This window comes from Microbacterium sp. PI-1, from assembly GCF_004337555.1.
Classification (GTDB): Bacteria; Actinomycetota; Actinomycetes; order Actinomycetales; family Microbacteriaceae; genus Microbacterium; species Microbacterium aurugineum.
Genome location: NZ_SJYZ01000011.1, coordinates 56854 through 114524, shown reverse-complemented (window position 1 = coordinate 114524; position 57671 = coordinate 56854). Strand labels below are relative to the sequence as shown.

50 protein-coding genes (2 of these 50 only partly in view) are annotated in these 57671 nt (G+C 68.5%); 39 read left to right on the top strand and 11 right to left on the bottom strand.

The annotated features are described in order from the left end of the window. The 5 genes in view from rimI to E0W80_RS11205 are tightly spaced (at most 4 nt apart) and all read left to right on the top strand, a layout consistent with a single transcriptional unit that may run on beyond the window. Positions 1–266 carry the 3' portion of a ribosomal protein S18-alanine N-acetyltransferase gene (rimI, locus tag E0W80_RS11225; RefSeq protein WP_131492569.1) on the top strand. It extends 223 nt beyond the left edge of the window, so only the last 266 of its 489 coding nucleotides appear in the window; its start codon lies off the left edge, out of view; it ends in the stop codon at positions 264–266. Then, on the top strand, positions 263–1330 hold the full coding sequence (gene tsaD / locus E0W80_RS11220; RefSeq protein ID WP_047524159.1) for a tRNA (adenosine(37)-N6)-threonylcarbamoyltransferase complex transferase subunit TsaD: 1068 nt from the start codon (positions 263–265) through the stop codon (positions 1328–1330). Before rimI ends, tsaD begins: the two co-directional genes overlap by 4 nt. Continuing rightward, a complete protein-coding gene (locus E0W80_RS11215; RefSeq protein WP_131492568.1) occupies positions 1327–1815 on the top strand; it encodes a hypothetical protein in 489 nt (162 codons plus the stop codon). Before tsaD ends, E0W80_RS11215 begins: the two co-directional genes overlap by 4 nt. 4 nt (positions 1816–1819) lie before the next feature. Continuing rightward, positions 1820–2956, top strand: coding sequence for a hypothetical protein (locus tag E0W80_RS11210; protein ID WP_131492566.1), 1137 nt, complete (start codon positions 1820–1822; stop codon positions 2954–2956). Then, the gene (locus E0W80_RS11205) at positions 2940–4115 is read left to right on the top strand and encodes a hypothetical protein (RefSeq protein ID WP_131492564.1); all 1176 of its coding nucleotides are present in this window, start codon (positions 2940–2942) and stop codon (positions 4113–4115) included. Before E0W80_RS11210 ends, E0W80_RS11205 begins: the two co-directional genes overlap by 17 nt. A gap of 7 nt (positions 4116–4122) precedes the next feature. On the opposite strand, the gene E0W80_RS11200 is transcribed toward E0W80_RS11205, so the two are convergent. Beyond that, positions 4123–5334 carry a class I SAM-dependent methyltransferase gene (locus E0W80_RS11200; RefSeq protein ID WP_131492562.1) on the bottom strand — a complete coding sequence of 404 codons (1212 nt, stop codon included), beginning with the start codon at positions 5332–5334 and terminating at the stop codon, positions 4123–4125. Positions 5335–5497: 163 nt separating this feature from the next. On the opposite strand from E0W80_RS11200, the gene groES reads away from it, so the two are divergent. The 3 genes from groES (at position 5498) to E0W80_RS11185 (ending at position 8235) form a co-directional block, all read left to right on the top strand. Further along, the gene (gene groES / locus E0W80_RS11195; RefSeq protein WP_047524164.1) at positions 5498–5794 is read left to right on the top strand and encodes a co-chaperone GroES; all 297 of its coding nucleotides are present in this window, start codon (positions 5498–5500) and stop codon (positions 5792–5794) included. 110 nt (positions 5795–5904) lie between these two features. Next, entirely contained in the window at positions 5905–6837 is a 933-nt protein-coding gene (gene rarD / locus E0W80_RS11190) for an EamA family transporter RarD (protein ID WP_131492560.1), read from the top strand. A gap of 144 nt (positions 6838–6981) precedes the next feature. Continuing rightward, a complete protein-coding gene (locus E0W80_RS11185) occupies positions 6982–8235 on the top strand; it encodes an ABC transporter substrate-binding protein (RefSeq protein WP_131492558.1) in 1254 nt (417 codons plus the stop codon). Positions 8236–8356: 121 nt separating this feature from the next. On the opposite strand, the gene E0W80_RS11180 is transcribed toward E0W80_RS11185, so the two are convergent. Genes E0W80_RS11180 through E0W80_RS11165 form a run of 4 tightly spaced genes read right to left on the bottom strand, consistent with a single transcriptional unit; the run spans position 8357 to position 12439 of the window. Further along, positions 8357–9124, bottom strand: coding sequence for an ABC transporter ATP-binding protein (locus E0W80_RS11180; protein WP_047524167.1), 768 nt, complete (start codon positions 9122–9124; stop codon positions 8357–8359). Next, positions 9121–10116 carry an ABC transporter ATP-binding protein gene (locus E0W80_RS11175; protein WP_052193800.1) on the bottom strand — a complete coding sequence of 332 codons (996 nt, stop codon included), beginning with the start codon at positions 10114–10116 and terminating at the stop codon, positions 9121–9123. The genes E0W80_RS11180 and E0W80_RS11175 overlap by 4 nt, the downstream gene beginning before the upstream one ends. Continuing rightward, entirely contained in the window at positions 10106–11083 is a 978-nt protein-coding gene (locus E0W80_RS11170; protein WP_131492557.1) for a branched-chain amino acid ABC transporter permease, read from the bottom strand. Before E0W80_RS11170 ends, E0W80_RS11175 begins: the two co-directional genes overlap by 11 nt. Positions 11084–11086: 3 nt before the next feature. Continuing rightward, the gene (locus tag E0W80_RS11165) at positions 11087–12439 is read right to left on the bottom strand and encodes a branched-chain amino acid ABC transporter permease (protein WP_227991418.1); all 1353 of its coding nucleotides are present in this window, start codon (positions 12437–12439) and stop codon (positions 11087–11089) included. 253 nt (positions 12440–12692) lie between these two features. Between E0W80_RS11165 and guaB the strand changes: the two genes are divergently transcribed. The 13 genes from guaB (at position 12693) to E0W80_RS11100 (ending at position 30123) form a co-directional block, all read left to right on the top strand. Further along, positions 12693–14195: an IMP dehydrogenase gene (guaB, locus tag E0W80_RS11160; RefSeq protein WP_131492556.1), complete on the top strand. Its 1503-nt coding sequence runs from the start codon at positions 12693–12695 to the stop codon at positions 14193–14195. A 150-nt stretch (positions 14196–14345) separates the two neighbouring features. Then, positions 14346–14660, top strand: coding sequence for a DUF2277 domain-containing protein (locus tag E0W80_RS11155; RefSeq protein WP_131492554.1), 315 nt, complete (start codon positions 14346–14348; stop codon positions 14658–14660). A gap of 143 nt (positions 14661–14803) precedes the next feature. Then, positions 14804–15847 (top strand): response regulator, encoded by a 1044-nt coding sequence (locus E0W80_RS11150; RefSeq protein WP_131492552.1) that lies wholly within the window; start codon positions 14804–14806, stop codon positions 15845–15847. Then, positions 15847–16836, top strand: coding sequence for an ATP-grasp domain-containing protein (locus E0W80_RS11145; protein WP_131492550.1), 990 nt, complete (start codon positions 15847–15849; stop codon positions 16834–16836). The genes E0W80_RS11150 and E0W80_RS11145 overlap by 1 nt, the downstream gene beginning before the upstream one ends. Beyond that, positions 16833–17549 carry a PHP domain-containing protein gene (locus E0W80_RS11140; protein ID WP_131492548.1) on the top strand — a complete coding sequence of 239 codons (717 nt, stop codon included), beginning with the start codon at positions 16833–16835 and terminating at the stop codon, positions 17547–17549. Before E0W80_RS11145 ends, E0W80_RS11140 begins: the two co-directional genes overlap by 4 nt. Then, entirely contained in the window at positions 17546–19033 is a 1488-nt protein-coding gene (locus E0W80_RS11135; protein WP_131492546.1) for a glycosyltransferase, read from the top strand. The genes E0W80_RS11140 and E0W80_RS11135 overlap by 4 nt, the downstream gene beginning before the upstream one ends. Beyond that, positions 19030–19173 carry a hypothetical protein gene (locus E0W80_RS19175; RefSeq protein ID WP_165875444.1) on the top strand — a complete coding sequence of 48 codons (144 nt, stop codon included), beginning with the start codon at positions 19030–19032 and terminating at the stop codon, positions 19171–19173. Before E0W80_RS11135 ends, E0W80_RS19175 begins: the two co-directional genes overlap by 4 nt. After that, a complete protein-coding gene (locus E0W80_RS11130; protein ID WP_047524175.1) occupies positions 19170–19517 on the top strand; it encodes a response regulator in 348 nt (115 codons plus the stop codon). Before E0W80_RS19175 ends, E0W80_RS11130 begins: the two co-directional genes overlap by 4 nt. After that, entirely contained in the window at positions 19514–21319 is a 1806-nt protein-coding gene (locus E0W80_RS11125; RefSeq protein ID WP_131492544.1) for an ATP-binding protein, read from the top strand. Before E0W80_RS11130 ends, E0W80_RS11125 begins: the two co-directional genes overlap by 4 nt. An 87-nt stretch (positions 21320–21406) precedes the next feature. After that, positions 21407–23095 carry an ATP-binding cassette domain-containing protein gene (locus E0W80_RS11120; protein ID WP_131492542.1) on the top strand — a complete coding sequence of 563 codons (1689 nt, stop codon included), beginning with the start codon at positions 21407–21409 and terminating at the stop codon, positions 23093–23095. Positions 23096–23333: 238 nt separating this feature from the next. Beyond that, the gene (locus tag E0W80_RS11110; protein WP_047524178.1) at positions 23334–24449 is read left to right on the top strand and encodes a GuaB3 family IMP dehydrogenase-related protein; all 1116 of its coding nucleotides are present in this window, start codon (positions 23334–23336) and stop codon (positions 24447–24449) included. A 58-nt stretch (positions 24450–24507) separates the two neighbouring features. Continuing rightward, positions 24508–25266, top strand: a complete 759-nt coding sequence (locus E0W80_RS11105) for an SURF1 family cytochrome oxidase biogenesis protein (RefSeq protein WP_131492589.1) — start codon at positions 24508–24510, stop codon at positions 25264–25266. A gap of 267 nt (positions 25267–25533) precedes the next feature. Continuing rightward, a complete protein-coding gene (locus tag E0W80_RS11100) occupies positions 25534–30123 on the top strand; it encodes an ExeM/NucH family extracellular endonuclease (protein WP_240740513.1) in 4590 nt (1529 codons plus the stop codon). A gap of 71 nt (positions 30124–30194) precedes the next feature. Here the strand turns inward: E0W80_RS11100 and E0W80_RS11095 are convergent, their stop codons facing one another. Next, entirely contained in the window at positions 30195–30818 is a 624-nt protein-coding gene (locus tag E0W80_RS11095) for a glyoxalase (RefSeq protein WP_131492538.1), read from the bottom strand. Positions 30819–30887: 69 nt separating this feature from the next. After that, positions 30888–31694, bottom strand: coding sequence for a DeoR/GlpR family DNA-binding transcription regulator (locus E0W80_RS11090; RefSeq protein ID WP_131492536.1), 807 nt, complete (start codon positions 31692–31694; stop codon positions 30888–30890). A 230-nt stretch (positions 31695–31924) separates the two neighbouring features. Between E0W80_RS11090 and E0W80_RS11085 the strand changes: the two genes are divergently transcribed. From E0W80_RS11085 to E0W80_RS11035, 11 genes are all read left to right on the top strand, one after another. Then, a complete protein-coding gene (locus E0W80_RS11085) occupies positions 31925–33223 on the top strand; it encodes a sugar ABC transporter substrate-binding protein (protein ID WP_131492534.1) in 1299 nt (432 codons plus the stop codon). Positions 33224–33303: 80 nt separating this feature from the next. After that, positions 33304–34227: a sugar ABC transporter permease gene (locus tag E0W80_RS11080; protein WP_131492533.1), complete on the top strand. Its 924-nt coding sequence runs from the start codon at positions 33304–33306 to the stop codon at positions 34225–34227. A gap of 2 nt (positions 34228–34229) precedes the next feature. After that, positions 34230–35075 carry a carbohydrate ABC transporter permease gene (locus E0W80_RS11075; protein WP_131492531.1) on the top strand — a complete coding sequence of 282 codons (846 nt, stop codon included), beginning with the start codon at positions 34230–34232 and terminating at the stop codon, positions 35073–35075. Positions 35076–35124: 49 nt separating this feature from the next. Next, entirely contained in the window at positions 35125–35988 is an 864-nt protein-coding gene (locus E0W80_RS11070) for a ketose-bisphosphate aldolase (protein ID WP_131492529.1), read from the top strand. A 37-nt stretch (positions 35989–36025) separates the two neighbouring features. After that, complete coding sequence (locus tag E0W80_RS11065; protein WP_131492527.1) at positions 36026–37234, top strand: ADP-dependent glucokinase/phosphofructokinase; 1209 nt, start codon at positions 36026–36028, stop codon at positions 37232–37234. Continuing rightward, complete coding sequence (locus E0W80_RS11060; protein WP_131492526.1) at positions 37231–38208, top strand: class I mannose-6-phosphate isomerase; 978 nt, start codon at positions 37231–37233, stop codon at positions 38206–38208. Before E0W80_RS11065 ends, E0W80_RS11060 begins: the two co-directional genes overlap by 4 nt. Before the next feature lie 53 nt (positions 38209–38261). After that, positions 38262–38774 (top strand): DUF3817 domain-containing protein, encoded by a 513-nt coding sequence (locus E0W80_RS11055; protein WP_131492524.1) that lies wholly within the window; start codon positions 38262–38264, stop codon positions 38772–38774. Continuing rightward, the gene (guaA, locus tag E0W80_RS11050) at positions 38771–40357 is read left to right on the top strand and encodes a glutamine-hydrolyzing GMP synthase (protein ID WP_131492522.1); all 1587 of its coding nucleotides are present in this window, start codon (positions 38771–38773) and stop codon (positions 40355–40357) included. Before E0W80_RS11055 ends, guaA begins: the two co-directional genes overlap by 4 nt. Positions 40358–40365: 8 nt before the next feature. Beyond that, positions 40366–41754: a glycosyltransferase gene (locus E0W80_RS11045; RefSeq protein ID WP_131492520.1), complete on the top strand. Its 1389-nt coding sequence runs from the start codon at positions 40366–40368 to the stop codon at positions 41752–41754. Positions 41755–41979: 225 nt separating this feature from the next. Next, positions 41980–42405: a YciI family protein gene (locus E0W80_RS11040; protein ID WP_131492518.1), complete on the top strand. Its 426-nt coding sequence runs from the start codon at positions 41980–41982 to the stop codon at positions 42403–42405. Positions 42406–42420: 15 nt separating this feature from the next. Continuing rightward, the gene (locus E0W80_RS11035; protein ID WP_131492516.1) at positions 42421–43716 is read left to right on the top strand and encodes an RNA polymerase sigma factor; all 1296 of its coding nucleotides are present in this window, start codon (positions 42421–42423) and stop codon (positions 43714–43716) included. Positions 43717–43780: 64 nt separating this feature from the next. On the opposite strand, the gene E0W80_RS11030 is transcribed toward E0W80_RS11035, so the two are convergent. Beyond that, positions 43781–44707, bottom strand: a complete 927-nt coding sequence (locus E0W80_RS11030; protein ID WP_131492515.1) for a Bax inhibitor-1/YccA family protein — start codon at positions 44705–44707, stop codon at positions 43781–43783. 90 nt (positions 44708–44797) lie between these two features. On the opposite strand from E0W80_RS11030, the gene E0W80_RS11025 reads away from it, so the two are divergent. Further along, positions 44798–45784, top strand: coding sequence for a glycerophosphodiester phosphodiesterase family protein (locus E0W80_RS11025; RefSeq protein ID WP_131492514.1), 987 nt, complete (start codon positions 44798–44800; stop codon positions 45782–45784). Positions 45785–45810: 26 nt separating this feature from the next. Here E0W80_RS11025 and E0W80_RS11020 read toward each other — a convergent pair whose 3' ends face one another. Beyond that, on the bottom strand, positions 45811–46209 hold the full coding sequence (locus E0W80_RS11020) for a YccF domain-containing protein (protein ID WP_131492512.1): 399 nt from the start codon (positions 46207–46209) through the stop codon (positions 45811–45813). Positions 46210–46298: 89 nt separating this feature from the next. Here E0W80_RS11020 and E0W80_RS11015 point away from each other — a divergent pair, with 89 nt between their 5' ends. From E0W80_RS11015 to ligD, 6 genes are all read left to right on the top strand, one after another. Continuing rightward, positions 46299–47294 carry an ABC transporter ATP-binding protein gene (locus E0W80_RS11015; protein WP_131492511.1) on the top strand — a complete coding sequence of 332 codons (996 nt, stop codon included), beginning with the start codon at positions 46299–46301 and terminating at the stop codon, positions 47292–47294. After that, positions 47291–48313 (top strand): ABC transporter, encoded by a 1023-nt coding sequence (locus E0W80_RS11010; protein WP_047523644.1) that lies wholly within the window; start codon positions 47291–47293, stop codon positions 48311–48313. The genes E0W80_RS11015 and E0W80_RS11010 overlap by 4 nt, the downstream gene beginning before the upstream one ends. A gap of 141 nt (positions 48314–48454) precedes the next feature. Continuing rightward, the gene (locus E0W80_RS11005; RefSeq protein WP_131492509.1) at positions 48455–51529 is read left to right on the top strand and encodes a lamin tail domain-containing protein; all 3075 of its coding nucleotides are present in this window, start codon (positions 48455–48457) and stop codon (positions 51527–51529) included. Positions 51530–51631: 102 nt separating this feature from the next. Continuing rightward, positions 51632–54109 carry a UvrD-helicase domain-containing protein gene (locus tag E0W80_RS11000; protein WP_131492507.1) on the top strand — a complete coding sequence of 826 codons (2478 nt, stop codon included), beginning with the start codon at positions 51632–51634 and terminating at the stop codon, positions 54107–54109. A gap of 63 nt (positions 54110–54172) precedes the next feature. Continuing rightward, positions 54173–55315, top strand: a complete 1143-nt coding sequence (locus E0W80_RS10995; RefSeq protein WP_165875442.1) for an SseB family protein — start codon at positions 54173–54175, stop codon at positions 55313–55315. A gap of 69 nt (positions 55316–55384) precedes the next feature. Next, positions 55385–56458 carry a non-homologous end-joining DNA ligase gene (ligD, locus tag E0W80_RS10990; RefSeq protein ID WP_131492503.1) on the top strand — a complete coding sequence of 358 codons (1074 nt, stop codon included), beginning with the start codon at positions 55385–55387 and terminating at the stop codon, positions 56456–56458. A 6-nt stretch (positions 56459–56464) separates the two neighbouring features. Here the strand turns inward: ligD and E0W80_RS10985 are convergent, their stop codons facing one another. Next, the gene (locus tag E0W80_RS10985; RefSeq protein ID WP_131492501.1) at positions 56465–57508 is read right to left on the bottom strand and encodes an ATP-dependent DNA ligase; all 1044 of its coding nucleotides are present in this window, start codon (positions 57506–57508) and stop codon (positions 56465–56467) included. Positions 57509–57657: 149 nt separating this feature from the next. Beyond that, positions 57658–57671: the end of an NAD(P)/FAD-dependent oxidoreductase gene (locus tag E0W80_RS10980; RefSeq protein WP_131492499.1), read on the bottom strand. The gene runs 1438 nt beyond the window's last position; only the last 14 of its 1452 coding nucleotides appear in the window; its start codon lies beyond the right edge, outside the window — the gene reads right to left on this strand; the stop codon is at positions 57658–57660.

The following is a 57671-nucleotide window of genomic DNA, read 5'->3' as shown; positions in this document are numbered from 1 at the left end:
TCAGCGGATATCGCGGCCAGGGCCGTGGCCGGGCGCTCCTGCGTGCGCTGCTCGCCGCCGCGGCGGAGCGCGGTGCCGGCGAGGTGTTCCTCGAGGTCAGGGCCGACAACCCCGCGGCCGAGGGTCTCTACCTTGCCGAAGGCTTCACCGAGATCGGCCGTCGTCCCCGCTACTATCAGCCGGATGATGTGGACGCGATCGTGATGCGCCTGGACCTGCGCCGCCACCCGATCGCGCGAGACCAGTCCGAGGAGGCGACGGCATGAACGAGCCTCTGGTCCTCGGCATCGAGACGAGCTGCGACGAGACCGGCATCGGAATCGTCCGCGGGCGCACCCTGCTGTCGAACACGATCGCGTCGAGCATGGACGAGCACGCCCGCTACGGCGGCGTCGTGCCCGAGGTCGCGGCCCGGGCGCATCTCGAGGCGCTCCAACCCGCCATCGATGCGGCGCTCGCCGAAGCGGGTGTGGGCCTGGACGAGCTCGACGCGGTGGCCGTCACGAGCGGTCCTGGTCTCGCGGGCGCGCTGATGGTGGGCGTGGGCGCGGCGAAGGGCCTCGCTGTCTCGATCGACAAACCGCTGTATGCCGTCAATCACCTCGTCGGCCACATCGCCGCCGACATCCTGACCGGCGGCTCCGCACCGCTCGAGTATCCGACGATCGCCCTGCTGGTATCCGGTGGGCACACCTCGCTGCTGCACGTCCGCGATCTCACGACCGACGTCGAACTGCTCGGCGAGACCATGGACGACGCCGCAGGCGAAGCCTTCGACAAGGTCGCCCGGCTCCTCTCGCTGCCCTACCCGGGTGGTCCCGAGATCGACCGCGCGGCGGCCGATGGCGATCCGGAGGCTATCCGCTTCCCCCGTGGTCTCTCCCGGGCCTCCGATCTGGCGAAGCATCGCTATGACTTCTCGTTCTCCGGACTGAAGACGGCCGTGGCCCGCTGGGTCGAGCGGTGCGAAGCGGAGGGGGTCGAGGTGCCGGTGGCAGACGTCGCCGCGAGCTTCCGTGAGGCCGTCGTCGATGTGCTCGTGACCAAGGCGCTCGCCGCCTGCGCGGATCTCGGCGTGCCGAGACTGCTCCTCGGCGGCGGGGTGATCGCGAACCGGCGCCTGCGCGAGGTCGCCCTCCGACGTGCCGCCGAGGCCGGCGTCACCGTCCGCATTCCCCCTCTCTCGCTGTGCACCGACAACGGCGCCATGATCGCGGCCCTGGCGTCGGAGCTGATCTCCTCGGGGCGTCCGCCGTCGCGCTTGACGTTCGGCGCGGACTCGACCCTTCCGGTGACCGAGATCCAGATCGCGGAGGGGGCGCCCGCATGAGCGACACCTCGGGTGCGGCCGAGGCGAAGGCCTCACCCACCCCGCCGACGCGCATCGAGAGCCCGAGCGAGCAGGTCGAGCAGCATCCGGCTGCGGCCGCGCGGCTTCCCGGAGCCCGCCGGGAGGGGTATGCCAAGTTCCCCACCGGCCCCGTCGGCATCGAACCCGTGGTCGCGAGCGGTCCCGACATCGACGCGCGAGACGACGTGGAGTGGGAGCCGTCGAACGATGCCTCGCCCATCGACGACACTCGACTCGCTCCGTGGGCACTGCTGGCGGCGATCGTCGCGCTCGGAGCCTCGTTCTTCGTCGGCTGGGGGATCCCCGTCGCGATCGTCGCGGTCATCGCCGCGGCCATGTCGTTGCGTCGCCCGGTCGAGAGTCGGGCGATCGCGCGGTGGGCGCTCGTGCTGGGTCTCTGTGCGACCGTCTACAGTCTGGGATGGCTGGTCTGGGCGGGCATGCAGTTCGAGAAGCTCGGGTGACCGGATGCTCGACGCCGAGGAATCGGAGGAGCTGCGCTCCCTGCACGCACGGGCCTATGGCCGCGACTCCGCACTGACGGCCGCTGAGGCGGTGCGGCTCCGCGAACTCGAGGACCGCCGGCGGACCTCGGCCGCTGCGCCGAAGAGCGAGGAGCCGACGCAGGTCGAGGAGCCGGCGCAGCTCCCACACGCGCCGCACGTCGATGGGACGGACTCCGTCGGGCCGTCGCCGGGTGAGCGCCGCGATGAGCCCTCGACGGCGGCTCGGTCGGGAGGCGAGATGTCCGAGCCGATCGCGGAGGCACACGCCTCACCGGGATCGTCCCTACGGTCGTTGCTCGCCGTGACGCGATCGCACTGGCGACCGGTCGCCTTCGCCACCGTGGCCGTACTCCTGGTCGGGTTGGGCGTGGGGTGGCTCGCCTTCGGTCGGTCCCACGACGCACCCGTCGCGCTGTCCCCTGAGCAGCAGCAGTGGGAGGACGACCTCGTCGCGGGTGGGGACTACGATCCCGGCTCGGTCCGTGCGCTCGGAGTGGAGGAGGGAGCGGTCATCTGGACCGCGACGAAGGACGGTCGCGAGCGCACGTGTCTGATCCTGAGCACGGGCGATGTGACCCTGCCCAACTGCGACGAGACGGAGTCCGTGTCCGCGCAGGGCATCTACGGTTCGATCACGGTGCGCTCCGAAGAAGACCTGCAGCGGCAGATCAGCGCGCAGATGCTCTTCACCGCGTCGGGTGAGCCTGCCGTCGCGGTGAACTCGTACGACTACGATCCGACGCAGACGGGGATCACGTATGCGAACGAGGAGGAGTCGCAGACCGCGGCGCGACTGACGCGCGAGGGCTTCGACGCCGGTTCCCTCTGGGTGGTCGGCTACGACGGCGACGTCCCGCTCTGGACCGCCGTGGAGCGTGACTCGCAGAACTCCTGTTTGATCTACGACGGATCCACCGACGATTCCCCGCAGACGTGCCTCGATCCCGAGACGATGCAGGAGCAGGGGGCGAGTCTGGTCCTCAACGTCGTCGACGCCGATTCCGGTGCCGTCACGCACTTCGAACTGGCCTCGAGCACGGGCGCCGGCTACCTCGTCATCACCCACGAAGCGGACGCCGCCGGTGCAGCCGAGGACTGACGCCGAGGAGCTTCGGGCGCTGCAGCAGCGGGCCTACGGCCGCGGGACACGGCTGACGGAGGGGGAGGCCGAGCGCCTGCGCGAGCTGGAGGAGCAACGCCGCTCTCCGATCGAGTCCCCGCCGTCGGCAGTCGACGAAGCCGGTGCAGATCCCTCGGCGGACGACGAGGATCCCGCTGCGGAAGAAGCGCCTGCGGACGCGTCGGTCGAACCTTCCGTGCCGGTCGCGCCTGCCGTCAGCGACGAACCCGTGCCTCGCCGGGGCGCGCTGCGGCAGCACGTCGTGGCTGCGATCGCGGGGGTCGCCGTCGTGCTCGCGGTCGGCATCGGAGCCGGCTGGGCACTGTTCTCGCCGCGGGTCGCGAGTATTCCCCTGACCGGAGAGCAGCAGCAGCGACGCGCCGAACTCTCGGCCTCGACGTTCGATCCCGGCTCCGTCCGTGCGATCGCCGAGTCGGACGACGCCCTGGTCTGGTACGCGACCAGGGAGGACGGCGCCCTGAGCTGCATGGTCCTCGATGTGAGCGGTCGGGAGCAGACGGACTGCCTCCCCGTCGACGAGGTCGACAACGGGTTGACCGCGGTTCTCCCCGTGGAAGCGGACGGGACGATCGGTGAGGAGTCTTCCGGCGACGGGGCCTTCGGCGTGGAGACGGTCATCGCCACGTTGCGCCTGTCGGTCGACGGTGAGCCGATGGTGGGGATCCAGCGCTGGGGCGGACCGTCGTCGCTGGCGGCGGAGTTCCCGGAAGAGGTGCGCGATCGCGCCGAGGAGCTGGCAGCGGACGGCTTCGGCTTCGGGCTCTCATTGATCACCATGTTCCGGGGGGAGCCGGTCTGGCTCGCCGACCGCCTCTCGGCGCAGGGCACGACGGACAGGTGCCTGATCGTCGACGCGGGCGGACCCATGGCGTGCGTACCGTTCGAGACGGCGGTGGAAGGAGGGCTCGCCACGCAGGTCGTCGACGACGACACGCGCGACGGCAGGGCGACGATCACGGCGCTCGAGCTGAGGTTCACGGGGCAGCAGAACGCGTATCTGGTGGTCGCCGAGGGCGTGCCCGTCGCCACCGTCCCGCCGGGCGAGTCGTTCTTCGTCGAGGCGCCACCCGGAGACCCGATCGAGATCGCACCGCCGGGGGCGGGAACCGGCAGCTGAAAACGGATCAGCTCGCGGCGGAGACCCGGTCGGCGAGGATCGCCACGCGTCGATCGCCGATGCGGGCGAGGATCAGCGTCGCCTCCTGGTCTCCCCGCAGCGTGAGCTTCTTGCGGAAGGCCGCCGGGTCGACGTCGACCCCACGCTTCTTGATCTCGAGTCGGCCGATGCCGTGCGCCTTCAGCGCTGTGCTGATCGCCTTGGGGTTCGCCGGCATCGTCTCGCGCACGCGGAAGGACTGCACGAAGGGGCTCGTCAGCGCCGAATCGGAGGTCAGGTAGGCGATGTGCTCGTCGAGCATCCCGGCGTCGAGGCTCCTGGCCACATCGCCGATCAGACGCGCACGGATGACGGCACCGTCGGGTTCGTGCAGGAAGGCGCCGAGCTCACGCACCGGCTCATCGACGGCATCTGCGGGTGCGGTGAGCTCGTGAGACCGGTCGTCGCGGATCACCAGGGCCGCGCGGCGAACCCCCTCACGGGCGAGGGCGCCGCTCCACACCACGAGCTCGACGACACTGCCGTCGGCACTCACCCACTGCGACTCCGCGTCGGCGGGCAGCGCATCTCGGTCGTGCGCGGGGCCGAGCTTGATGCCCGTGGACACGCGGCGTGCGACGTCGAACGCCCAGTCGAGGGAGGGGGAGTAGTCGTCGGCCGACACGCGCCGCGTCTCCCCGTGACCGGAGGTGCGTCGGGCGGGATCCATCCAGATCGCCCGGTCGTCGGCGGCGGGCATCGTCTCGAAGGCGTCTTCGGCGGTGTCATGGCGCACCACTGCGCCGTCACCGAACGGCGCGAGGTTGTAGGCGGCGATCGCGGCGGTGACCTCATCGGCGTCGACCGCCAGCACGTCGAGCCCGGCGCCGGTGAAAGCCAGCGCGTCGCCGCCGATCCCGCAGCCGAGGTCGGCGACAGCCGTGAATCCCGCGCTGCGGATCCGCTGCGCGTGGCGAGCGGCGACTCCGAGCCTGGTGGCCTGCTCCAGGCCCGCCCGGGTGAACAGCATGCGTCCGGCGAACGGTCCGAACTTGGCGGCAGCCTTGGATCGCAGGTGAGCCTGTCCGACGACCGCGGAGACCAGGTCGGGGGAGTGACCGGCGGCGCGCAGCCTCGAGACCGCGCGAGCGACGTCGACACTCGATCCGACCGTCCCGACCGCGTCGAGGAGTTCGAGACCGGCGGGGGTCAGCAGGGCGCGCAGCTCGGACATCTCCACGCCCTCAGCCTAATTCCCCGCCACGCGCGGAGCCGTGTCGAGCGGGTGTGCTGGCACTCGCATTGCGTGAGTGCCAGCACACCGCCTACACTGGCATTAGCACTCTCGGGTTGAGAGTGCGAACAAGTCTTTCGTGTCAGCGTCAAGAAAGAAGAGGTAGACCGTGTCGGTTTCCATCAAGCCGCTCGAGGACCGGATCGTCATCAAGCAGGTCGAGGCCGAGCAGACCACCGCGAGTGGCCTGGTCATCCCCGACACCGCCAAGGAGAAGCCCCAGGAGGGCGAGGTCGTGGCGGTCGGCCCCGGCCGTATCGATGACAACGGCAACCGTGTTCCGATCGACGTCGCCGTCGGCGACCGCGTGCTCTACAGCAAGTACGGCGGCACCGAGGTGAAGTTCGGTGCAGACGAGTTCCTCGTCCTGTCCGCTCGCGACGTCCTGGCGGTCGTCGTCCGCTGATCTGCGGAACCTGATCCGGCCCCTCCGAGGGGCAGGGTCGAGGTCCTCGAAGGGGCCCGGATGCTTCGGCATCCGGGCCCCTTCTGCATTCCCGGCGCTAGTGTTGTGCGGTGACCCCTGAGACGACCCGCGCCACCCGGACCGCGGGGGTCGCGTACGCCGGAGCCGCCTACCTGCTTTGGGGCGTGCTTCCGCTCTACTTCCTCCTGCTCGCACCGACCGGGCCGTGGGAGGTCGTCGCCTGGCGGGTGCTGCTGTCGTTCGTGTTCTGCCTCCTGCTGCTCACCGTCACCCGCGGGTGGGCCGCGTTCCGAGCGATCCTCCGGCAGCCCCGCCTGCTCGGCTGGACGGCGCTCGCCGGGCTCCTGATCTACGTCAACTGGCAGGTGTTCCTGATCGGAACCCTCAGCGACAACGTGATCGAGACGAGCCTGGGCTACTTCATCAATCCGATCACCACGGTGCTGCTCGGGGTCTTCGTCTTGAAGGAACGCATCCGCCGGCTGCAGTGGGCCGCGATCGCCATCGCCGCGATCGCCGTCGTCGTGATCATCGTGGCCTACCGTGCCTTCCCGTGGATCGCGCTCTCGCTGACCGCATCCTTCGGTATCTACGGACTCATCAAGAAGAAGATCGGTCCGGCGGTCGATGCCGTCAGCGGGCTCACCCTCGAGTCGTTCTGGCTGATCCCGATCGCCGTCGCGCAGCTGATCGTGGTGTCGATGACGCCGGCGGGCATCACGATGGGCGCGAACGGAGGGGTGCACGCTCTGCTGCTGGCGCTCGCGGGAGTCGCGACGGCGGTACCGCTGCTGTTGTTCGCCGCGGGAACCCGGCGGATCAACCTCACGGTGATCGGCATGATCCAGTTCATCACCCCGGTGATGCAGTTCCTCATCGGCGCCGTCGTCCTGAAAGAGCCGATGCCGCCGGAGCGCTGGGCGGGATTCATCCTCGTCTGGATCGCCATCGCCGTGTTCCTCGTCGATCTGCTGCTCGCCGGGCGCCGCGGCCGTCGGATCGCTGCGACCGAACTCGTCTGAACCCGGGTCTCTTCTCCGCCCGAACCCGGTCTCGGATCGTTAACGCACCGAGATACTTGCGATCCCTGCACGCGGGTATCACGGCCTAGTGTTAGAGCACCCGCCTGTGGTCACAATCCACGTTCAGTTACGCAAGGGAGCATCATGAACGCACTGAAGGGCTCGCGCACCGCGAAGGTCTTCGCCGGGATCGCTTTGATCAGCGCATCCGCCATCGTCGTCGCCGGCTGCAGCAGCACGCCGAACGCCGAGCCGAGCGAGGGTGGTGAGAAGCCGGCCGTCGATCTGACGCTCAAGCTCGGCTCGCTCCTGCCCGCGACCGGTTCGCTCGCGTTCCTCGGCGCTCCGATGGAGGCCGGTGTCCAGCTGGCCGTCAACCAGATCAACGAGGCTGACGCCGGCGTGACCATCGACCTCACCACCGCCGACGAGGGCGACCTCGACAACAAGGCGTATGAGACCTCGATCACCAACCTGCAGAACGCCGGCATCACGGCCATGGTCGGTGCCGCATCGTCGAGCGTCACCAAGCTCATCCTCGACGGCAACGCCGGTGCGGGCATCCTCACCGTCTCGCCGTCGAACACGTCCCCGGACTTCACGGGCATCAACCCGCTGTACTTCCGCACGGCACCGAGCGACAACCTCCAGGGCGAGGTCCTCGGCAACGAGATCGCCGAGGACGGTCACAAGACGCTCGGCATCATCTACCAGAACGACCCGTACGGCACCGGTCTCTTCGAAGCCATCAAGGCGACGTTCGAGAGCACCGGCGGCGAGGTCGTCGCGGATGCGTCCTACAACCAGGGTGACGGCCAGTTCAACGCGCAGGTCTCGGAGATCGCTGCGGCGAACCCCGACGCCGTGGCCGTCGTGTCGTACGACCAGTTCGCGACCATCGCGCCGCTCCTCGGCAACGCCGGGGTCGACACCGGGTCGCTGTACCTCGTCGACGGCAACCTCAAGGACTGGGGCACCGACATCCCGGTCAGCCTCGAGGGCTCGAAGGGCACCCGCGCCGGCGCCGAGCTGCCGCAGGACTTCCTCGACCAGCTGAACGAGGTCTGGACGGCTGACGGCAACGACCCGATCGACGCCGTGACGTACTCCGCCGAGGCGTACGACGCCGTGGTCCTGATGGCGCTGTCGGCTCTGGCCGCCGGCTCGGTCGAGGGTGCGGACATGGCGGAGCAGATGCGCACCGTCTCCGGTGGCGACGGCGATGGCGAGAAGTGCTCCACGTTCGCGGAGTGCGCCGACATCATCAACGGCGGCGGCACCGCGGACTACGACGGCCTCTCCGGCGACATCACGTTCGACGAGAACAACGACCCGAAGGGCGCCGCGATCGGCGTCTACGAGTTCGACGCCGACAACGTCACCTCGCGCATCAAGTAATCGCGCACAGGAAGGCCCCGGATGCACGCCATCCGGGGCCTTCTTCTGTGCGGTCACCCTGCTCCGGTCGCAAAAAGGCTCGGTATCCACGCGGATACCGAGCCTTTTCGCGACCGGAACGTCAGGCGGCGTCGGTCCCGAGCGTCCCCAGGTAGAGGCCGATGACCTTCGGATCGTTCAACAGCTCGCGACCGGAACCCTCGTAGGCATCCTTGCCCTGATCGAGCACGTAACCGCGGTCGCAGATCTGCAGGCAGCGCCGGGCGTTCTGCTCCACCATGATCGTCGTCACGCCGGCCTTGTTGATGTCGGAGACCCGGATGAAGGCATCGTCCTGCCGCACGGGGGAGAGGCCGGCCGACGGCTCGTCGAGCAGCAGCACGGAGGGGTCCATCATGAGCGCCCGGGACATCGCGACCATCTGCCGCTCACCGCCCGAGAGCGATCCGGCGCGCTGCTTCAGGCGCTTGCCGAGCTCGGCGAAGATGCTGCTCACGAACTCGAGGCGCTCGGCGAAGATCTTCGGGTTCTGGTAAAGCCCCATCTCCAGGTTCTCCTGGATCGTGAGCGACGGGAACACGTTGTTCGTCTGCGGCACGAAAGCCACACCACGGCGGACGAGCTTGTCGGCCTTGAGGCCCACGATGCTCTCGCCCTTCACCGTGACGTCGCCCGAGCGGATCTCGACCATGCCGAAGATCGCCTTGAGCAGGGTGGACTTGCCGGCGCCGTTCGGTCCGATGATGCCGATCAACTCACCCTTGTGGGCCACGAGGTTGGCTCCGTTGAGGATGTTCACTCCCGGCAGGTAGCCGGCGTGCACATCGGTCAGCTCGACGATGACGTCGTCGTTCTTGATCTCGTTGCGTTCGACGGGGGCGTCGGTCATGACTTCTTCTCCTCGATGTCCTCGGCCTCTTCTTCGGCCTCGACCTCGGTCTCGATCTTCTCCCGGATGCGGATCGCGTCCTCCTCCGAGATCACGGGGAGGCGACCGGTGACGGCACCGAGATCGAGATCCTGGTGCGCCCCGAGGTAGGCGTCCACGACGGCGGGGTCCTCCATGACCTGGTCGGGCGGCCCCTCGGCCACGACCCGCCCCTCGGCCATCACGACCACCCAGTCGGCGATGTGCCGGACCATGTGCATGTCGTGCTCGACGAACAGCACGGTCATCCCCTGCTCCTTGAGGTCGAGGATGTGCTCGAGCAAGGACTGCGTGAGGGCGGGATTGACGCCGGCCATCGGCTCATCGAGCATGACCAGGGTCGGATCGCTCATGAGGGCGCGGGCCATCTCGAGGAGCTTGCGCTGACCGCCCGAGAGCGATGCCGCGAAGTCCTGCTCCTTGGCATCGAGCTTGAAGCGGGTGAGGAGTTCGTGCGCGCGCGCCTCGATCTCCTGGTCCTGCGTGCGCCAGAGGAAGGGGAACAAGCCCGCCCAGAACCCTTCGCCGCGCTGGTCCTTCGCGCCGAGTTTCATGTTCTCGAGCACGGTGAGCAGCGACAGCGACTTGGTCAGCTGGAACGTGCGCACCTGTCCCATCCTCGCGACCTTGAAGGAGGGGATGCCCGAGAGGTTCTTGCCGTCGAACGACCAGGTGCCGGCGTTCGGCTTGTCGAAGCCGCACAGCAGGTTGAACAGGGTCGTCTTCCCGGCACCGTTCGGACCGATCAGGGCGGTGATCGCCCCGCGAGGGATCTCCAGGTGATCGACGTCGACCGCGGTGAGGCCGCCGAAGCGGCGCTCCACGGCATCGGCGATGAGGATCGGGTCGACCTTCTTGACCCCGGGGGCTGCGGGACCGGCGGCGAGACCGCCGGTCTTGGCGCGGGGTGTGGTCTTCGCGGGCGTGACCGCCGCGTCGTCGTTACTTGACAAAGGTCATCTCCCTCTTGTTTCCGAGGATGCCCTGGGGGCGGAAAATGACGATCAGCATCAGCACGACACCGATCACGATGTACCGCACGACGTCGGCTTGCGCGCTGGACATCGGGAGGTAGCCGGCGTTCGCCATCGCGGGGAGGAGCGCGCCGAGGAAGGCGAACACCACCCAGAACAGCACGGCGCCGAGTGTGGGTCCGAGCACGGTCGCCGCACCTCCGAGGAGGAGGATCGTCCACAGGAAGAACGTCAGCGACGTGGAGTAGCTGCCGGGGATCACCGCGGACGGCAGGATGAACACGACGCCGCCGAGGGCACCGATCACGCCACCCACCACGAGGGCCTGCATCTTGTAGGCGAAGACGTTCTTGCCGAGCGAGCGCACCGCGTCCTCATCCTCGCGGATGCCCTTGAGCACACGACCCCACGGGCTGCGCATGAGCGCCCACACCACGAGCACCGCGACCGCGAGGCTGATCAGACCGACGACTCGGACCCAGAGGTCCGTCGCGTTGTAGGTCCACGGTCCGAAGCCGTAGGTGCCGGGAGGGAACGGGTTCGCATCGCGGAAGCTCTGGTGATAGCCCGAGAGTCCGCCCGCCGAGTTCGTCCAGTCCTTGAACAGCTCGGTCACGAACAACAGGCGCACCACCTCGGCGGTCGCGATGGTCGCGATGGCCAGATAGTCGGCGCGCAGACGGAGGGTGGGGATACCGAGCACGAGAGCGAACACCGCCCCGCCGAGCAGGCCGACCAGAAGCGCCGCCCACCAGGGGAAGCCGAACGTCAGGATCGAGATCGCATAGCCGTAGGCGCCGATGGCCATGAAGGCCGCCATGCCGAAGTTGAGCAGTCCGGTGTATCCGAAGTGCACGGCGAGGCCCGTTGCCGCGAGCGCGTAGGCGATCGTCGTCGGGCTGAAGAGATAGGAGGCGGTGTTGCCGAAAATACTGCCGAAGTCCATGCGTCAGCCCAACCTTTCCTTGCGCCCGAGGATGCCCTGCGGTCGCACCAGCAGGATCACGATCAGTGCGACCAGTGCTGTCGCGTACTTGAGGTCTGTCGGTACGCCGAACAAGGTCGACACCTCGACCGCGAGGCCGACGATGATCGAGCCGATCAGGGCGCCGATCGCGGAGCCGAGACCGCCGAGCGTGATCGCACAGAACATCAGCAGCAGCATCTGCATGCCCATGTCCCACTTGACCCCGGGGCGGAAGTACGCCCACAGGATGCCGGAGATCGCCGCGAGCGTGCCGGCCAGGATCCACACCGTGCGGATCACCTTGTCGACGTCGATGCCCGATGCGGCGGCCAGCTGCGGGTTGTCCGAGATCGCTCGGGTCGCCTTTCCGGTGCGGGTCCTGGTGAGGAAGAAGGCCACGCCGAGGATCACGATGATGCTCGTCGCCATCGCGATCATGTCGATGTAGGAGAGCGAGATGGGCCCGAGCTTGATCGGCTCGGGACTCGCGCCCGGCAGCTGGTAGGTGCTCCCGCCGATCATGTACTGCATGCCGTAGCGCAGGGCGAGGGAGAGGCCGATGCTCACGATCATCAGTTGGACGACACCCAGGCCTCGGCGGCGCAGAGGCTTCCAGATCCCCGCATCCAGGGCCCAGCCGAGTGCCGCACCGCCCACGACCGCGGCGAGGATGCCGAGCCAGGGCGGAAGGTTCCAGAACGTGGTGAAGAGCAGCATGACCACCGCGCCCCACGTGACCATCTCACCGTGGGCGAAGTTCGACAGGCGGGTGGTCCCGTAGATCAGCGCGGCGCCCATCGAGGCGAGGCCGAGCAGGAGACCGAAGTTCAGTCCGCCCACCATGCGCGAGAGGAGCTGATCGAGGAACGAGACCGTCACCCGTTCGCCGGCACCGAGGAAGAAGTTGACGATCTTGGTCCCGGTGAGGCCGAATTCGAGTTCGAACGAGGCCGTCGTCCCCGACACGGGCTGGATGCCTTCGGGGAGCTGGGTCGCGTCGACGATCACTCCGTCCGGAAGCGTGGATTCGTCGACCGTGAGGGTGTACGTCTCCTTCTCGGGCACGTACAGGCGCCACTTGCCCTCGGCGTCGGTCTCGGTCTCGGCCTCGAAGCCGTTGCCCTCGATGGACATGACGACGCCTTCGACGGGCTCGTCCGCGTTGGTGACGACGCCGGCGAAGTAGAAGTCGGTGATCTCCTGTCCGTCGTCCGTCGTCTCGGCCGAGGCCGATGAAGGGGGCAGGAGCAAGACGGCGCTGAGCGCCATGAGGATACCGAGGAAGGCGACCAGCCAGGGGCGCTTTCGATGCACGGCGATTGTTGTGGGTCCCACGCAACCTCCACTTTGAGTGCTGTGTCTCCGCGGCGTCGGGTTCGACCGCGGGGATGGACGACGCACTTGAGCGTAATGCGCGATCGGCGAATCACCTACCGTCGGGGCCAACGGTCCGGTAACGACGGGGATCTGGGAATGTTCTCGGGCGTGTCTCGCTTAGAATCTTCATACGGGCCGCTGCCCCGCGAACGGCCGACGTCGACCACCCCCTCGCACTCGGACATGCGCGACACGCGCAGAAGGAGAATCCATGGAACAGCACGATCCCTTCGGCTTCGTCGGACTGACGTACGATGACGTGCTGCTCCTGCCTGGGCACACCGACGTGATCCCCAGCGAGGCGGACACCTCGTCGCGGATCACGCGGCGCATCTCGGTCGCCACCCCGCTGCTGTCGAGCGCGATGGACACCGTGACGGAGTCGCGCATGGCGATCGCGATGGCGCGTGAGGGCGGCATCGGCATCCTCCACCGCAACCTCTCCATCGCGGATCAGGCCGCGCACGTCGACCGCGTCAAGCGCAGCGAGTCGGGCATGATCACCGACCCCATCACGACCACGCAGGACGCCACGGTCGAAGAGGTCGACAACCTGTGCGCGAAGTACCGCATCTCGGGTCTCCCCGTCGTGGACGACGAGGGCAAGCTCGTCGGCATCATCACCAACCGCGACATGCGCTTCGTCTCCGGCTTCGAGCGTCAGAGCACGTTCGTCAAAGACGTCATGACGCGGGAGAACCTCGTGACCGCTCCGGTCGGCGTCGCCGCCGGCGAGGTCATCGCCCTGTTCGCCAAGCACCGTGTCGAGAAGCTGCCGCTGATCGATGGCGACGGCAAGCTCGCAGGGCTGATCACCATCAAGGACTTCGACAAGAGCGAGAAGTACCCGCTCGCGACCAAGGACGACCAGGGGCGACTCCGCGTCGGTGCGGCCATCGGCTTCTTCGGAGACGCGTGGGAGCGCGCGGAGGCGCTGCGTGACGCGGGGGTCGACGTGCTGGTCGTCGATACCGCCAACGGACAGTCCCAGGGCGTGATCGACCTCGTCCGCCGTCTGAAGGCCGACACATCGTTCGAGCACATCGACGTCATCGGGGGGAACGTGGCGACCCGGGAAGGTGCGCAGGCGCTGGTCGACGCCGGCGTTGACGCGGTGAAGGTCGGCGTCGGACCCGGATCCATCTGCACCACGCGCGTCGTCGCGGGTGTAGGCGTGCCCCAGGTCACGGCCGTCTACGAGGCGTCGCTCGCCGCTCGTCCCGCCGGTGTCCCGGTGATCGCCGATGGTGGTCTGCAGTACTCGGGCGACATCGCGAAGGCCCTCGTTGCCGGCGCCGATGCGGTGATGCTCGGTTCGCTCCTGGCCGGCACCGACGAGTCGCCCGGCGAGATCGTCTTCCAATCGGGCAAGCAGTTCAAGCAGTATCGCGGCATGGGCTCGCTGGGTGCGATGCAGACGCGCGGCAAGCAGACCTCGTACTCCAAGGACCGCTACTTCCAGGCCGACGTCCCGAGCGACGACAAGCTGATCCCGGAGGGCATCGAAGGGCAGGTCCCGTATCGCGGGCCGCTCGCCGCCGTGGCCTATCAGCTGGTCGGAGGTCTCCGGCAGTCGATGTTCTACGTCGGCGCGCGCACCATCGAAGAGCTCAAGACGCGGGGCAAGTTCGTCCGCATCACCTCGGCGGGGCTCAAGGAGTCGCACCCGCACGACGTGCAGATCGTGGTCGAGGCACCGAACTACAAGAAGTAACCCCTGCAGACGAGGAGGGACCGGATACCGCGGTATTCGGTCCCTCCTCGTCGTGGTGTACCCGCCGTCGACGCCCGCACCATCCCCTCCGGACGCGGCACGGTCGCACGGACTCTTCCGCCGACGCGGCCCCAGGCGTAGCGTGCGGGTATGTGCCGAAACATCGTCCCGCTCAACAACCTCGAGCCTGCCGCGACCGACGACGAGTGCCACGACGCAGCCCTGCAGTTCGTGCGCAAGATCGCCGGGACGACGGCACCGTCCCGTGCCAATCGAGCCGTGTTCGATCACGCTGTCGCCGAGATCGCACAGGCGACCCGGGTGCTCCTGGACGAGCTCGTCACGACGGCGCCCCCGAAGAACCGCGACGAGGAGGCGGCCAAGCGTCGGGCTCGGTCCGCAGAGCGCTACGAGGCGATCCGGGTGTATCAGCAGGAGAAGCGCGCGGCACGTGCGGCCTCGTGAGAACGAAGCCGCAGGGAAGGCGGTGGTGTATGCCAGAATCGACATACCCCGCTCGACTTTCCCGGCGGTTCCGGTGATGAAGGCACCGAGATCGCAGGCCGATCCCCATCGGTCAGGGAACCTCCCCAAGGAGAGCTGTATCCATGCCTGAGGATTCTCCTCGCGTTCTCGTCGTCGATGACGATCCGGACGTCGCCCTGCTCGTCAAGACCGTGCTCGAGCGGCGGGCGGGCTGCATCGTCGATGTCGCGGAAGACGGTCAGGTCGCCGTCGAGCGTGTCGGCGCTCAGCGCCCCGACGTCGTCGTGACCGACATCGAGATGCCGGGGCTGAGCGGCCTGGAGTTGCTGGCCGAGCTGCGTCGAACGGTTCCGACCGTGCCCGTGCTGGTGATGACGGCCCACGTCTCCGTCGAGTACGCGGTCTCCGCGCTGCGTGCGCAGGCGGACGAGTTCCTCACGAAACCGCTCGACAACGCCAAACTCGTCGAGTCCGTCACCCGGCTGATCGAGGAGGGGCGTCGGCGCCGGGAGGGGGCCCGCCAACCGGAACGGGTGCTCGCGATCGGCGCGCACCCCGATGACGTGGAGATCGGCGTCGGCGGACTTCTCGCGGCCCACGCCAGGGCGGGCGACGAGATCACGATCCTCACCCTCTCCCGCGGTGCCAGAGGCGGTGACGCCGACAGCCGACAGGACGAGTCGCTGGCCGCGGCCGAGTTGCTCGGCGCCCGGCTCTTCCTCAAGGACCTCGTCGACACCGAGATCCCCGGCGGCGGATCGACCGTGCGCCTCATCGAAGAGGTGGTGCAGGAGATCCGCCCCACCATCGTCTACACGCATTCGGGTCACGACAGACACCAGGATCACCGGGCCGTGAGTGAGGCCACGATCGTGGCCACCCGGCGCGTCGGCACGGTCGCCTGCTACCAGAGCCCGTCGTCGACGATCGACTTCCGCCCCACGCGGTTCGTGCGGATCGACCAGTACCTGGACGAGAAGCTCCGGCTCCTGGAGAGCTTCCACTCGCAGACCGCGAGCCGGGAGTACCTCGCACCCGAGTTCGTCACGGCGACCGCACGATACTGGTCGCGGTTCGGGGGTGGGACAGCCGTCGAACCCCTCGAGGTGGTACGTGAGACGGCGGAGTTCATCGGTGCCCACGAACTCAGCCGACGGGAGAGCTGATGACGACGCGCGTACTGGTGACCGGCGCGGGAGGTCCGGCAGGTGTGGCCGTGATCCGCTCCCTCCTCCGCCGAGCCGATCTGACCGTGTTCGCCGCCGACATGGACGGGTGGGCGAGCGGCATCTATCTGGTGCCCCCGGCGCAGCGTCGTCTGGTGCCACCGGGGCGGGACGTGGACTTCGTGCCGGCCATCGCGCGGATGGTGGAAGCTGACGCCCTGGACCTCGTGATCTCTACGGTCGATGTCGAGCTCATCGCCCTCGCCGGACGACGGGACGAGCTGGCCCCCGCGGTCCTGGCCGCGCCCTCGGCGGACACGTTGAACACCGCGCTCGACAAGCTCGCCCTCGCCGAGCGATGCGCCCCGACCGGTCGCACACCCCGCACGGTCCTCGCCGGCCCCGAGGCGGAGGCCGTCGACTGGGAGTTCCCGGTCTTCGCCAAGCCTCGCCAGGGTGCGGGAAGCCGTGGCGTCCGACTCGTACCGAATCGTGCCGCTCTCGAGGCGCTGCCCACGGACGAAGGCCTGATCGTGCAGGACTTCCTCCCGGGGGAGGAGTACTCGGTCGACGTCATCGCCGATGCTGCGGGTGCTGTGGTCGCCGCCGTGCCGCGCACCCGTGCCAGGGTCGACTCGGGGGTCGCGATCGCCGGACGCACCGTGCGCGATCCCGAACTCGAAGAGACCGCCGCATCGATCGCGCGGGCCATCGGACTCGTGGGCGTCGCGAACGTCCAGCTGCGTCGTGACCGCGCCGGTCGTGCCGTGCTGCTCGAGGTCAACCCGCGCTTCCCCGGGGCGCTGCCGCTCACGATCGCGGCCGGGGTCGACATCCCGTCGCTCGTCGCGGATCTGTTCCTGGGGCGTGAGCTGCCGGTGAACATCCCGTTCCGTGAGGTCGCTTCGGTGCGCTTCCTGGAAGACGTGATCGTCGAGGTCGAGGACGTGCTGGTCTCCGACCACGCGGGGCACCAGGAGGAGCTGTGAGTCACCCCTTGCTTCGCGGCGATCACCACGTCCATTCGACCTTCTCCGACGACGCCGTCTCGACGCTCTCCGAGAATGTCGAGGCCGCGGCGGCGGCGGGTCTGAGCACGGTGCGGTTGGTCGACCATGTGCGTGAGAGCACCACCTGGGTGCCCGAGTACCTCTCCGCCGTGCGCGCTCTCCGGGTGCCGGACGGGCTCGTGGTGCTCACCGGTGTGGAAGCGAAGATCCTCGACAGCTCCGGCTCCCTCGACATCCCGGCTCTGCCGGACGGCATCGACCGGATCCTGATCGCCGACCATCAGTACCCCGGTGTCGACGGTCCGCTCGGCCCGTCCGTCGTGCGCGAGCGGATCGCCGCAGGGTGGGCGGTGGACGACGTGCTCGACCAGCTCGTGAACGCCCTGATCGCCACGATGCGCCGGTACCCGGGAAACCAGCTCGCGCACTGCTTCTCCCTCCTGCCCAAGATCGGGCTGTCCGAGCAGGATCTCGGGGCGGAGCGGACGCAGGCCTGGGCACGTGCCGCCGTCGACACCGCGACACGGGTGGAGGTCAACGAGAAATGGGCGTGCCCCGGGCCTGAAGCGCTGTCGGCCCTGCGCCGGGCGGGTGGAGAGCTCGTCGCCTCGACGGACAGTCATGAAGCGGCGGATGTCGGCCGATACTCCCGCGTGATCCCGCTGCTCGACGCGATCGAGGCTTCCTCATGACGGATCTGACCTGGCTCCAGACGGTGCTCGTCGTCGTCCTCCTGCTCTGCGTGCTGGTCGGCACGCTGCCCGTCGTCAACACGGGGTTGCAGTTCCTCGTGCTGCCGCTGCACGCCTTCCGCAACCATTACGGCAAGGCGGCCCCGTATCACCCGAACGTCGCGGTCATCATCCCGGCGTGGAACGAGGGGCTCGTCATCGGCCCCGCCATCGAACGGCTGCTCCAGCTGGAGTACCCCGGCGAGCGACTGAGGATCTTCGTCGTCGACGATGCGTCCACGGACGACACACCCACCATCGTCGCCGCGAAGGCGGCAGCACATCCTGGACGCGTCGTGCACCTGCGGCGCGAGAAGGGCGGCGAAGGCAAGGCGCACACGCTCAACCACGGACTCGAGGTGGCGCTCGCGGACGAGTGGACCGAAGCCGTGCTCATCATGGATGCGGACGTCATCTTCGCACGCGACTCCCTCCGCAAGCTCAGCCGGCATCTCGCCGACGACGACGTCGGTGCCGCGACCGCCTACATCGCCGAGGGCAGCCGCGACCGCAACTACCTCACGCGCTTCATCGCGATCGAGTACGTGATCGGGCAGCTCTCCGCGCGCCGGGTGCAGAACGTCGGCGGCGCGATCGCGTGCCTCGCCGGCGGGGCGCAGCTGCATTCCCGCGCGAACCTCGAGGCGATCGGCGGACGCATCCCGACGGGGACCCTCGCAGAAGACACCATGACCACGTTCGAAGGTCAGCTCAAGGGGCGGCGCATGGTCTTCGAGCCGCACGCCGTCGTGCTGGCCGAAGAGCCGCGGACGATCGACAGCCTGTGGAAGCAGCGCCTGCGCTGGGCGCGGGGCAACGTGCAGCTGACATCGATCTACCGGAAGCTGTGGTTCCGTCCGAGCCCCACTCATCGCCTGGGGAGCTTCTCATTCGGTCTGGCCTGGTTCACTATCCTGCTGCTGCCGGCGTTCATGCTCCTCGCCGCGGCGGGAATGCTCGCGCTGCTGGTCCTGCACAGCGACATCGCCGAGTTCGTGTTCCGCTTCATGTGGATCTCGGCGGCCTGCATCTATCTCTTCTCGATACTCTTCTCCGTGCAGCTCGACCCGCGAACGGGGAGGCATTCCTGGCGTGAGGCGATCATGTTCCCCGGGCTCGGGGCGCTCCTCCTCATGGCCATCGCCCTCTTCCCGTGGCTGTTCCAGGCGCTTCTGCAGGCGCTCGGCCAGCGCGCCACCGAGCAGACGTTGTTCACCTGGGCGGTGATCTTCTATCTGTGGGGTCCGATCTCGATGCTGGGGATCTGGCTCGCTCGCGCGGTGGAACCGCTCCCTGCCGGCCGCTTCTTCGCCGGCCTGCTCCTCTACATCTGCGGCTACGGGTCCCTGCTCTGCGCCATCACGGTGGATTCGTACATCAAAGAATGGCGTCGCGCCGACGCCTCCTGGATCAAGACCGAGAAGATCGGACGTGTGGACTCATGACCGCAGCACCGTCACACGACACCGAAGCGGAGGAGATCGCCGAGGATGCGCGCCGCGAGCGGCGACTGATCCCGCAGGCGATCATCGCTCTCGTCGTCGTCGTCGCCGTCGTCATCGTGCGAGAGCTGTTCCTTCGATGACCGGGAGGCCGTTGGCCCTGGTCGTGGAAGACGCCCCCGATCAGGCGGCGCTGCTGCGCCGCTATCTCGATCGCGAGGGCTTCGACGTGTTCATCGCCCGCGACGCCGAGTCGGCGATCGCCGCCTTCGATGAGATCGATCCGGTCCTGGCGGTGCTCGACCTGCTCCTGCCCGGGATCTCGGGGCAGGAGTGCGCGCGTCTGGTACAGGACCGGTTCCCTCGCTGCTTCCTCGTGATCAGCTCGGTGCTCGACGCGGCCGACTACCCGCCGGCGGATGCCGCCCTGCCGAAGCCCATCACCGGGGCCGACCTGCACGCCATCGTGGGGCGGGTCGAGCGATGAGGGCCACGCCGCTCGACCGGGCCGAGAACCGGTGGTATCGGATCTTCGACGACCCGAGCCCGTTGCTCAAGCAGGCACCGACGGTCATCGCGGCCGTCCTCGCGGGGCTGCTCACCTGGTGGGTGCCGGACCTGCCGGTCACTCATGCCGCGTCGGCGGTCGGCGGTATCGCTCTGGTTCTCGGGGCCACCGTCCTCGCCGCGGTGCTCACCGCACGGGGGATCCACGATGGGTGGGCCGTCCTGCTCATCCCGATCCTCGACATCGTCGGTCTCGGCCTCTTTCGCACCGGCACGGGAGGCCCCGGTGCTCTCTTCTCCGCTCTCATCCTCCTTCCCGTGGTCTGGTTGGCGGCGGCACCCGGCATCCGCTGGGTCTTCGTGGTCGCAGGCCTCACCTGCGTCGCGCTGCTCATGCCGTATCTGACCGATCCACCCCACACCTCGACCGAGTGGCTCCGTGGTGTCGTCGCCCCTCTGGTCTTCGCCGCGGTGGCGGCGGTCATCAACCAGCTCTCCCGACAGCAGCGTCTGCGCATCGAGCAGGCGGAGGAACTGGTGGCCGAGCGCACCAAGGCGCTGTCGGAGAACGTCGCGATGATCGTGCAGCTGCGCGACAAGGAGCGCCAGTACCGCGAGCTCCTGGATACGTTCGAGAGCGTCTGGTCGTCGATCACCGCGCAGGCCGTGATCGTCACGACGCGCGCGGGTGTCGTCACGGCCTGGAACCCCGGGGCCGAGCGCCTGCTGGGGCTCTCGGCCGGTGAGGCGCTGAAAGATGTGCGCGTCGACCGCTTCTTCTCCACCGCCGTCCTGTCGATGCTGGCGGCGGAGCATGCCGACCGCCTGCCGTCGTCCGGTGATCGTCGCTCGGGCGAGGACGGGCTCTCGCCGGGGATCCAGGCCTTGTTCGCGCAGGCCGATGCAGGACTCACGGTCGACGGTGACATCGAGGTGACGACCGCGGGCGGCACGACCGTTCCCGCCCGCGTGACCGTGAGCCCCCACAAGGACGGCGCCGGTGCGCAGCAGGGCTACCTGTTCGTGCTCACCGACGAGACCAGGGCGGTCGAGGTCGCCCGGATGAAGGACGAGTTCGTCGGGATGATCTCGCACGAGCTGCGCACCCCGCTCAGCGCGATCATCGGATTCCTCGATCTGCTCCAGAACGATCCCGGTCAGCCGCTCACCGGCGACCAGCAGGAGTTCGTGTCCATCATCGAGCGCAATGCGCAGCGCCTGCTCAACCTCGTCGGCGACCTCCTCTTCACCGCACAGGTGGAATCCGGGCGGTTCCCGCTCGATCGCGAGGAGGCCGATGTCGCCGAGCTCGTCCGTTCGGCGGTGGTGTCGGCGGGCCCGCACGCGCAACGAGAGGGTATCGAGATCGACGCCGAGGTCGGCCCTGACCCGGTCCGCCTCGTGGTCGACTCCGGAAGGATCGGCCAGGCGCTCGACAACCTCCTCTCCAACGCCATCAAGTTCACGCCGAGCGGTGGTCGGGTCACGGCGCGGGTGCGCCTGGTGGACGAGGGAGTGGAGCTCTCGGTCAGGGACACCGGGGTCGGGATCCCCGAGAACGAGCAGGGGATGCTGTTCACGCGCTTCTTCCGCGCGTCGACCGCGACACGTAACGCCGTACCGGGGGTGGGGCTCGGACTCACGATCACGCGAGCGATCGTCCTGGCGCACGGCGGCACCATGGACGTCACGAGTCAGGAGGGCGTCGGCACCGAGTTCCGGTTCGTCCTCCCGGTCGCCCCTCGCACCGAAGCGCTCACGAGCCTGGGTCACGTCGACTGACGCGGCCGGCCGCGGTTCGTGCCCGGCCGCTCGCGCTGATAGCCTGGTCGGCTCGGCACATGCGGGGCGGAAGGACGGCCACGCACCGTGGGCTACATCGATGTCTCCAGCGTCTCACTGACGCTCCCCGACGGCAGACCGCTTCTCGACGAGGTGTCGTTCCGTGTCGGTTCCGGGTCGACGAGTGCGCTCATCGGCCCCAACGGCGCGGGCAAGACGACGTTGCTGCGCATCATCCGCGGCGATCAGCCCGCCGACGACGGGGTCGTGACGATCGAGGGCGGCCTGGGCGTCATGGACCAGTTCGTCGGTCACGGCGAGGCCGGGGAGACGGTCCACCACCTGCTCGTGCGCGTCGCGCCCGCGCGCATCCGTACCGCGGCCGAGACGCTCGAAGCTGCGGAGAACGCGTTGATCGAGCGCGACGAGCACGACACGCAGATGGCGTATGCGTCGGCGATCGCCGAATACGCCGACGCCGGTGGATACGAGCACGAGACCGTCTGGGATCAGTGCACGGTCGCGGCGCTCGGGGTGCCGTTCGAGCGGGCGCGGTTCCGCGAGCTCACGACGCTGTCCGGGGGCGAGCAGAAGCGGCTCGCACTCGAAGCGCTGCTGCGCGGACCCGACGAGGTGCTGCTGCTCGATGAGCCGGACAACTACCTCGACGTCCCGACGAAGCGCTGGCTCGAGGAGCAGCTGCGGGCGACGCCGAAGACCGTGCTGCTCGTGTCGCACGACCGGGAACTCCTGGCGCGCGCGATCGATCGGCTGATCACGCTCGAGCCCGGTGGCGCGGGTGCCACGGCCTGGGTCCACGGCGGTGGATTCGGTACCTATCCGCAGGCGCGGGCGGACCGGATGGAGCGGCTCGACGAACTGCGTCGTCGCTGGGATGAGCAGCACGAGAAGCTGCGCACCCTCGTCGCGAACCTCAAGGTGAAGGCGTCGGCGAACGACGGCTTCGCGTCTCGGTACCAGGCGGCGCAGACGCGGTTGCGGAAGTTCGAAGAGGCGGGTCCGCCCGAGGAGCGCCCGCCCGCGCAGGATTTCGACATGCGCCTGCGGGGAGCGCGCACGGGCAAGCGCGCCGTGGTGGTGCAGCGCCTGGAGCTGACCGGGCTGATGCGGCCGTTCGACACGGAGATCTGGTACGGCGATCGCGTCGCCGTGCTCGGCTCGAACGGGTCGGGCAAGTCCCACTTCCTGCGCTTGCTCGCGCGTGGTGGCAGCGACCCCGACACCACGCTCGGTCACGTCACCTCGTCGGGGGAGCAGCTGAGCGTGGTCGAGCATACCGGCGCAGCGACGCTCGGAGCGCGGGTCGTGCCCGGTCTGTTCGCGCAGACGCACGCGCATCCGGAGTTCGTCGGACGCACGCTCCTCGACATCCTGCACCGGGGTGACGATCGTCGCACCGGGATGCCACGCGATGCCGCGAGCTCGGCGCTCGACCGTTATGGGCTCGTGCGTCAGGCCCTGCAGACCTTCGACTCGCTGTCCGGTGGACAGCAGGCACGTTTCCAAGTCTTGTTGCTCGAGCTCTCCGGGGCGACGCTGCTGCTCCTGGACGAGCCGACCGACAATCTCGACCTGGAGTCGGCCGAGGCACTGGAACAGGCACTCGCGCGATTCGAGGGCACGGTGCTGGCCGTGACACACGATCGATGGTTCGCGCGATCGCTCGACCGGTTCCTGGTGTTCGGCTCGGGCGGGGACGTGTACGAGTCCGACGAACCGGTCTGGGATGAGCGCCGCGTGGCCCGCGCCCGCTGACGATACGGAGCGGGCACCGCGTCTTCGTCGGCTTCCAGATGGATCCGACCTTGGGTCGTCCGGAGAGGAACGCGCCGACGCAGACGGTGGTCGAGCGCTACATCCAGTTGCGTGGCTGCCAGAACGTCGACGAGATCGTGCCGACCCTGTCGTCTCGGTCGTGGTCGACCATCAGGAGCCGGGCCGCGTGCGTCCGCCCGAGCCGACCCCCGCTCCCGGGTAGGCTGGACGGGTGACCATGGAGATCGAGCTCGGCCGAGGAAAGCGCGCACGTCGCGCGTACACGTTCGACGACATCGCGGTGGTGCCATCGCGGCGCACGCGCAACCCGGAGGACGTGTCGACCGCATGGACGATCGACGCCTTCGGCTTCGACATCCCGGTGCTGGGAGCGCCGATGGACTCGGTCGTGAGCCCGCAGACGGCGATCATGCTCGGACAGCTCGGCGGGCTCGGCGTCCTCGACCTCGAGGGTCTGTGGACGCGTTATGAAGACCCGGAGCCGCTGCTGGCGGAGATCGCCGGACTCGACGAGGGCGAGGCCACCGTCCGGATGCAGCAGCTGTACTCGGAGCCGATCAAGCCCGAGCTCATCACCCGCCGACTCGCCGAGATCCGCGAGTCCGGCGTCACGGTCGCCGGTTCGCTGACGCCGCAGCGCACCCAGGAGTACTACGACACGGTCGCCGCAGCGGGCGTCGACCTGTTCGTGATCCGCGGCACCACCGTGTCTGCCGAGCACGTCTCGAGCGTCGCGGAGCCCCTCAACCTCAAGAAGTTCATCTACGACCTCGACGTCCCCGTCATCGTCGGCGGCGCGGCGACCTACACCGCGGCCCTCCACCTCATGCGCACGGGCGCAGCAGGTGTGCTCGTCGGCTTCGGCGGCGGGGCGGCATCCACGACGCGTGCCACTCTCGGCATCCACGCGCCGATGGCGACCGCGGTCTCCGACGTCGCCGCGGCTCGCCGCGACTACCTCGACGAGTCCGGGGGCCGCTACGTCCACGTGATCGCCGATGGGGGCGTCGGCACCTCCGGCGACATCGTCAAGGCGCTCGCCATGGGGGCGGACGCCGTCATGCTCGGTGTCGCGCTCGCTCGGGCCACCGATGCGCCCGGCCGCGGCTTCCACTGGGGTCCCGAAGCCCACCACTCGAAGCTGCCGCGAGGCCGTCGTGTCGAGGTCGGGGGAATCGGCACGCTCGAGGAGATCCTCTACGGCCCGGCCCCGGTCGCCGACGGCACCGCGAACCTCATCGGCGCGCTGCGCAAGTCGATGGCGACCACCGGATACTCCGACCTCAAGGAGTTCCAGCGGGTCGAGGTCGTGCTCGCGCCGTACGAGGCCTGAGGCACAGCGCTCGACCGTGACGACTCCTGCTCTGTTCCCCCCGACCCTCCGCGAGGTCATGCTCCGGGGGCGCTGGATCGGGGTGCTGCTGCTGTGCCTCCTCGTCGCCGGGGTGTTCGCCTGGCTCGGCCAGTGGCAGTTGGAACGCGCGATCGACACCGATCCGCCTCCCGCCGGCCAGACCGAGCAGGTGCAGCAGCTCACCGATGTCGTCGAGCCGGGTGAATACCTCCCCGAGCCGCTCGTGGGCCAGCGCGTCGAGACCTCGGGGCGCTGGATCCCCGAGGACTTCATCGTCGTGTCGAGCCGTTTCAACGACGATGTCCCGGGGTACTGGGTGACCGGACAGCTGCGGGTCGCAGAGCGCACGTCGATCGCCGTCGCGATCGGGTGGACCCCCGATCGGGAGACCGCGGATGCGGCCGTGCGAGAGCTCGAAGCCGACGCGGACGGGTCAGAGGTCGAGGTGACCGGTCGGGTGATCTCGGACGAAGGGCCCCGTGTCCCCCCGCACTCCGCTCCCGAGCAGTTGGACCGGATGTCGCCCGCCGCCCTGCTCAGCCGATGGCACGACATCGAGCAGCTTCACGTGTACCGCCCCTACCTCGCCTCGACCACGGCGTCCGCGGGGCTGGTCGACATCTCGTCGCCCGCACCCGAGGAGATGTCGCCGGTCAACTGGCTGAACGTCTTCTACGCGGTCGAGTGGGCCATCTTCGCGGGCTTCGCCTTCTACCTCTGGTACCGCCTGGCGAAAGATGCCTGGGAGCGCGAGGTCGAGGAGTTCGAAGACGCTCTCGGTCGGGAAACCACCTGATCATCGCGCGCATCCGCGCGCTCGACGGTGCGCAATTGTGTGCTCCCGTGCGGCGATAGCGACCTTCGTCAGGGGTCCCTCGGGCCATCCGGTGAGCGCTCGGTGACGAATCGGGAAACTCCGTTGAGGATGTCCTGACCGCTCCGTATGCTCACACCATGTGAGCGCGCTGGGAGTTTTCCCTGTGTGCCGTGACAGTCCTGAGAAGTGTCGAACCCGACCGAGGAGACAGCACCGATGATGTCCGCCCCAGACGAGAGGAACCGCATGGTTCCGGTCTCGCACCGTAGAAGTCGGGGGCGCATCGGCGCTCTCGCCGTGACCTGCGTCGCCGCGCTGAGCTTCGGCTCGCTGGCCGCCGTTCCCGCCGCAGCCGACACCACGGGCACGGGGGTGGTGATCAACGAGGCGTATCTCTCCGGCGGCAGCGCGGGGGCGGCCTTCAAGAACAAGTTCGTCGAGCTCTACAACCCGACGTCCGCCGCGATCACCCTCGATGGCATGTCGCTGCAGTACCGGTCCGCCAGCGGCACAGGCGCCTTCAACGGTGTGGCCGCGCTCACCGGGGAGATCCCCGCCGGCGGCTACTACCTGGTGCAGGGCAACAGCAACGGCGCGAACGGTGCCGAGCTCCCCACGCCGGATGCCGTCACCACCCTGACTCCGAGCGGCACCAACGGCACACTCGCCCTCGTCGAGGGCACCGCCGCCGTCACTCTCACGCCGGGTTCGACGGTGGGTGTGGACGGTGTGGTCGACCTGCTCGGCTACGGCTCGTCGAACACCTTCGAGACGAAGGCGGCCACGGCGCCGTCGGGGAACACCGACGTCAAGTCGTTGAACCGCACGGGCGCTGTCGACACCGACGACAACAGCGCGGACTTCACGCTCTCTGCGACGATCACCCCGCAGGGCTCCGGCGGCACCGACCCCGGAACAGACCCGGGTGAGGATCCGATCGCGGCGACGATCGCCGAGGTCCAGGGCACGACCGATGTCTCCCCGCTGAACGGCCAGACGGTCGAGGTCGAGGGCGTCGTCACGGCGGACTACCGCACGGGCGGCTACAAGGGCATCGTCATCCAGACCCAGGGCTCCGGCGGAGCGACGGATGCCACGCCGGGCGCCTCGGACGGGGTGTTCGTCTTCCTGAACGCGCTGTCCCCGACACTCGAGATCGGCGACCTCGTCTCGGTGACCGGTGCGGTGAGCGAGTACTTCGGGCAGACCCAGATCACCCCGGCCGCGGCCGGTGACGTCGCGGTGCTGACTGCGGGAGTCGGCGTCCCCGCCGTCACACCGCTGCCGGACTCGGTGCGCGGTGCCGATCGGGAGCAGTACGAGAACATGTACGTGGCACCGGAGGGAAGCTACCGCCTGGCCTCCAGCCACCAGCTGTACAACTACGGAACGCTCTGGCTGAACGCCGGTGAAGACCTCGCGGTGAAGAGCACGGAGACCACGCGCCCCGGCGACGAGGCCACCGCGATCGCCGCGGCCAACCGCGCTAACCGCATCCTCCTGGATGACGGCTGGTCGATCCAGGTCACGAACAGCGGCCACCCCGGCGAGCAGCCGTACTTCACGAAGGACACCGTCGTCCGCAACGGCGACGTCGTGGACTTCAGCGACAACGGCTACGTGCTGCAGTGGGGGTTCGACGACTGGCGTCTGCAGCCGGTCGTGCCGATCGACGATTCCTCGTCGGCCGACCTCAAGGTCGGATTCGAGGCGACGAACCCGCGGACCGCGTCGGCTCCGGAGGTCGGCGGTGACGTCCAGGTGGCCTCGTTCAACGTCTACAACTACTTCACGACGCTGAAGAGCGAGAACTCGAACGCCCGGGGTGCGGCGAACGCCGCGCAGTTCGCGATCCAGAAGTCGAAGATCGTCGCGGCGATCAACGGCCTGGACGCCGAGATCGTCTCCCTCATGGAGATCGAGAACTCCGTGAAGCTGGGCAAGCCGATCGACTCGGCGCTCGAGGATCTGGTCGCCGGCCTCAACGACGACGCGGGCGCCGAGGTATGGGACTACGTGCCCACGCCCGACGCGCTGAACGACGCGGCCACCACCGACTACATCACGAACGCCATCATCTACAAGAAGGATGCCGTCACGACGGTGGGCGACAGTGCCACCGTCACGGATGAGAGCGTGTGGGGCAACGCCCGCGAGCCCATCGCCCAGGCGTTCGACATCGACGGCCGTGTGGTCACGGTCGTGGCCAACCACCTGAAGTCGAAGTCGCCGCCCCAGGGCGCGGGCGCCGAGCCGGCCGACGGGCAGGGCTTCTTCAACGCCGACCGCGTCGCGCAGGCGAACGCGATCCTCGCCTTCACAGAAGACCTGGAGGAGACGACGGGCAGCGGCGACATGCTGCTGATCGGCGACTTCAACGCCTACAGCGAGGAAGACCCGATCGACGTGTTCACCTCGAAGGGGTGGAGCGACCTGGTCGCCGACACGGCATCGGGACAGTACACGTACACGTTCGACGGTGAGCTCGGTTCCCTCGACCACGTGATCGCGTCGCCGTCGCTGGCCTCGTCGATCACGGGCGCCGGAGTCTGGGGCATCAACTCTCCGGAGTGGAGCGACCGCGGCTACGCGTTCGGCGCCACCGAGGAGGGCACCCCGTACCGCTCCAGCGACCACGACCCCATCATCGTCGGCGTCTCCGCGGAGATCCCGCCGGTGAGCATCGACGTCGTCACGGTCAACGACTTCCACGGAAGGATCGAAGCCGACGGCGCCGCCGCGGGAGCCGCGGTGCTGGCAGGGGCTGTGAAGCAGTTCCGTGAGGCGAACCCGAACACGATCTTCGCCGGTGCCGGCGACCTGATCGGCGCCTCGACGTTCACCTCGTTCATCAACGACGACAACCCGACGATCGACGCCCTCAACGCGGCCGGTCTCGACGTCAGCGCAGCAGGCAACCACGAGTTCGACCAGGGCTGGGAGGACCTGCGCGATCGGGTGCAGGACCGCGCGGACTGGGAGTACATCGCCTCGAACGTGTTCGTCACCGAGACCGGTGAGCCGGCGCTCGCCCCCGCCTGGGTCAAGGAGCTCGACGGTGTGAAGGTCGGCTTCATCGGAGCCGTCACCGAGGACCTCGACTCGCTCGTCTCGCCGGAGGGCATCGCGGACCTCGAAGTCCGGAGCATCGCCGATTCCGTGAACGCGGTGGCCGACGACCTGCGCGACGGCGACGAGTCCAACGGTGAGGCGGATGTCATCATCCTGCTCGTGCATGAGGGCGCTTCCAGCGTCGAGCTGTCGAGCATCACCCCGGATTCGCCGCTCGGCGAGATCGTGTACGGGGTCGATGAAGACGTGGACGCCATCGTGTCGGCCCACACCCACCTCGCCTACAACCACGTGATCGACGGCCGCCCGGTCGTCTCCGCGGGGCAGTACGGCGAGAACCTGGGCCTGATGAACATCCAGGTCGACGCCACCACGAAGGACCTGATCTCGATCACCAACGAGATCAAGCCCCTCACCGAGGCCGGCAAGCCGCTCTATCCGGCAGTGCCGGAGGTGCAGACGATCGTCGACAAGGCGAAGGCCGAGGCCGATGTCCTGGGAGCGATCAAGGTCGGCGACATCACGGCGGACTTCAACCGCGCGCGTCAGACCAATGGCTCGGAGAACCGCGGTGGAGAGTCCACCATCGGCAACTTCGTCGCCGACGTGCAGCAGTCGTCCACCGGCGCCGACCTGGCTCTCATGAACCCGGGCGGCATCCGCGCGAACCTCACGTACGCGTCCTCCGGAGCATCCGATCCCGACGGCAACGTCACCTACCGAGAAGCGGCGACGGTCCAGCCGTTCGCCAACACGCTCGTGACGCTCACGCTCACGGGTGCGCAGCTGAAGAGCGTGCTCGAGGAGCAGTGGCAGCCGGCGGGTTCGGCACGTCCGTTCCTGAAGCTCGGGGTCTCGAAGGGGCTGGTCTACACGTACGACCCCGCAGCGGCACAGGGGTCGCGGATCACCTCGATGACGCTCGACGGCACGCCGGTGGATCCTGCGGCGGACTACACGGTCGCGGCCAACTCGTTCCTCGCTGCGGGAGGAGACAACTTCTCCACCTTCAAGGAGGGCACGGGCAAGCGCGACACCGGCAAGATCGACCTGCAGTCGATGGTCGACTGGTTCGACGCGAACAAGACCGCCAGCCCCGATTACGCCCAGCGCGCGGTCGGTGTGTCGGTCAGCCCGGCGGACGCCGACGGGTACAGCGCCGGTGACCAGGTCACGGTGTCGCTCTCGTCGCTGGCGTTCAGCGCGGGTGAGCCGGCTCCAGGAGAGGTGTCGCTCTCGCTGGGCGACACCGTCCTGGCGACGGGTGCGGTGGATCCGACGATCGTCGACACCACGGATGAGGGCGGTCGTGCCGCTCTGACCTTCACGGTTCCGTCGGGTGTCTTCGGCGAACAGGTCCTGACCGTCGCGGTCGCCGGGACGGGGACCACCGTGCAGGTGCCGTTCACGATCGCCGGCGAGGAGGAGTTCGCGGGCACGATCGCCCTGGGCTCGTCCAAGGTGTCGGCGGGCAAGAACCTCAAGGTCACCGGCCAGGGGTACGAGCCCGGTGAGACGGTGACGATCGAGCTGCGCCCGAAGAAGGGCAAGCCGGTCGAGGTCGGCACGGTCCAGGTGTCCGCGGACGGCACCTTCAGCACGCAGGTGACGGTGCCGAAGAGCGCTCCCTCGGGCAAGTACACCGTCGCGGCGGCACAGGCCGATGGCGACGAGGCGACCGCCACCGTCAAGGTCAACCGCGCCGGCGGCATCATCGGCGCGATCCTCGACTGGCTCTGGGAACTCCTCACCAGGTGGTTCTGATCCGGTAGTCGGATGACACGCACGAAGGCCGTCGGGAGTGCTCCCGGCGGCCTTCGTCGCGTCGTCGGAACTCAGGCGGTCACCGTGACCGGAGCCCACACGAACCCGTCGGGGTCGACGGCCGTGCCCAGCGTGCCGTGGACCGTGAGCCGATGCGAGCCTGACCCGGCCGCCGGAACACCCGCATCCTTGGCGAGCGAGGCATACCGGTACAGGCCGAGACCGATCGGGCTCGCGCCCGTGTCGAACTGCACGTAGCTGCGTCCGAAGCTCTTCGCGACCGCGACGCCGCGATCCGCATAGAAGCTCTTCGACGCGACCACATCCTTCGCGCCGAGCAGGAGGATCATCTCGTCGATCGTGCGGCTCGGGGGCGCAGTGTCCTTCTTCGCCGATGTCGCGACCTTCCAGATCGCGCCGTCCGGTGCCTGGATCGTGCCTCCGACACCCCACAGGGACTTCGAGACGGGGCTGATCACGCGGGCGCCGGCGGTGACGGCAGAGTCCACGAGGGCGCGGACGTTCGCCGGCTGCGAGACGACGAGCGAGAGTGTGTACCCGCGGAAGCCGGAGGTCTCGGCATCCGCGGTGCGGAAGCGCAGGCGGTCGCCGAGGTCGAAGGCCTGCGTGTAGAACGAGCGGGCGGCGTCCACGTCCGGGACGTCGAGGGTGAGGGAATCGATCGTGGTGTTCATGCAGGAGACGCTACGGAGGCTCCGCAGGGGCCCGCTTCTCGATTCCTGATCGATGTGCGGAGGCCGATGTCAGGGGGTCAGGACCTGCACGTCCGCCTGCGCGAGCGCAGTGGCGATGCGCGGGGGTGGGGGAGCGTCCGTGATCAGGTAGTCCGCGCGCTCGAGCAGGGCGATCTGGGCGAAGAACCGGCGTCCGAGCTTGGTGGAGTCCGCGAGGATCGCGGTGCGCTCGGCACGCTGGATCATCTCCGACATCATCGCGGCATCCCCGAGGTTCGAGGTCGAGTACCCCGCCTCGTCGACGGCACCGACCGCGATGAGAGCGAGATCGCAGCGGATGTCGACCTCGGGACCGCCCGGTGTCATCGTGAAGGTCACCGGTCCGGTCGTGGCCTGGGTGATCGAGCGCACAGCTCCGCCGAAGACGTAGAGATCGCGGAACGCCGAGGGGGAGAGTTCGCCGGGGATACGCAGATTGTTCGTCGCGATCGTCAGGTCGTGGTGGTTTCGCAGGGCCCGTGCCACGGCGAGCGTCGTGGTGCCCGCATTCAGCATCACGACAGAGCCGTCCTCGACGAGGCCCGCGGCGACCCGGGCGATGCGCTCCTTCTCCTCGGTCTGCATGCGCAGTCGCACATCCAGGGCCCGATCCTTGAGCTGTCCGTTCGCTGCGCTGACCGCCCCGCCGTGGGTGCGGATCAGTACGCCTTCACGATCCAGTTGATCGAGGTCGCGGCGGATCGTGTCGATCGAGACCGCGAAGTGCTCGGCCAGATCGCTCACCGTCACCTGGCCGGTCTGCTCGACGTACGTCGCGAGATCCGCCTTCCGTCCGGCGGGCAGTCGACGTCGCTGTCCGGTTGCTGATGCGTCCATGCAGACATATTTAGCACAGGAACGCGAAGAACGCGGCAGACTCATGCACAAAACTGCACATCGACTTCCTGCGAGATATCGGCATCGACTCAACGATTCGCGCGATATTCGTCGTGCTCGCGGGAAATCTGACGCTTGACGTTTCGGCAGATCACGGCATAACATGGCTCAAAACCGCATGAACAAGCATTGAAGCGCGTGATGCGGCACGATCTCAACGAGGAGAAGCGATGAGCACAGTGGGACGCGGGCAGCGACGAACCCGAAAGATCGTCGGCGCCGGAACCGCGGCGGTTGCCCTTCTGGCCCTGGCGGGTTGCGCGCCCGGCACGGACGGCGACAGCGGTGGCGAGGGCGGAGACGTCACGATCGAATTCGCGCAGTGGTGGGAGCCGGAGCTGCCCGACGGCGAGTTCCGGGCACTCATCGACCAGTTCGAAGAGGAGAACCCCGGTATCACTGTCGAGCTGGTCAGCGGTCCGTATGCATCGACCAAGGAACAGCTCTTCGCCGGCGCGGCCTCGGGCACGATGCCCGACGTCGTCGGCCTCGACGGTGCGTGGGTGAACGACTTCGCCTCCCAGGGCGTCATCGCCGACCTGAGCGCACTCATGGACGAGTACGACTACGACGACAGCGAACTGGCGAGCCAGATCCAGGTCGACGGCAGCACCTACATGATCCCGGTCGTGAACTTCGTCTACCCGATGTTCACGAACGACGACCTGCTCGCCCAGGCGGGTGTGACGGCTCCACCGTCCACGCGCAGCGAGTTCGCGGACGCGGCGTCGAAGGTCGCTGCGCTCGGCGGCGACGTGTCCGGCTGGGTGCTGCCGCTGTCGCTGGAATCGCCGAACGGCGTGCAGAACGACGTCATGTCGTGGGTGTGGGCCTCGGGCGGTTCGATGCTGAAGGACGGGCAACCCGACCTCACGAATGACGACGTCACCTCCGCCGTCGAGTACATCGGCGGGCTGTGGGACGACGGGGTCATCGCCTCGGGTTCCTTCACGATGAAGGAGCAGGACAAGGTGGAGGAGTTCACCAACGGTCGTGCGGGCATGATGATCGACTCGCTCGCGCACATCAACCTGATCCGTGAGACGAACCCCGACCTGAAGTTCTCGATCTCGGCGATTCCGGCTGAGGACGGCTATGACGGCGAACGCGGCATTCCCTACGCTTCGTGGGGCATCGGCGTGGCCGAGAACTCCGAGCACAAGGAAGCGGCCTTCAAGCTGGTGTCGTTCCTGATGAGCGAGCAGACCAACTCCGAGCTCTCCACGATGGCCAAGGCCTTCCCCGGGAACTCGACCTCGGTCCCCGACTTCGTCAACGACGATGAGCTCTTCAAGACGGCGTTCGACATCTACCAGGCGGGATACCCGGCGAACGAGTTCACGGGACTCCCGGTCGCGGAAGACCTGATGCGCCAGTTCGGCGAGCAGCTCCAGGCGGCGCTCGACGGGCAGCAGTCGATCCCCGACGCGCTCAAGAAGGCGCAGGCCTCCTGGGAAGCGGAGTTCTGAGCACCCGCCTCCCCGCCTGAACGGGGTGCCGCATCGCGGTCGCGATGCGGCACCCGACCAACCAAGGAGCTCGCGTTTCCATGAGTCTGAGAACGTCCGACGACACCGAGGTGATCGTCACCGGAGTCGCCCTCTCGCGGCGGCGACGGCAACTGCGCAAGACCACAGAGTCCTACGCCTTCCTCTCGCCGACGGTCATCCTGCTGTTCGTGCTGATGATCGTGCCGATCGTGATGGTGATCGGCTACTCGTTCCAGGACAACGTGATCCTGAACAAGTCGCCCGAGTTCGTCGGCGTCGCGAACTACGTCGAGATCCTCTCCGACCCGCGCTTCTGGAAGGCGACGGGCAACACCATCCTCTTCACGGTCACGAGCGTCGCCGCCCATCTCGTACTCGGGCTCGCCTTCGCGATGATGCTCAACAGTCCGCTGCTCGGGAGGGTCTCGCGGTCGCTCTTCCGGGCTCTGTACGTTCTCCCGTGGCTGTTCACCGTCGCCGTCATCGCCGTCCTCTGGCGCATGCTCCTCGCCCCCAACGGCGTGGTCAACTTCCTGCTCAACACCGACATCGAGTGGCTGGCCTCGCCGCAGCTCGCGTTGGGCACGATCATCTTCATCAACATCTGGGCCGGCTACCCGTTCTTCATGGTCAGTCTCCTGGCCGGGCTGCAGGGGGTTCCCGCCGATCTGCACGAAGCGGCACGCGTCGACGGCGCGAGCGCGGTGCAGCGCTTCTGGAACGTCACGATCCCGCAGCTGCGGCCCATCATCGTCAGCCTGGTGCTGCTCGACCTGATCTGGACCTCGCAGCAGTTCGCCCTCATCTGGATGACCACGGGCGGTGGCCCGATCGACGTCACCGAGGTGCTCAGCACCTTCACCTACAAGCTGGCCTTCGCCAAGTACGACTTCTCGCTCGCGTCGACCTCGGCCGTGCTGGTCCTGCTCATGTCGATGGTGCTCGCCGTGTTCTACGTCCGTCACCAGAAAGCGAGGGACTGACCATGGCTCTCACCGCGCGCACCCAGCGTCGGGTCGGCAAGACCGGCCTCATGATCGGCCTCCTCATCGGTGCGGTCTTCGCCGCAGGGCCGGTGCTGTGGATGCTGTCCAGCTCGTTCAAGTCGAACACGCAGATCTTCGAGTTGCCGCCGCGTCTGGTCACCGACACGTTCTCCTTCGACGCCTACATCGCGATCTTCACGAACCCCGAGACGATGCGGTTCTTCCTGAACAGCTACATCGTCGCGGGCTCGGTCACCATCCTCACGCTGATCGTCGCGATCCAGGCCGCCTACGCGTTCAGCCGCTTCGAGTTCCGGGGCAAGCGCATCCTGAACGTGGTGATCGTGAGCGTGCAGGCTGTGCCGCCCATCACCTTGCTGATCCCGTACTTCGGGCTCATGGTCGCGCTGGGTCTCTACAACTCCTACGCCGGTCTGATCCTCACCTACATGGTCTTCACGCTGCCCTACGCGATCATCATGATGACGGGCTACTTCAACACGCTGCCGAAGGAGCTTGACGAGGCCGTGCGCGTGGACGGTGCCGGATCCATGACGGCACTCTGGCGCATCCTCGTGCCGATCTCGGTTCCAGGAATCGTCTCCGTCGGCATCTACACGTTCATGATCGCCTGGAACGAGTATCTGTTCGCGCTGACGCTCACGCGCACCATCGACATGCGCACGGTGCCCATCGGCATCCAGCTCCTCATGGGACAGCACTCCTACGAGTGGAACCAGATCATGGCCATGAGCGTGCTCGGCTCGATCCCCGTGCTCATCCTCTTCCTCTTCTTCCAGCGGTACTTCATCAGCGGCCTCACGGCCGGTTCCGTGAAGAGCTGACACTCGTCCCGTCCCGGGGCTCCGACCACCACGAAAACAGGAGAATCACGTGCTCTACACCGGCAAATCCATCCTCGATGTCGCGAACGCGAACAACTTCGCCATCCCCGCGTTCAACATCAGCGACTGGGCGATGTTCAACGGCGTCATGGACATCAGCGAGGAGAAGGCCGCTCCGGTCATCATCGCCATCCACCCCGACGAGGTCGCGCACATCACGACCGACCTGATCGCCGCGATGCACTCCCGCGCGCATCGATCGAGCGTGCCGGTCGCGATCCACTGGGACCACGGAGGCAGCTACGAGCAGATGATCACCGCCATCAAGGCCGGCTTCACCTCGGTCATGATCGACGCGTCGCTGCTGCCCTTCGAGGAGAACGTCGCCCTGACCCGCAAGGTCGTCGAAGCCGCACACGCCGTCGGCATCCAGGTCGAGGGCGAACTGGGCACGATCGGCGCGAACGACAGCTACGGCGAGTCCGGCGCTGCCGAGATCATCTACACCAACCCCGCCGATGCCGTGCGCTTCGTCGAGGAGACCGGCGTCGACAGCCTCGCCATCGCGATCGGCACCTCGCACGGTCTGTACCCGGCGGAGAAGAACCCCGAGCTCCGTCACGACCTCCTGCAGGAGATCAAGGCCGCGGTCGGGATCCCGCTGGTGCTGCACGGCGGCTCGGCCAACCCCGACGCCGAGCTGCGTCGCGCGGTCGAGCTGGGCATCAACAAGATCAACATCTCCAGCGACATCAAGGTCTCGTACCACAACCGCATGCGCGAGATCCTCGGCACCGACGAGCGTCTGCGCGAGCCCAACGCGATCCAGCCGGAGCCGATCGCCGCGCTCAAGGCCACGGCGGCTGAGAAGATCGAGCTGTTCGGGGCGGACGGCAAGGCCGACCTGTACTGACCGGACGACGGACCTCGAAGGGGCGGGCGATCGACGGATGATCGATGCGAGAAGGCGGCAGCTCGTCCTGGGGCTCGGCGGCACGGTCGACTACGAGCTGCGGTGGGACGCGGCCGTGTTCGACCGGCTCGTCGCCGAGCACGGGGTGCGGCGCGCGGAACTGACCGAGAACGCCCCCATCGTCGATGAACGGTCGCTGCTGATCGCGGTACTCGCCTTCGTGGCGACCGGGGCGGGAGCGGAGCGCTTCGTCGCGTCGTCCGCGGTCGTCGAGGCCTTCGCCGCGCACTTCCCCCACGAGGTGACCCTCGGGGGCACCGGAGTGCGGGCCGGCCTCGTCCTCGACGGCTTGGGCATCCCCAGCCTGCAGCACCTCGTCAGCATCGACGACACCGTGCGGCGCCTGCTGCCACCGGGGGTGTCCTTCGTGTGCTCCGCCACGCGGGACACCCTCGATCCGCACCTGATCGTGCAGTATCCCGCGGGTGCCCGTATCCGTCTTCCGGACGGCGACATCGTGGCCCCGAGCGCCAACCGGTTGATCTTCGCCAATGATCCTCCGAACCGGGACATGCGTCTGGCGGCGGAACTGGGCGACGAGCTGGCGTCGGCGTCGGCGTTCCTCATCTCCGGCTTCAACACCATGCAGGACGAGGACCTGCTCCGGCACCGGCTCGACACCCTGCAGGAGGCGATGCGCAGCCTCCCCTCCGACGCCCTGGTGTTCTATGAGGACGCCGGCTTCTACACACGGGCGTTCGCCGCGACCGTGCGCGAGCGGTTGCTGTCGCGCATCGACGTGTACAGCCTGAATGAGGATGAACTGCAGGAGTATCTGCGGCGCCGCGTGGATCTGCTCGATCCGGACGACGTGATCCTGGCGCTGGAGGAGATCCGCGCGCTCATCCCTGCGCCCGCCCTGGTGGTGCACACGCGGTACTGGGCACTCGCGGTCGGTGCTGAGGCAGCCCGGCACCGTGCGGCGCTGGAGAGTGCCGTACGCGTGGCCGCGACGCGATTCCGGCTCGGCGACGGCTTCACCGCGGTGCAGGTCGCCGAGACCGACGGAATGCCTCGACACGGTGCCGGCGCCGACCTCGTCCGCACGGTGGAGGCAGCGGTGCGCGATGCCGTGGGTGTTGCGGCCTTCGCACTCGACATCCCGAACCCGACCACGATCGGACTCGGCGACACCTTCGTCGGGGGATTCCTCGCCGTCCACGACCCGCAGGAAGAGCACCCGTGAAACCGATCCGACTCGCATCGAACCGCCCCGCGGAACGCTTCTACCGCGGGGGCGCACGCATCGCCGCCTTCCGCGGCGAGCCGGGGACCGCGCCGCGGGAACCCGAGGACTGGGTCGGATCGACCACGACGATCCGGGGGGAGAGCGCCCTCGGACTGACGACCCTCCCGGACGGGCGCCTCCTGCGCGAGGCGATCGCGGATGACCCCGTGTCCTGGCTGGGTCGATCCCATGTCGAGCGCTGGGGGGATGACGCGCGTCTGCTCGTCAAGCTGCTCGACGCCGGGCAACGGCTGCCCGTGCACGCGCATCCGCATGATGGGTTCGCCGCTTCCCACCTCGGTCGCCCGCACGGCAAGGCGGAGGCCTGGTACATCCTCGAGGGCGGCACCGTGCACATCGGACTGCGCGAGGAGGCGTCGACGGAGGAACTCGGTGAACTCGTCGCCCGGCAGGATGTGGTCGCCCTCCTCGGTCTGCTGCACGAGGTCGAGGTCGCGCCCGGTGATGTGGTGTGGGTGCCGCCGGGCGAGCTCCACGCGATCGGGGCCGGAGTGCTCCTGCTCGAACTCCAGCAACCCGAGGACCTGTCGATCCTCCTCGAATGGGAGGGTTTCGCGATCGACGGTGCTGTCGAAGGCCACCTCGGGCTGGGGTTCGACCTCGCCCTGAGCGCGGTGACGACGAAAGCGAGGAGCACTGCCGAGATCGAGGCGCTCGTGCACCCGGCGTCGCCGTCCGGCTTCGTGTTCCCCCGTGCCGCCGACGAGTACTTCTGCCTCGAACGGCTGCCGGTGCGCGGAGCCGCGGTGCTCGACCCCGGTTTCTCGATCGTGGTCGTCATCGACGGCGCCGTCGACCTCGCGGGACTGCCGCTGTCGGCAGGAGCGACGGTCCTGGTCCCCGCGGCAGCCGGACGACTCGAGGTGAGCGGTGCCGGAGAGCTCCTGATCGCGCGCCCGCCCGCGGCGTGAAGGGTGATCCGGCGACGGCTCAGGCCCCCATTGACGCCGACTAGACTGGACGCATGCCCGAACCGAAAGTCGCCAGCTTTCCGGCGATCCGCGGTGCCCTGAAGTTCTACCAGATCGCGTCGATCATCACCGGAGTCATGCTGCTCCTGCTGCTGACCGAGATGGTGCTGAAGTACACGCCGATCCACCTCGAGCTCTTCCTGGGCGGCTCCGGAGGACCGCTCTGGTTCGCCGGCGTGCTCGCCGGGCCCGACTGCCAGTGGTGGTCGCTCTTCGCCCCGATGACCAACTCCTGCGAGATGACCTCGTTGGGTGACGGGTTCAACCTGTCCCTGTTCATCCTCGTGGCGCACGGCTGGTTCTACGTCGTCTACCTGTTCGCGTGCTTCCGCATGTGGAGCCTGATGCGCTGGCGCTTCCCGCGCTTCATCATGCTCGCGCTCGGCGGTGTCGTGCCGCTGCTGTCGTTCTTCATGGAGGCGGTCGTCGCCCGTGAGGTCAAGACCTATCTCGCCACCCGAGAGGCCGCCGAGGCCTCCACCCCCGCCCCGGAAGGTGTCCGTTGACCGAACAGTCCGAGACCCAGCAGCGTCCTGCGCTCGTCGTCGACTTCGGCGCGCAGTACGCGCAGCTGATCGCCCGCCGCGTCCGTGAGGCGGGCGTCTACAGCGAGATCGTGCCGCACACCGCCACGGCTGCCGAGATCGCCGCCAAGAACCCGGTCGCGATCATCCTCTCCGGCGGACCCTCGTCCGTGTACGAGGAGGGGGCGCCGCGCCTCGACCCCGCGGTCTTCGAGCTCGGTGTCCCGACTCTCGGCATCTGCTACGGCTTCCAGTACATGGCCCAGACCCTGGGCGGCGAGGTCGCCCACACCGGCCTGCGTGAATACGGCGCCACCGATGCCGTCATCACCGGCGACGGCGGAACCCTGCTGGGCGGCCAGCCCGCGGAGCAGAACGTCTGGATGAGTCACGGCGACCAGGTCGCCAAGGCCCCCGACGGCTTCGACGTGCTCGCCACGACCGAGGCCACCAAGGTCGCCGCGTTCGCACACGAGGAGCGCGGCTTCTACGGCGTGCAGTGGCACCCCGAGGTCAAGCACTCCGACCACGGCCAGCGTGTGCTCGAGAACTTCCTCCACAAGGGGGCGGGTCTGGCCTCCGACTGGAACAGCGGCAACGTGATCGCCGAGCAGATCGAGCGCATCCGTGAGCAGGTCGGCGATGCCCGCGTGATCTCCGCGCTCTCCGGTGGCGTCGACTCCGCGGTCTCCACCGCCCTCGTGCACAAGGCGATCGGCGACCAGCTGACCGCGGTCTTCGTCGACCACGGTCTCCTCCGCAAGGGCGAGCGCGAACAGGTCGAGAAGGACTACGTCGAATCGACGGGTGTGCGGCTGATCACGGTCGACGCGGCCGACACGTTCCTCGGCCACCTGAAGGGTGTGACCGACCCCGAGGAGAAGCGCAAGATCATCGGACGCGAGTTCATCCGCGCGTTCGAGAAGGTGCAGCTCGACCTCGTCGCCGAGGCCAAGGCATCGGGCGGCGCTCCGGTGAAGTTCCTCGTGCAGGGCACTCTCTATCCCGACGTCGTCGAGTCCGGCGGCGGAGCGGGGACCGCGAACATCAAGTCGCACCACAACGTGGGCGGCCTCCCCGACGACCTCGACTTCGAACTGATCGAGCCGTTGCGCGCGCTGTTCAAGGATGAGGTCCGGGCGATCGGCCGCGAACTCGGCATTCCCGAGGCCATCGTGGGGCGCCAGCCGTTTCCGGGGCCCGGTCTCGGTATCCGGATCATCGGTGAGGTCACCGCTGACCGTCTCGAGATTCTGCGTGAGGCCGACGCCATCGCCCGCGAAGAGCTGACGAAGGCCGGACTCGACCAGGAGATCTGGCAGTGCCCGGTCGTGCTTCTCGCCGACGTGCGCTCGGTGGGTGTGCAGGGCGACGGTCGCACCTATGGCCACCCGATCGTGCTGCGTCCGGTGTCGAGCGAAGACGCCATGACCGCCGACTGGACGCGCCTGCCCTACGACGTGCTGTCGAAGATCTCGAACCGCATCACGAACGGCGTCCGTGACGTCAACCGCGTCGTGCTCGACGTCACGTCGAAGCCGCCGGGGACGATCGAGTGGGAGTAGGGGGCTCGGTGCTCCCCGATGCGGCGTCGGCTCTGCCCGACGCCGAGTACCTGGTGCTGTCGAGCCGGTTGATCCCGGGACTCGACGGCGGGTACACGATCGCCACGCTCGCGCGCGCCCGGCAGCTCGCCGGGGCGGGAGTCGCCGACGGGGCGGGACCACAGCTCCTCACGTTCGACCCCGGGACCGCTGCGGACCACGCCGCGCATCGGCGTACTTTCGTCGAGCACGGGGCGCTCGGGGACTCGTCGCGCCTGCGAAATCTGTTCGACGAGGCGGTGGAGCCCCGCGGCGGCGCGGCGGAATGGCTGAGGGTGGCCGCCGACTCCGCGGTGGCCGCTGACCCCGGAGTCGAGTACCGGGTCCTCCGGGACTCCGAAGACCGTCCTTTCGTGGCGCTCCCGGTGATTCCCGGCAACCCGGACTGGCACCTGGCCGACGAGCCGGTGCTGGTGTTCGACGCCGACGGTGAGGCTGTCGGAGCTCTGCACGGGTTCCGCGGTCTGTACCGGGCCTGGCTCGACCACGTCACCGCTGCCTTCGGTGATCGCCCCATCGTCGTGATCTGCGAGTCTCGCCAGCTCGGTGAGCTCATCGCGGACTGGTCCGACCCGCGGGTGCGCATCGTGCACACGATCCACACCATGCACGTCGAAGCGCCGTACACCCCGGACTCGACCATGAACACGCTCTGGACGCGCTGGTTCCGGCTCGCCGACCGGTTCGATGCCGTGATCTGGCCGACCGCGACCCAGCGCGACGACGTGGTCGCGCGGTTCGGGGACACGGCTTTCCACGCGGTCGTCCCCAACCCGATCGCCCCCGTCGCTCCGCGCCCGGATCTGCGGGAGGACGGGCTCGTCGTCGTGCTCGGGCGCCTCGCTCCCGGAAAGCGCGTCGACCATGCGATCCGCGCCTTCCTCGCCGCCGATGTGCCGGGTGCGCGGATGGAGATCTGGGGCGGCGGGCCGGAGCAGGAGCGTCTGCAGGCGCTGATCGATGAGCTCGGCGCGGGGGATCGCATCGTGCTCGCCGGGTACTCGGACGCCCCGGGGACGGTGATCGACCGCGCGTCCGTCCTGGTCACGTCGACGGCTTTCGAAGGCCAGCCGCTCGGCGTGGTCGAGGCGCTGCTGCACGCGACCCCCGTCATCTCGTACGACGTGCGCTACGGCATCCGCGATGTGTTGCAGCGCGGTGGCGGGATGCTGGTGCCGAGCGGCGACATCGATGCGCTCGGCCGAGCGATCCGCACGCTCCTGACCGACCCCGAGCGTCTCGCGGCGTTGAGCGCGGAGGCGCCGTCGGTCGCCGCGGCCTGGAGCCCCGAATCCTCGCTCGAGGCCCTCACCGCCGCGATCGCCGCCGCGGTAGCCGCTCCGCCCCGTCGCTCCTGAGCCCGCCGCGTCGCGCCTGAGCCTCCGCCCCGCCCGACCCGCACACCCGTCTCCCGTCGCGATATGACAACCAAAACGGCTCATTCGGGTGTCATATCGCGACGGGAGCACGGGAGCGTGCGACCGGAGCAGAAAAAAGTGGCGGCGGATGTCGATCTGAGGCATTCTCGTTCGACGCCAGAGGTGAGAGGGTCGAGAGACGGCCCTGCGAACAAGGAGAACATCATGAAGTTCATGCTCATCATGCGTGCGAACGACGACGCCGTCGAGGCGTACAAGGAGATGCCGTTCGAGCAGGTCATCGAGGCCATGGGCAAGTACAACGAGTCGATGATGAAGGCCGGTGTGCTCGTCGCGGGGGAGGGCTTGACCGACGCTGCCGAGGGCTTCGTGGTCGACTTCAGCGCAGAGAAGCCCCTGATCACCGACGGCCCGTACGGCGAGACGAAGGAGCTCTTCAACGGCTTCTGGATCATCGAGGTGTCGTCCCGCGAAGAAGCCGCCGAATGGGCGAGCCGTGCACCCCTGGGCGCGGGTTCGTTCCTCGAGGTGCGTCGGGTCACGGGCGACGAGGACTTCCCGGCCGACAACGAGTGGATCGCGAAGGAAGCCGGCTGGCGCGAAGAGCAGGCGCAACGCGCGCAGCAGTGACGACGACACACGGTGATGGACGCATCCGAACACGGTGAGACGACGCGTTCCGCCCCCGAAGACGGGTCGGCGGAACGCGCCGTCGCCGCTGTCTGGCGCATCGAGTCCGCGCGCATCGTCGGTACCCTCACCCGGACGGTTGGCGACTTCAGCCTGGCGGAGGACCTCGCCCAGGAGGCATTGGTCGACGCGCTGAGACAGTGGCCGGAGGAGGGGGTTCCCCGCAACCCCGGGGCATGGCTCACGGCGGTCGCGAAGCGCAAGGCCATCGACGGGTGGCGCCGCGCGGAGCGTCTGGATGCCAGGGTCGCGGCGCTCGCCCACGACCTGGAGCAGGAGCAGGCCGCCGCGCCGGAGCTGCTGTGGGACCCGGACGCCGTCGACGACGATGTCCTGCGGCTGATCTTCATCGCGTGCCACCCCGTTCTCTCGAAGGAGGCGCAGGTCGCCCTCACACTGCGGGTCGTGGGTGGCCTGTCGAGCGAGGAGATCGCGCGGGCCTTCCTCGTGCCGACGGCGACCGTTCAGCAGCGCATCGTGCGGGCGAAGAAGACGCTGAGCGCCGTCAATGCTCCCTTCGAGATCCCGCCGCGCGAAGAGCGGGCGGAGCGGATCGGGGCAGTCCTCGGTGTGCTGTATCTGATCTTCAACGAGGCGCACGCCGCGAGCAGTGGTCCGGACTGGATGCGACCGGAACTGAGCGATGAGGCGATCCGGCTGAGCAGGGTGCTCGCGGCACTGATGCCGCGTGAGCCCGAGGTGCACGGTCTGCTCGCACTGATGGAGCTCACCGCCGCCCGGTTCGGAGCGCGTGTGGACCGGAACGGCGATCCGGTGCTGTTGGCTGACCAGGACCGGGGCCGGTGGGATCGCGGACGCATCACCCGCGGTCGTGCCTCGCTCGCGACGGCTGACCGCCTCGGGCGCGGACGCGGCGCGTACTGCCTCCAGGCGGCGATCGCGGAGTGCCATGCGGTGGCTTCGCGCGTCGATGACACGGACTGGGACAGGATCGTGCTGCTCTACGAGGCACTCGGCCGGATCGCCCCATCTCCGGTCGTCGAGCTCAACCGAGCGGCGGCGGTCGCGATGGCCACGGGCCCGGCGTCCGCATTGCGGATCATTGATCAGCTCTCGGCGTCGGGAGTGCTGCGCGGCTATCACCTCCTTCCGGCCACCCGGGGGGAGCTGCTGCGACGGCTCGGACGCGAGGAGGAAGCGCGGAGCGAGTTCGCGGTGGCGGCAAGCCTCGCCGGCAATGATCGTGAGAGGTCACTGCTGGAGCGGAAGGCGAGCGGAGCCGCGAGCTAGAGTCCCGTCGAAACGCGAAGTGGCCCGCCTCCCTGGGGAGACGGGCCACTTCGATGAACGGCGATCAGTTGTTGCCGCGGACGATCGCGATGATGCGCAGGATCTCGACGTAGAGCCAGACCACGGTGACCATGATGCCGAAGGCTCCGAGCCAGCCGTACTTGCGCGGTGCGCCGTTGCGGACGCCCTGCTGGATCTGGTCGAAGTCGAGCACGAGCGAGTACGCCGCCATGATCACGACGAGGACACCGATGATGAGGCCGAGCGGGATGCCCATGATGCTGGCGCTCAGCATGCCGAACGCCTGGTCCTGCGGCAGCACGCCGGTCCACATCAGGACGACGTTCAGCAGCGAGAAGACCAGGTAGCCGATCATGGCGATCATGAAAATCTTGGTCGCCTTCTTCGACGCGCGGATCTTGCCGCTCGCGAAGAGAGCCAGGGTCACGCCGACGACCGAGACGGTCGCGAGCGTCGCCTGGAAGACGATGCCGGGGTAGATGACCTCGAAGAACGCCGAGATGCCACCGATGAAGAGGCCCTCGAACGCCGCGTACGCGAAGATCAGTGCGGGGCGCACCTTCTTGCGCGAGGTGAAGGTGATGACCATGGCGAGCACGAAGCCGCCGAGCGCACCGACGATCCACGGCAGCATGTTCGGCTGGAAGGTGCTCTCACGGCTGAACGCGGGAACGTCGACACCGCCGAGCGTCATGACCCAGCCGATGGCCGCGGTGACGAGCAGGATGCCGAACAGGCCGGCCGTCTTCCAGACCGTGTCCTCGACCGACATGCGATCGGTCTCGATGGCACCGGCCGGCGGGGCGGCGTACATGCCCTCGAGCTGTGCGTTGGCCGCCGCGTCCATCGCCCCGTGCTGGAGCGAGGCGCTCTGCGCGCCCTGAGCAGCCTGAGGTCCGCCCGGGTAGGTCGCGACGTTGCGCGGGTCCTGCTGCTGGAAAGCAGGGTTGTTGAAAGCGAAGTTGCTCATTGGTGGGCCTCACTCCAAAGGGGGGTAGTAGGTCTCTTGCCTCTACGATACTCGGGAGGTACCCCTCCTGGGGTGTTCTACGCTGAGAGCGTGCCCAGGAAATCGCCCCTCGTCATCGGGCATCGCGGTGCGCCCGGCTACCGTCCGGAGCACAGCCGCTCCTCCTACGAACTCGCGCTCGCGATGGGGGTGGATGCCGTCGAACCCGATGTCGTCGCCACGAAGGACGGCGTGCTGGTCGTGCGACACGAGAACGAGATCTCCGGGACGACCGACGTCAGCGCGCGTCCGGAGTTCGCCGACCGCAAGACGACCAAGCGCGTCGACGGGCAGGCACTGACCGGGTGGTTCACCGAGGACTTCACCTGGGCCGAGCTGTCGACGCTGCGCGGACGTGAGCGGCTGCCCGAGGTGCGGGCATCGAGCGCGAGCTTCGACGGCACCCAGTCCATCCTCCGTCTCCGCGACGTGCTCGACCTCGTGCGGGACGGCTCTGCCGAGCACGGCCGCGAGATCGGCGTCGTGCTCGAGGTCAAGCACGCCACCTACTTCGCGAGCATCGGCCTCGCGCTCGCGCCCCTCATCGAGCAGGAGCTGCGTGCGGCGGGATGGGCCGACGGCGAGCTGCCTCTCGTGATCGAGTCCTTCGAGTCGACGGTTCTCGGGGAGCTTCGGGAGCGGGGCATCGCCGCGACCTCCATCTACCTGATCGAGGCGACGGGCCGGCCGTATGACCGCAAGGCAGTCGAGGGCGCGCAGGCGATGACCTACAAGGCGACCGTCACCCCTCGCGGGCTCGATGGCCTCGTCGGCCTCGTCGACGGCATCAGCGTGAACAAGAAGATGCTCCTCGATCACGGGAACACCATCGTCGCGGACGCCCATGCACGCGGCCTTCTCGTGTACACGTGGACCTGCCGTCCCGAGAACGCCTTCCTGGCCGCCGAGTTCCGCGGTGCGGGCGGCCGGGGCGCGTACGGCGACTACGAGTCGGAGTGGGGTGTCCTCGCACAGCAGGGCATCGATGGGGTGTTCGTCGACCACCCCGACCTCGGCGTCGCCTTCTTCCGCGGCTGAGCCGGTGCCGATCGCCGGTCGGCGACTCAGAGCGTGCGATCGAAGGAGCCGCGACGCGTGGAGACGATCTCCTTGCCGAGCGGCATGAGCGAGATCGGGACCATCTTGAAGTCGGCGATGCCCATCGGGATGCCGATGATCGTGACGCACAGCAGGATGCCGGAGACGATGTGGCCGATGGCGAGCCACCAGCCGGCCAGGATGACCCAGAGGACGTTGCCGAGGAACGACCCGACCCCCGCGGTCGGCTTGCTCACGACCTCGCGTCCGAACGGCCAGATCGCGTAGGCGGCGATGCGGAACGAGGCGATCGCCCACGGGATCGTGATGATCGGGATGCACAGCAGGATGCCGGCCAGGACGTACCCGAGGAACAGTGCCCAGCCGGCCAGGATGACCCAGATGATGTTGAGGATCGTGCGCATGAGCTGATTGTGTCACCCGCGCGACGTGATGTCTGAGCATCCGCCCCGAGGTCCCGGGGGCCCCGTGTTCCGGATGCCAGACTGACCGCATGACCGGAATCGTGGTGCAAGACGTCAGCAGAGCGTTCGGGACGGTGCAGGCGGTGCGAGCGGCCTCGCTCCGCGCGGACCCCGGCAGAGTGACCGGACTCGTGGGGCCGAACGGGGCGGGGAAGACGACGCTGTTGCTGATGCTCGCCTCGCTCCTCGCCCCCGACACCGGGACGATCAGCATCGGGGGCGTCGATCCCGCGATCGATCCTCTCGCTGCGCGACGGATGCTCGGCTGGATGCCCGATGCACTGGGAGCCTGGCCGTCGCTCACCGCCCGCGAAACCCTCGTCACCACCGCTCGTCTCTACGGCATCGAGAAGGCGGACGCTCAGGCCCGTGCCGAGCACCTGCTCACGCTCGTCGGGCTCGCGCCGCTCGCGGACTCGCCCGCAAAGGTGCTCTCGCGCGGGCAGAAGCAGAAGCTGGGTCTCGCGCGCGCTCTCGTGCATGACCCGCAGGTGCTGCTCCTCGACGAGCCGGCGTCGGGCCTCGACCCGGAAGCGCGCGTGCAGCTGCGCGGTCTGCTGCGTCGTTTCGCTGCGGAGGGGCGCACCGTGCTGATCTCGAGCCACATCCTCTCGGAGCTGGAGGAGGTCGTCGACGATGCGGTGTTCCTCGTCGCCGGCTCCGTGGTGGATGCGGCTCCCTCCCAGAGCACGGTGCGACCGTGGCGGGTCCGTCTCGCCGGCGCGACGCCCGAGCGGATGAATGCCGACACCTGGCAGGTGGCCTCGAACCTCGGGCTCGCTCCGGAGTCGCTCGCCAACGACCGCGGCGCGGTGCTGGTCGGGTTCGCGGGGGAGGACGCCGCGGCCCAGTCGCTGCGCCGCCTCGTCGACGCGGGCCTTCCGGTCTCGGAATTCGCTCCTGCGCAAAGCGACCTGGAGCACACGTTCCTGAACCTGCCGCAGGCGCCGACGCCACAAGCCGCACCTCGGCCCCCTGCACCCCCTGCGCCCCCGGCGCCGACCGGAACGGAGGCGGGAGCATGAGCCTCGCCAACATCGGGATCATCGCCCGACTCGAACTGACCCAGCGCCTGCGGAGTGTCGGGTGGTACGTGCTGCTGGGCGTGTTCGCGCTCATCCTGCTCGGTGTCACCGGGCTCGCATTCGCCGTGTACTCCTGGGGCGATTTCATCGGGGCCGGCGTCTACTCGATCGTCGTCAACATCGTCCTTCTGCTCGTGGTGCTGGTGTCGCCGACGCTCAGCGGCAACGCGATCAACGGCGACCGCGATGCCGCCACCCTCGGCGCGATCCAGGTGACCGCGGCCTCCACCGGCGACATCATGCTCGGCAAGCTCCTCGCTGCCGTCGCGACCGGCGGGGCGTTCCTCCTCGTCGCCGTTCCCTTCCTCGCCCTGTCTCTGCTCGGCGGGGGAGCGAACCCCCTCGTGCTGCTCGTCTCGCTGCTCGTGCTCGCGGCGGAGATCATCGTGGTCGCCGCGATCGGCGTCGGATTGAGCGGACTCATCGCGCGCCCGCTGTTCTCGGTTGCAGCCACGTACCTCGTGGTCGCCGCGTTCGTGTTCGGCACGCTCATCGCGTTCGGGCTGGGCGGGATGGCGGTACGCAGCGAGGGGACCAGCTACTCGCGACCGTACGACGCGAACGGCAACGTCGACTGCGATGAGTGGCAGGTCAGCACGATGTACGAGGTGCCCCGGTTCGACCTGGTGTGGTGGGCGCTCGCGGCCAATCCCTTCGTGGTGCTCGCGGATGCGACGCCGACCGAGTTCACGCCCGACGGCTACCCGGTCGACCTGTTCGGCCAGATCAAGACGGGCGTGCGCGGGGCGCAGCAGTCGCCGCTCGAGCAGCGCTGGGACGACTGCGACCGGGACGGCAGCGGCTATCCCACGCCGCAGGAGGTGATCGAATCGTCGGTGCCCAGCTGGTTCGTGGGCCTCGGTGTGCAGGTCGTGATCGCGGGGTCGCTGTTCGCGGGGGCCTGGGCGCGCACACGGACGCCTGCCCGGCGCCTCCCGCCGGGCACCCGTATCGCCTGACACCGGCACCGGGTGACGCGGGGGTGGCGGTCGCGGCAGACCGCCATCCCCCGTTCACCTCCCGTGCACCCGGGGGATTCTCCGCGGCCACGCGGGATCGGTGGTCTGGTCGGGTACCCGACTGAGACCCCAGGAGTTTCCATGCCCCGCCTGCACCGCGCAGCGGCGGTCACGACGGTGTGCGCCTTGAGCGCCGCCGCCCTGCTCGCCACCCCCATCGCCGCGATCGGTTCGACCGCTCCGAGTCTCGTCCTGAACGAGATCGTCTATGACGACGCCGCGACCGGCCTCGCCGACCAGGTCGAGATCTACAACGCCGGAACCGAGACCGTCGACCTCGCGGGGTGGACCATCGCGGATGAGAAGCGCGACAGCTTCGGAGCGGCGCCGGAAGGCACCTCGCTCGCACCGGGCGAGTTCCTGGTGCTGGAGAAGGATGTCGACTTCGACTTCGGGCTCGGCAAGGGGGACGAGGTCGTGCTCTTCGACCCGAGCAGCACCGAGGTCGACGCGTACGCGTATGAGAACACCGCGCCGCTGTCGGTGTGGGCGCGCTGTCCTGACGGCACGGGGCAATGGGCACCGGCGACGACGGTGACTCCCGGGGCTCCCAACGACTGCGCCGTCGCTCCCGTCGCGGGCTCCATCCTCATCAACGAGGTCGACTCGCAACCCGCCGACTGGGTGGAGTTCCACAACCCCGGCACCGAGGCGCTCGACATCTCGGGCTACGAGATCCGCGACAACTCCGACGATCACCGCTGGCAGTTCCCGCCGGGCACGCAGATCGCGGCGGGGCAGTTCCTCGTCGTGGAAGAGGGGACGATCGGACTCTCCGGAGGCGTCGAGGCCGCATTCCGCGAGCCGATCGGTATCGGCAGCGCCGACCGTATCCGTCTCTACGACGCCTCGGGGGCGATGATCGACGACACGCTCCCGTGGCAGGGGCACGCGGCGATCGATGGCGACTTCGCTGCGGCCACCCTGGCACGCTGTCCCGACGGCGTCGGTTCCTTCGTGCTCGCGCATCCGACCCCCGGTGCCACGAACTCGTGCGTCCTGCCCGACGTCGTGATCAACGAGATCGAGTCGAACGGTGACAGCACCGACTGGGTCGAGGTCGTGAACACGGGCACGACGGCGGTGGACCTCTCGGGCTGGACCGTCATGGACAACGATCCGACCGGTCACGCGGACGACACCACACCGCTCCCCGCTGGTACGATGCTGCCGCCCGGGGGCTACTTCGTCTTCGACCAGCCGGCGAACTTCGTGTTCGGACTCGGCAACGGCGACACCGTGACCATCCGTGATGCGAACGGCAACACGGTCGACGAGCACGTCTACGCCGCGCATGCCGCCGGCGTCCTCGCGCGCTGTGCCGACGGTACCGGCGACTTCGTCGACATCGCGGTCTCGACCAAGGGTCTCCGCAACGCCTGCGGCAACCCGGTGCGCATCAACGAGGTCGAATCCGACGGCGGCTCGCCGGACGATTGGGTGGAGCTCGTGAACCCGACGAGCACCGAGCTCGATGTGTCGGGCGTCGTGGTGAAGGACGACGACGACACCCATGCGTACGCGATCCCAGCCGGAACCCGCCTCGGTGCGGGGGAGTACCTCGTGATCGAGCGGGCACAGCTCGGGTTCGGTCTCGGGTCCGGCGACACGGTGCGCGTGTTCGACGGCGACCTGCTCATCGACGAGACCACCTGGGGGTCCGGCCACGCCGCCACCACCTGGGGCCGTTGCCCCGACACGAGCGGCGCGTTCGCCGTGACCGCGGAGTCCACCAAGGGCGCCGCGAACGTGTGCGCCGGCGAGGTCGCCGTGTCACCGTGGCCCGGTTCCGCCGAGGTGCGCGTGGTCGACAGCATCCCGACGTTCCTCGAGGACAGTTCCGGACTCGACGTGCAGGAGACCGCCGAGGGCGCGTTCCTGTGGGCGGTCGACAACGGCGAGGGTCGCATCTGGAAGCTCGACGCGCGCGCCGACGGCTCGGTCGAGAAGGCCGAGGGCTGGGATGCAGGCAAGCGCGTGCGCTTCCAGAAGGACGCCGCCGATCCGGGGGCTGCGGGCCCCGACAGCGAGGGCATCACGGTCGACGGAGACGGCTTCGTGTACGTGGCCTCCGAGCGGGACAACAGCGCCAAGGGCGTCAACCAGAACGTGGTCCTCAAGGTCGATCCCGAGGCGTCGAGCGGTGACCTCATCGCTCTACAGGAGTGGGATCTGACCGCCCTGCTCCCTGCCGTGGGGGCGAACCTCGGCATCGAGGCCGTGCAGTGGGTGCCCGATGCCGCGCTCGCCGGGAAGCTCTTCGACGACACGTCGGGCGCGGTGTATGACCCGAAGGATCATGCAGGTCACGGCGACGGGCTGTTCTTCGTCGCGGTCGAGGACAACGGCCACGTCTACGCGTTCGCACTCGGATCCGACGGGTCGGCGACGCTGGTGTCGGAGATCGCTCCCGGCCTCCCCGGGGTGATGGCGCTCGACTACGACACCGTGCGCGACACCCTGTGGGCCGTGTGCGACGACGGCTGCCAGGGGCGCTCGGCGGAGATCACGCTGAACGGCACCGCACAGCCCGGCATCGCGCACTACGCCCGTGCCGACGGCCTGCCCAACATCAACAACGAGGGTTTCGCGACCGCGCCGGCCTCGCTGTCGGTCGACGGGCAGCGCCCGGTGTGGTGGTTCGCCGACGGCTTCGCCTCCGAGTCGCTGCGCACCGGGACGCTGCCGGGAACAGGCGGCGGTACTCCCGGCGGCGAGACCCCGCCCCTCCCCGGCACAGGACTCGTGGACGACAACCGCAACGGGCTGACGGTGAACCCGTCGGTCGCGGCCCGGGGGCAGGAGGTCACGATCACGGTCGGTTCCGCAGGCGCAGGCACGGACGTGTCGGTGTGGCTGTACTCCGAGCCGATGCGGATCGCGTCGGGGACGCTCACGACCGCGGGGACCATCACGGCGACCATACCGGCCGATGCGCCTCTCGGCGCCCACCGGATCGCCGTGTTCGATGCGAGCGGCGGGCTCCTCGGCTGGGCGGACCTCCGTATCGCGGGAGCGGCAGGATCGGGATCTGAGACGGGTGCGGGTGCGCTGGCGACGACCGGCTCCGAGCTCCCGGTCGCCGCCGTCGCGCTGGCGCTGCTGCTCCTCACCGCCGGCGCGGCAGCAGTCCGCCGTCGCAGGCGCGACGCCTGAGCGCGCAGGGGTGCACAGGTCGACCGTGCACCCCTGCGTCGCCGCCGATGCCCCCGCATCCCGTGCCGCGGTGTCTGTGCCGACGCCTAGACTCATAGGGCCATGACCGAAGCTCCTCTCATCGTCCCCGGATCCGCCGGCCCCCGCACCTCCGGGGCGGAGGGACAGGACGAACTCCTCGCCGGACTGAACCCGCAACAGCTCGAGGCCGTCACCTATCGCGGCCCCGCTCTGCTCATCGTCGCGGGCGCGGGGTCGGGCAAGACCAGCGTGCTCACGCGACGCATCGCCTCGCTGCTGCGCTCACGCGAGGCCTGGCCGAGTCAGATCCTCGCGATCACCTTCACCAACAAAGCCGCCGGCGAGATGCGCGAGCGCGTCGAAGGACTGATCGGGGACGCCGCCCGGGGCATGTGGATCTCGACGTTCCACTCGGCCTGCGTCCGCATCCTCCGCCGCGAGGCTCAGCAGTTCGGGTACACGAAGTCCTTCACGATCTACGACTCCGGCGACTCGCGCGCTCTGCTCAAGCGGCTGGTCAAGGAGCACGAGGCGGATGCGTACGGACTGACCCCGGCCTCGGTGCAGTCGCGCATCTCGAAGCTCAAGAACGAGCTCTCCGACGCCGAGTCCTACGCGCGTCAGGCCAACATGAGCGATCCCGCCGAGCGCGTGTTCGTCGAGGTGTTCGCCGACTACCAGCGTCAGCTGCAGAAGGCCAACGCGTTCGATTTCGACGACCTCATCGGTCAGACGGTGTACCTGTTCCGCGCTTTCCCGCAGGTCGCCGACACCTACCGTCGTCGCTTCCGGCACATCCTGGTCGACGAGTATCAGGACACCAACCACGCGCAGTACGCGCTGATCCATGAACTGACGCGACCCGTGTCGGGCGCCGGAGCAGCTCCCGACCCGTATGCCTCGAACGGCATGATGATCTTCGAGCCCGATCCCGCCCCCGCTGCCGATGCCGGCGAGCCCGGTGCCTCGCTCACGGTGGTCGGCGACTCCGACCAGTCGATCTACGCCTTCCGCGGCGCCGACATCCGCAACATCAGCGAGTTCGAACGTGACTTCCCCGGCGCCCGCGTGGTGCTGCTCGAACAGAACTACCGTTCGACGCAGAACATCCTCTCCGCCGCGAACGCCGTGATCGTCAACAACTTCGACCGCAAAGACAAGAAGCTGTGGAGTGACAAGGGCGACGGCGACCCGATCATCGGCTTCACCGGCTACTCGCAGCACGACGAGGCCCAGTTCGTCGCCGACGAGGTCGAGGCACTGCACCGTGCCGGCATGCCGTACTCCGAGATGGCGGTGTTCTATCGCACCAACTCGCAGTCCCGTGCGCTGGAGGAGATCTTCATCCGCTCGGCGGTGCCCTACAAGATCATGGGCGGCACGAAGTTCTACGACCGCGCCGAGATCAAGGATGCGCTCGCCTATCTCGTCGCGGTGGCGAATCCGGCCGACGAGATGTCGGTGCGCCGCATCCTGAACAAGCCACGCCGTGGCATCGGCGACGTGACGGAGACGGCCATCGCGCGTTTCGCCGAGGAACACGGCATCAGCTTCCGTGACGCGCTGTCGATGCCGGCCCAGCTCGGCGTCGGCCCGAAGATCCAGGCGGCGATCGGTCAGCTCGACGCCGTGCTGACCGAAGCCACCGCGATCCTGATCCCGGCCAGCGGCGAGCTTCCGCCCTCCACGGCGGTGGCCGACGGGCTCAGTCTGCTGCTCGGCAAGAGCGGCTACCTCGACGCCCTGCGTGCGAGTCGTGATCCGCAGGACGAGGCGCGCGTCGAGAACCTCGACGAGTTCGTGGCCGTGGCCCGCGACTTCGCGCGCAACAACCCCGAAGGCACGATCGTCGACTTCTTGACCGAAGTCGCCCTGGTCTCGGACGCCGACGACCTCGACGACGAGTCCGGCTCGGTCTCACTCATGACGATGCACACGGCGAAGGGACTCGAGTACGACGCCGTGTTCGTCACGGGCGTTGAAGAAGACCTGATCCCGCACCGGATCTCGGCCGGAGAGCCTGGAGGGCCGCAGGAGGAGCGCCGGCTCTTCTACGTCGGCATCACGCGGGCGCGCAAGCGGCTGCACCTGTCCCTCGCGATGACCAGAGCCCAGTTCGGCGAAGTGACCGTGGCGATGCCCAGCCGTTTCCTGCAAGAGATCCCGTCGGGACTCATCGACTGGCGTCAGTCGCCGGGCGACGTGAACTCGCGCGGCGGGATGCAGTCTCGCGCCCTCAATGCGCGGCGCCAGGGCGGTTTCGGCGGCTCGAGCTCCGGATCGGGCGATCGCTTCGCGGTCAAGGCGCTTCCCGGTCGCGATTCCCTCAAGCCCTTGTCGACGGCGATGGACAAGTTCCCCAACCGCGTCACGGCCAAGATGCGCGACAACGGCGATCTCGAGCTCGCCGCGGGCGACCGCATTCGCCATGTCGACTTCGGCGAAGGGCGGGTCGATGCCGTGACCGGCGAGGGAGCCAAACGCATCGCCCACGTGCGCTTCGACTCGGCAGGGCAGAAGAAGCTCCTCATCAAGGTCGCGCCGATCGAGAAGATCTGACGTCACCGCGGGTGTTCACGCTTCGGCGGATCACGGGCCGGAATGGCGGTTAGGCTGGCTCATATGGCCCTCTTCTCCCGCCGCAAGAAGTCCGGTGACGATGCCGTCGCCCCCACCACCGACGTCGTAGAGACGGACGCGGGGGCGCCCGGATCCGACTCCGTCGCCGCCGACGACGCCTCAGACGCCGGCAGCGTCGACGCTCCCTCGATCGGCATCTCCGTGCAGGCCTTCCGGGGCGTCGGCGCCGAGGCCGGTCCGGAGGTGGCGCTGCCCAGCGCTGAGACAGCGCCCGCGGCGGCGGCCCCTGCCGCCCCTCGCGCCCCACAGGCACCGACGGCGCAGGAGGAAGAGCCCCCGCAGCGGCGTCTGCCTCTCGCCTCGCCGCTGCCGCCGGAGCAGACCGAGACCGTCGCCGGGATGAAGGACAACGTCCTGCTCCGTGAGGCGCTCACCGAGATCGAAGCGGGGGCGACCAACGACCAGCTGCTGGGCGTGATGCGTCAGGCGCTTCAAGGGCACCTCTATATCCGCGTCAACGGAGACGCCCGCGCGCAGATCAGCGAGGGCAAGCCGCTCTCCGTGGCGGTCGTCCGCGACAACGACGACCGCCAGTTCATGCTCGCTTTCAGCTCGGCGGCCGCCGTGCGTGATTCCGTGCAGCTCGAGCCGGATCCCGCGGCCACCTCCGCCGTCGCGCAGCCCGTGACGTCGGTGCTGCAGCAGGTCGTGGCAGGAGACTTCGCGGGGCTCATCGTCGACAACGCGTCTGCACCCCACCGCGTGGTCTTCCCGACCGAGCTGTTGCAGAAGACGCTCGACCAGGCCGACGTCGACATGACCGTGAAGTCGATCCTGGCCGCTCCCCGTGCGCAGGATTCGGCTGTCAAGGTCGGAGAGGCCCTGGCGACCACGCGCATGTGGGTGGCGGTCAACGACGGCTCCGGCAGCGGTCAGGTCGGCATCGCCGAGGCCCAGACCCCCGACGGGCGACGGTTTCTGCAGCTCTTCTCGCACCCGCTCGAGGTCATCGCGCTCGGCCGGGGTGATCGTCCGCTCCCGTTCGAGCCGATGCAGCTCGCCAAGGTCCTCACGAGCCACTCCGAGATGGGCGGAGTGATCGTCGATCCCGCCGGCCCGTCGATCATCGTCGAGCGGGACGCCCTCACGCCGGTCCTGGTGCTCGCGGTCGATCTCGGCGACTGACCGGGCTCCGTCGCTCCTGCCGGCGGGCGCGGGGTTCCGTCCGTCCGAGCATCGCTCTAGGGTCGGAGCATGGCCTCAGAACGTGTGACCCTGACCGTGGTCGACTCGGACGGAGAGCGTGAGGTCGCGCTCTCCAGCCCCAACAGGGTCGTGTGGCCGGACCTCGGCATCACGAAGGCCGAGCTCGCGGAGTACGTGCAGCGCGTCTCGGTGCCCTTCCTCGCGGCGAACGGCAATCGGCCGGTCTCGCTGGAGCGCTTCCGCGACGGTATCGGACCCTCGGGCGGGCCGAAGGCGGAAGGGTTCTTCTCGAAGAACCCGCCCAAAGGCACTCCCGACTTCGTCGATGCCGTGACGGTGACGTACAACAGCGGACGCCGGCATCCGCAGATCGTGCTGAACCGATCGAGCGCGATCGTCTGGGCGGTGCAGATGAACACGATCGTGTTCCACCCCTGGGCATCGCTCGCGACCGACGCCGACGACCCGGTCGAACTGCGCATCGATCTGGACCCGCAGCCGGGGACGGATTTCGCGGATGCGGTGACGGCGGCGCACACGCTGCGCGAGGTGCTGCGTGAGGCGGGCCTGGAGGCGTTCGCCAAGACCAGCGGCAACCGCGGGCTGCACGTGTTCGCGCCGATCGAGCCGACCCACGAGTTCCTCGATGTGCGCCATGCCGTGATCGCAGCGGGGCGGGAGCTCGAGCGTCGGATGCCGGATCAGGTCACGACGAACTGGTGGAAGGAGGAGCGCGGGGAGCGGATCTTCGTCGACTTCAACCAGGCGAACCGCGACCGCACGATGGCCGGTGCCTACAGTCCTCGCGCGTTGCCGGGAGCGACGGTGTCGACACCGGTGGCTTGGGACGAGCTCGACGGGCTGGATCCGCGGACCTTCACCGTGCGCACGATCCCGAAGCGCCTGGATGAGATCGGCGACCCGTGGGCGACCATGCAGGAGGCCCCGGGCCGGATCGACACCCTGCTGGCCTGGTGGGAGCGCGACAAGGAGAACGGGCTGGGGGAGCTGCCGTTTCCTCCGGAGTTCCCGAAGATGCCGGGCGAGCCACCGCGCGTGCAGCCCAGCAAGAAGGTCGCGGCCAACTGGGACGACGACGGCACTCCCGCCGAGAAGGACTGACCGCCTTCAGCGGAGGACGTCGGCGAGGTCGTAGCCTGCGACGGTGTCGAGCTGGTCGTACGTGCACGAGCGGGCGTCGCGGTCCGGTCGCCAGCGCTCGAACTGCACGGTATGGCGGAACCGAGCGCCCTCGAGCTGGTCGTAGCGCACCTCGAGCACCCGCTCCGGGCGCAGCCGGACGAACGAGACGTCCTTGCCTCCGCTGAATCGCGAACGCTCGCCTTCCGCGGTCACCGCTGCCCCGGAATCGTCCCTCTCCACCCAGGGGTCGAGTTCCTCGACGAGCTCTTGCCGACGGACATCGCTCCACGCCGCGACGCCGCCGACCTGGCGGAGCACACCGTCGGCTCCGTACAGTCCCACCAGCAGTGAGCCCACGCCCGAACCCGACTTGTGGACCCGGTAGCCGAGTGCGACCACATCGGCCGTGCGCGCGTGCTTGATCTTGAACAGCGTGCGCTTGCCCGGCGCGTAGGGCTGAGTGAGCGGCTTGGCGATCACCCCGTCGAGCCCGGCGCCCTCGAACTCGGCGAGCCAACGGACAGCCGCGTCGTGATCCCTCGTCGTCCGGGTGATGTGCAGCGGATGCTCCACGGAAGCTAGGAGTGCCTCCAGGCGCGTTCGCCGGGACTCGAACGGCTCGGCGAGGAGGTCGTCGTCGCCGACGGCGAGCAGATCGAAGGCGATGAACATCGCCGGGGTCGAGGCGGCGAGCGTGGCGACGCGTGAAGCGGCGGGGTGGATGCGCTGACTCAGCGCCTCCCAGTCCAGGCGCTGGGACCCCTGCGGGCCGGTGGCGACGACGATCTCGCCGTCGAGCAGGCACGGACCGGGGAGCAGCTCGGGAATCGCCTCGACCAGCTCGGGGAAGTAGCGCGTGAGAGGTTTCGCTCCGCGGGAGCCGATCTCGACGGTCTCCCCGTCCCAAGCGATCAGTCCGCGGAAGCCGTCCCACTTCGGCTCGTACAGGAGCCCGCCGGGAACCTTCTCTGCAGGAGGAACCGCGGGGACGGCTTTGGCGAGCATCGGCGCGGGGATCTCGTAGCGCATGCTCCCATCCTGGTCCTCGGCCGTGTGGGGCGGAAGAGCGGGCCGGTGTTCACAACTCCGCAGAAACGGGCGGCGGGTGCGGCGGTCCTCCCGTGATTCGCAGGGCTACGGGGGCAGCGCGTCCCGTCCTTGAGGAGTAGTGAGCGCGCTCAGCCGAACAGGT

Coding starts and splice junctions, on each gene's coding strand:
- tsaD (WP_047524159.1), top strand. CDS start 263: ATGAACGAGCCTCTGGTCCTCGGCATCGAGACGAGCTGCGACGAGACC.
- E0W80_RS11215 (WP_131492568.1), top strand. CDS start 1,327: ATGAGCGACACCTCGGGTGCGGCCGAGGCGAAGGCCTCACCCACCCCG.
- E0W80_RS11210 (WP_131492566.1), top strand. CDS start 1,820: ATGCTCGACGCCGAGGAATCGGAGGAGCTGCGCTCCCTGCACGCACGG.
- E0W80_RS11185 (WP_131492558.1), top strand. CDS start 6,982: ATGAACGCACTGAAGGGCTCGCGCACCGCGAAGGTCTTCGCCGGGATC.
- E0W80_RS11180 (WP_047524167.1), bottom strand. CDS start 9,124: ATGACCGACGCCCCCGTCGAACGCAACGAGATCAAGAACGACGACGTC.
- E0W80_RS11170 (WP_131492557.1), bottom strand. CDS start 11,083: ATGGACTTCGGCAGTATTTTCGGCAACACCGCCTCCTATCTCTTCAGC.
- guaB (WP_131492556.1), top strand. CDS start 12,693: ATGGAACAGCACGATCCCTTCGGCTTCGTCGGACTGACGTACGATGAC.
- E0W80_RS11155 (WP_131492554.1), top strand. CDS start 14,346: ATGTGCCGAAACATCGTCCCGCTCAACAACCTCGAGCCTGCCGCGACC.
- E0W80_RS11150 (WP_131492552.1), top strand. CDS start 14,804: ATGCCTGAGGATTCTCCTCGCGTTCTCGTCGTCGATGACGATCCGGAC.
- E0W80_RS11145 (WP_131492550.1), top strand. CDS start 15,847: ATGACGACGCGCGTACTGGTGACCGGCGCGGGAGGTCCGGCAGGTGTG.
- E0W80_RS11135 (WP_131492546.1), top strand. CDS start 17,546: ATGACGGATCTGACCTGGCTCCAGACGGTGCTCGTCGTCGTCCTCCTG.
- E0W80_RS19175 (WP_165875444.1), top strand. CDS start 19,030: ATGACCGCAGCACCGTCACACGACACCGAAGCGGAGGAGATCGCCGAG.
- E0W80_RS11130 (WP_047524175.1), top strand. CDS start 19,170: ATGACCGGGAGGCCGTTGGCCCTGGTCGTGGAAGACGCCCCCGATCAG.
- E0W80_RS11125 (WP_131492544.1), top strand. CDS start 19,514: ATGAGGGCCACGCCGCTCGACCGGGCCGAGAACCGGTGGTATCGGATC.
- E0W80_RS11110 (WP_047524178.1), top strand. CDS start 23,334: ATGGAGATCGAGCTCGGCCGAGGAAAGCGCGCACGTCGCGCGTACACG.
- E0W80_RS11105 (WP_131492589.1), top strand. CDS start 24,508: ATGCTCCGGGGGCGCTGGATCGGGGTGCTGCTGCTGTGCCTCCTCGTC.
- E0W80_RS11100 (WP_240740513.1), top strand. CDS start 25,534: ATGGTTCCGGTCTCGCACCGTAGAAGTCGGGGGCGCATCGGCGCTCTC.
- E0W80_RS11095 (WP_131492538.1), bottom strand. CDS start 30,818: ATGAACACCACGATCGATTCCCTCACCCTCGACGTCCCGGACGTGGAC.
- E0W80_RS11090 (WP_131492536.1), bottom strand. CDS start 31,694: ATGGACGCATCAGCAACCGGACAGCGACGTCGACTGCCCGCCGGACGG.
- E0W80_RS11085 (WP_131492534.1), top strand. CDS start 31,925: ATGAGCACAGTGGGACGCGGGCAGCGACGAACCCGAAAGATCGTCGGC.
- E0W80_RS11080 (WP_131492533.1), top strand. CDS start 33,304: ATGAGTCTGAGAACGTCCGACGACACCGAGGTGATCGTCACCGGAGTC.
- E0W80_RS11075 (WP_131492531.1), top strand. CDS start 34,230: ATGGCTCTCACCGCGCGCACCCAGCGTCGGGTCGGCAAGACCGGCCTC.
- E0W80_RS11065 (WP_131492527.1), top strand. CDS start 36,026: ATGATCGATGCGAGAAGGCGGCAGCTCGTCCTGGGGCTCGGCGGCACG.
- E0W80_RS11055 (WP_131492524.1), top strand. CDS start 38,262: ATGCCCGAACCGAAAGTCGCCAGCTTTCCGGCGATCCGCGGTGCCCTG.
- E0W80_RS11040 (WP_131492518.1), top strand. CDS start 41,980: ATGAAGTTCATGCTCATCATGCGTGCGAACGACGACGCCGTCGAGGCG.
- E0W80_RS11035 (WP_131492516.1), top strand. CDS start 42,421: ATGGACGCATCCGAACACGGTGAGACGACGCGTTCCGCCCCCGAAGAC.
- E0W80_RS11030 (WP_131492515.1), bottom strand. CDS start 44,707: ATGAGCAACTTCGCTTTCAACAACCCTGCTTTCCAGCAGCAGGACCCG.
- E0W80_RS11020 (WP_131492512.1), bottom strand. CDS start 46,209: ATGCGCACGATCCTCAACATCATCTGGGTCATCCTGGCCGGCTGGGCA.
- E0W80_RS11015 (WP_131492511.1), top strand. CDS start 46,299: ATGACCGGAATCGTGGTGCAAGACGTCAGCAGAGCGTTCGGGACGGTG.
- E0W80_RS11010 (WP_047523644.1), top strand. CDS start 47,291: ATGAGCCTCGCCAACATCGGGATCATCGCCCGACTCGAACTGACCCAG.
- E0W80_RS11005 (WP_131492509.1), top strand. CDS start 48,455: ATGCCCCGCCTGCACCGCGCAGCGGCGGTCACGACGGTGTGCGCCTTG.
- E0W80_RS11000 (WP_131492507.1), top strand. CDS start 51,632: ATGACCGAAGCTCCTCTCATCGTCCCCGGATCCGCCGGCCCCCGCACC.
- E0W80_RS10995 (WP_165875442.1), top strand. CDS start 54,173: ATGGCCCTCTTCTCCCGCCGCAAGAAGTCCGGTGACGATGCCGTCGCC.
- ligD (WP_131492503.1), top strand. CDS start 55,385: ATGGCCTCAGAACGTGTGACCCTGACCGTGGTCGACTCGGACGGAGAG.
- E0W80_RS10985 (WP_131492501.1), bottom strand. CDS start 57,508: ATGCGCTACGAGATCCCCGCGCCGATGCTCGCCAAAGCCGTCCCCGCG.